Here is a 55004-nt window from a genome sequence, read left to right on the forward strand (position 1 = left end):
AGTGGGCCGGGCAGATGCGAGTGCGGTCCGGCAGGGGGAGAATCTCGTCGCGGATCGTCCGGGAGAGTTGTCTGGCGTGGTCCTCCGCACCGGCGTCGCCAGCCTCCAGATCCGGTCGGGCGACACTCGTCCGGAAGACGGTGTCGCCGGCGAACAGCACCTCGCCGAGGTGGTAGCCGACGGTCTCGGTCGTGTGCCCCGGCAGGGCGACGGCCGTCAGGATCAGGTCGCCGACGCGGAACTCGTCGCCGTCCTCGACGAGGGTGGCGTCGTACTCCTCGGCGAAGGTCAGCCCGCGCTTCTTCGCACCCTTCGGGAGGAGTGCGCGCGCGTCGGTCGCCTCGACGACGTCCCGCAGGCCGGAGACGTGGTCGGCGTGGACGTGCGTGTCGATCACGTACTTGAGGTCGGCACCGTGGGCGTCGGCGTCGTCGACGTAGCGGTCCGCGAACGCCCGGAGGGGGTCGATCACGACCGCCTCGCCGTCGCAGACGACGAGGTAGCTGAGACAGCCACTGGAGGGGCGCTGGTACTGGACGACCGTGCCCCCCGGCGGGACCGAGAACGTCTCGGTGACCGAGAGGCGGGCCCACTCGTCCATCCCCCCAGTGAGGTTCCGGGCCTCGATTCCCTCCTCTGCCAGCAGACTGGCGACGTACGCCGACGCCTCGCCGCGTCCGCAGACGACCGTGATCGGTTCGGCGAGGTCGTCCACGAGGTCGGGAACGCCGCCCTTCACCTGCGCCTGTACGAACTTGATGTACGGGACGTGGTGGGCGTCGACGGTCGGCCCGTCGAGGTGCCACTCGTCGAACTCGTCGCGGTCCCGGACGTCGAGGAGGGTGATCTGCTCGCCGGCGCGCAGTCGGTCGTGGAGGTCGGCCGGGGAGACCGCAGACACGTCGGTAACGGGGTCGGGATAGTCAGAACTCATGGCTGACGGTACGACCTCTGACAAGAAAAATACGTCGCCCAGTTGGGGAGTCGACGGCGGCGAGACCGCCGGACACGACGGCCCGATCACCTCGCTCGCGTTCCCCGGGCAACACTCAACTGCCGGCCGGCCGTAGCCAGCGTATGGACGCTGCGAGTTTCCGCGAGTCTGTCGAGTCGGCGAAGGCGACCGAACTGAACCGACTCGGTTCACAGAAACTGCTCCTGGCGCTGACGGACGCCGAGTTGGATCGCCCGACGGTCCTGCGAGTCGCCGCCGACAGCGAGAACGCGGCACGGAACACCTTCGAGACGTGGGCGAGCGACGAGGCCGACCCGGCGGCCCGCGAAGCCTTCGCCGCGGTCGCCGAGGAGGAGACCGACCACTACGACCGCGTGCTGTCGGCGATGGACGAGGACACACGCGAGGCCTACGACCCGGCAGACGGGGGGACACTCCACTCGTACCTCCGTGGCCGGGAAGACGCCGTCGAGCGAATCGCGGCGGGACTCGTCGGTCGCGGCATCGTCGCCAGCAAGACCCACCTCCAGGTGATCAGCTTCTTCGTCAACGAACCGGACGAAGCCACGGCGAACCTCTTTCGTGAACTTCGGACCGAGACCGAGGAGCGTATCGACGAGGGACTGGCCCTACTGGCCGACCACTGCGAGACAGACGCGGACTGGGAGCGAGCGCAGGCGGTCGCGGAGTACGTCGTGCAGGTAGCGTACGACGACTACGCCGACTCGCTGGAGGGGATGGGGCTCGATCCGAAGCCGATCTGTTGACTTCGGTGGGGGGTGGAGTCACCCCGAGCAGTGCTCTCGCCCGGCGACTCGGACACGCTCGAGTGGCCGCACGCCGACTGGCCGCTCCTCCCCCCGGATCGAGTGGTCGAGAGCGTCCGTCTCTGACTACGACAGTCGCCGTTCAGTCCAGCAACTCCTCTCGGTGTTCGTCCAACAGCGGTGCGCGTGTGCCCGGTTTCGAGGGTGTCTCCGTCAACTTGATCGGACAACCAGCGACCGTCACCTCCCGGTCTGCGCCGGGTTGGTCGACCTCGACCAGCATCTCCCGTGCTCGGACGTGTGGGTCTTCGAAGATATCCGCCGTGTTCTGCACCGGGGCGCAGGGCACCCGACCGGCCAGTCGCGTCTCGATAGCCTCGCTCGACAACCCCGCCGCCCACTCTTCGATCTCGGCGCGTAGGCGCTCCCGATCCGCGAGGCGACTCTGCTGGTCCGGGTAGTCGGCTGCGAGGTCCGGGCGGTCCATCGCGGCACAGAGATCCCGCCAGTGACCGTCCGAGAAGGCCGCGATCACGACGTGACCGTCGGCCGACTCCACCGCGTCGTACGGAAAGAGGGTCGGGTGGGAGTTCCCCTGGCGGGTCGGCGACTCGCCGGTGTAGCTGTACTGGTAGACAGTTCGTTCGCACAGCGAGACGATGCTGTCGTACATCGCGGTGTCGACGTACTGCCCGCCGCCGCCCTGATCGCGGTGGTGAATCCCGGCGAGGATGCCGACCGCGTTCAGCACTGCGGTGAAGAGGTCGCCGATGCCGGGCCCGACCTTCGTGGGTGGGGCGTCTGCCTGGCCCGTGATCTCCATCACCCCGCCCAAGGCTTGTGCGATCAGATCGAAGGATGGCTGGCCCTGTCGGTCCGTCTCGCCCGTGCGTGGGTCGCCGAAGCCCCTGATCGAGGCGTAGATCAGGTCGGGATTGTGTTCCCGGAGCGTCTCGTAGCCGAGGTCGAACCGCTCCATCGTCCCAGCGCGGTAGTTCTCTACGACCACGTCCGCCGTCTCCACGAGTCGGAGGAAGTCCTCGCGGTCGTCCGGCGCACCCAGATCGAGTTCGACGCTCCGCTTCCCCCGGTTGACCGACTGGAAGTAGCCGCCGTAGGCTTCCGATTCGGGATCCTCCACGAACGGCGGATTCGGCCGGATCAGGTCGCCACCCGGTCGCTCGACCTTCACTACGTCGGCCCCGAGGTCCGCGAGCAACATCGTGCAGTACGGGCCGGCGAGGACCTGCGTCAGATCGAGGACACGCAGGTCTGACAACGCTCCCATGTCCCCACGCTGTCCCCCACTTCGCTTAAATCTTGGTGATAGATCGTGATGGTTTGGTACTGGGTCACATTGAAGGTCCTAAAACAGTATTATCATGAAAGACCATTAAGTTTATCTGTATATCACGGTTCTTCACGGCCGAATGCCGCGAACTGTCATCCTCGGTGTCATCGGGTCCGACGCGCACGTCGTCGGGATCACGATCCTCGAACAGGCGCTCGAAGCGGCGGGCTTCGACGTCGTCAACCTCGGCGTCCAGACCTCCCAGCCGGAGTTCGTCGCGGGCGCACAGGACCACGGGGCGGACGCGGTACTGGTCTCCTCGCTGTACGGGCACGCCGAGCAGGACACGCGCGGGTTCCACCACCGCCTGACACAGGCGGGGCTGGGCGACGTGACGACCTACATCGGCGGCAACCTCGCGGTCGGCCAGGACGACTTCGCGGAGACGCGCGAGACGTTCCGCGAGATGGGGTTCGACCGCGTCTTCGACGCCGAGACGGAACCCGAAGAAGCCATCGCGGCCCTCCAACAGGACTTGGAGATTCCGCTCACCGAAACCGACGCCGAAGAACCGGCGCGGGCCACACTCTGAATGACACGCGACAAGCGTCTGCCCGAGTCGGAGCTACAGCGTATCGCCTCGGACCTCCGCGACGACTGGCCGACGGCCGAAGCGGTCGAGTTCACCGAAGCGGTCGAGTACCACGGGACGCTCCCCGCCGAGAAGCGGTTCGCCGAGGTGCTCGAAACGGCCGACCGACCGCTCCTCCAGCCACGTGCCGGCGTCCCGCGCCTGCGAGACCAGATCGAGTTGCTGGAGGGCCTGCGAACCGAAGGCGGGGCCGACCTCCTGCCGACGACAATCGACTCCTACACGCGGGACAACGAGTACGCGAAGGCACAGGAGGGGCTGGAGGAGGCCCGCGAGACGGGCGAGGACACCCTCAACGGCTTTCCCGCGGTGAACCACGGCGTCGACGGCTGTCGGGAACTGATCGAGTCGGTCGGCGCGCCGGTCGAGGTGCGCCACGGAACGCCCGACGCGCGCCTGCTGGCGATGATCACCTTCGCCGGGGGCTTCCAGAGCTTCGAGGGCGGACCCATCTCGTACAACATCCCGTACACGAAGCGCCGGGACCTCGCACAGACCATCGAACAGTGGCAGTTCGTCGACCGCCTCGCCGGCCTCTACACCGAGTTCGGTGTCACGATCAACCGCGAACCGTTCGGCCCGCTCACCGGGACCTTGGTCCCGCCCTGCATCGCTATCGCGGTGATGGTCGTCGAGGGACTGCTCTCCGCCACGCAGGGCGTCAAGAGCCTCACGCTCGGCTACGGGCAGGTCGGCACCCTCGTGCAGGACGTGGCCGCGCTCCGGGCGCTCCAGTCGCTCGGCGACGAGTACCTCCCGGACGACGTGACGGTCACGACCGTCTTCCACGAGTGGATGGGCGGGTTCCCGCCGGACGAGGCCCGCGCGAACGGCGTCATCGGACTCGGGGGCGCGACCGCCGCAATCGCCAAGCCGGACAAGGTCATCACGAAGTCGCCCCAGGAGTTCCGGGGCGTCCCGACGATGGAGGCGAACGCGGCCGGTCTCCGGACCACCAGACAGCTCATCGACATGCTGCTCGAACAGGACGTGCAGATCGACGGTATCGACGCCGAACAGGAGTTCATCGAGCGCTCGACACGCGCACTGCTCGACACGATTCTCGAACGTGGTGAGGGTGACGTGGCACGCGGGACGATCCGCGCCTTCGAGACCGGTGAGTTCGACGTCCCCTTCGCCCCATCGGAGAGCGCTGCCGGGCAGGTCTTGCCGGCGCGTGACGACGACGGCCGGGTCCGCATCCTGGAGTTCGGCGACCTCGCACTGCCCGACGAGATTCGGGAGATCCACCGGACCAAACTCGACACCCGCGCAGAGACCGAGGGCAGAGAGCCGTCGTTCAAGATGGTCGCGGACGACGTGGACGCGATCAGCGAGGGCCGACTGATCGGGCGGCCCGACGGCTCGAACCCCGCTCCCTCGGGAGGTGACGACTGATGCGAATCGAGTCGATACGAGCAGTTCCCACCCTCTCGGCGTTCTTCTTCGACGACCAGCGAGCCATCGTGCAGGGGGCCGAGCGGGACGGCTTCGGCTATCGGGGCGACCCGGTGACGCCGGGGTTCGACGCGATCCGGGAACCCGGCGAGGCACTGACTGTCGAGATCGATCTGTCGGACGGGACGACCGCGACCGGCGACTGCGCCGCAGTCCAGTACTCCGGTGCCGGCGGCCGTGATCCCCGGTTCGTCCCCGACGACTATCGATCGGTGATCGAGGGCCAGATCGCAGCCGAGTTCGCGGGACGCGACCCCTACCGGTTCGGCCGGAACAGCGCCATCCTCCGCGGCATCGCGGATCCGATCACCGGCACAGACCGCCTGCACACCGCGGTCAGGTACGGCGTCTCGCAGGCACTGCTCTCCGCCGCCGCGACCGCCCGCCGGACCACGATGACGGACGTCTTGGCCGAGGAGTTCGACACCGACCCCGCGAACGAACCGGTGCCGGTGTTCGGCCAGTCGGGCGACGCCCGCCGGGTGAACGCCCGGAAGATGCTCAAGAAGCGCGTGCCGGTCCTCCCGCACGGTCTGTTCAACAGTCTCGAGAAGGTCGGCCGAGAGGGAGAGAAACTGGTCGAGTACGTCCGGTGGCTGGCGGAATCCGCCGACGAAATCGGCACCGAAGCCGGAGACACCGACAGCACCGACAGCGCCGACAGCTACGACCCGCGATTCCACGTCGACGTGTACGGCACGCTCGGCGAGCTATTCGGGCCGCCATACGACCGACCCGAGGTCGTGGACTACTTCCGCGACCTCCAGCAGGCGGCGGGTGACTACGACCTGAGCGTCGAGGGACCGATAGACGCCGGCGGCCGAGCAGAACAGATTCACGCGATGAGCGAACTGCGCGACGGACTCGGGGACGCGGGGATCGGCGTCGACCTCGTCGCCGACGAGTGGTGTAACACCCTGTCGGACGTGCGGGCGTTCGTCGATGCCGGCGCGGCCGACTTCGTGCAGGTCAAGACGCCCGACCTCGGCGGGATCGGCCGGAGCGCGGAGGCGGTGCTTGCCTGTCGCGGGACCGACACGCGGGCGTACCTCGGCGGGACCTGCAACGAGACGGACACCTCGGCGCGGGCCTGCGCGCACGTCGCGCTGGCGACGGACGCCGGACAACTCTTGGCGAAGCCCGGCATGGGGTTCGACGAGGGGTTCATGATCGTCACCAACGAGATGCGCCGGACGCTCGCCAGACGCCGACACGCGCGGGGAGACAGTCGGTCGACCGAGACCGACCCGGAGGCGACCGCCGATGACTGACGACCGGGGACCGCGACCCGGTGACGGCCCGGTGATTCCGGACCCGACCGACCCCGACACGTTCGCCACGGCCTACCGCCGCGCCACAGTCCGGGAGAAGGGCAACTACTTCGAGGACTTCCACGAGGGCCAGACGATCCGACACGCTCCCGGTTTGCGACTCACCCGCGACGGCGCGGAACTGTGGACCAGCCAGACGCTGAACCACGACCCGGCCTACTGGCGGACCGACGCCGCCCGCGAGCGCGGCTTCGACGAACCCCCGATCCACCCCGACTACCTGCTGGCCTGCACGATGGGACCGAGCGTCGAGGATTTGTCCGAAAAGGGCGGCTATTTCCTCGGGCGAACCGACGTGACCTTCGGCACCGACGCGGTGTACGCCGGGACCGACCTCCGGGTCGAGTCGGCGGTGGTCGACACTAGGACCTCGTCGTCCCGCCCGAACTACGGCATCGTCACGTGGGAGACGACGAACTACGACGCCGATACCGACGAGAAACTCTGTGGCTACCGCCGGACGAACATGGTCCCGCGCCGGGAGCCTGCGACCGGCGCGGGCGAGGAGGGCGACATCTCGAAGCAGTCCACCGACGACACGACCGACGAATCCACCGACGACGACACGACCGATCGATCCGAGTCGGCGACGAGCGCGAGCGAGGAGCCGACGAGGACGGGGGACGGTGCGACCGGCGACCGAGTACCCTTCCTCGTGCCCGACGGGCCGTACTTCGAGGACTTCCGGGACGCACTCGACCGCGCCGACGACCGGAACCGAATCGTCGCCTATCGCCACGAACACGGGCGGACGATGGACGACACGCTCGTCTCGGTGCTGCCACTGCGAACACTCAACACCGCCCGCCAGCACCACGACGCGAACGCGATGGCCGACGCGCCTTCGGGTGACGTGGTGGCGTACGGTGACGTGACACGCTCCATCGCGCTCGGGCACGCGCGGTCCGACGAAGCGACCTACCGCGAAGTCGGCTCCCGCGACGAGACGTTCCACGAGTTCGTCACACTCGGCGACACGGTCTACGGCTTCACACGTGTCCTCGACGCGACCGAGGACGGGGCGTTTCCCGGAGAGTCGGCGGTCGGCACCGTCGAGTTCGAACACGTCGCCGTCAACCAGCACGACCGGCCGCTGTACTCCGGCCACAGAACCGCCGCGATCCGCAGACGAGACGCCTGAATACCCGAAGCTACACTCACATGACGACACGACTCTGCAGGACGTTCCAGACCGCACCGGCCGCCGTGCCCCGCGAGAACACGGCGAAGTATCTCGACTCCGGCCTCGACGCCACCGGCTTCGCCAAACCGGACTGGCTCGTGCCGGACATCGAAGACGGCACGGCCCCGGACATGAAGAGCGAGGCGGTCGAGAACGTGATCGACCGTCTGCCCGAGACCGACTTCGCCGGAGAGGTGTGGCCCCGCGTCCAGTGGGGGTACGACAGCCCCGCGTTCCGCGAGGCCGGCACCGAACAGATCGACACGCTGGTCCGCGAGGTCGGCGACGAGATAGACGGACTGGTGATCCCGAAAGTCGGCAGACTGCCGGACGTGGAGCGTGTCGCGGAGATCGTCGCCGAGAGCGAGGCGACCTACGGTTACCCCACTGGATCGGTCGAGATCGCCCTGATCGTGGAGACGCCCGGTGCGAAGTCAGATCTGCGGGAGATCGCGGCGCTCGGTCGAGGCCCCGACTTGGAGCCGTCGAGAGACGATTCGGCCGCCCCGGAGACGACGCCCGACGATCCAGAGCCGACAGCCGACGACCGCCTCGACAGACTCGCGGGGCTGATCTTCGGCCCGGTTGACTACACCGCCGAACTCGGCGGGCGTGAGATCGCGGGCGAGCGCCCGGCGTGGGAGAGTCTGCTCGTGGACCTGTCGAACGAGGCGAGTGCGAACGACATCCTCTCGGTCGGCGGGCCCTTCGACCGACTGTTCGGTGAGCGTGCTGGCGTCCGGTTCTACAACGGTGACGCCTACGCCGAGCAAGTTACGCGCGAGGCGCGGGTCGGCCTCGACGGGAGTTGGTCGCTCCACCCCAAACAGACCGTGCAGGCGAACCGCATCCACACGCCGAGTCCCGAGGAACTGGCCCGCGACGTGGACCGCATCGAGCGGTTCCAGTCGGCCCGCGCCGAGGGCACCGGCGCGGTCACGGTCGACGGGACGATGATCGACGAGGCGACCTACCGGAACTTCGCCAACACGGTCGAGACGGTGACGTCGATCCACGAACGAGCGCCCGCCCAACCCGAGGAACTGTACGACGAGGCTCTGCTCGCGCGGGCGCTGGACCTCGACACCGGCTACTGACGCGCCACCGACGCGGTCGTCGCTGGCACTTCCTCAGTCCTCCAGCACTCGTTTCGTCTCGCGGTGGCGACCCCGGAACATCGGCTCGAAGCCGACGACCGCGAGGGGCCCGACCGCGTCACCGAGTGGACCGAGCGGCAGGCGGTAGGAGACGCGATCCGAGACGATCGTCTCGTCGCCGTCGGCGAAGAAGCGGTGCGTGTGGACCCAGCGCCGGAACGGACCGCCCTCCATCACGTCGCGGAACATCGCCGCACCGGGCGACTCCTCGCGGTCGGTGATCCGGGAGGTCCACCGCTGGCGCGGCCCGACACCGAAGGGTCGCATCGACATCGTGATCGCCGACCCGGCTTCCAGAATCTCGGGGTCTCGCTCGCCGTCCGGACCGACGACCTCCTCGACGGCGAGGTGCATGAACTCGGGTGTCAGCGCCTCCAGTCCGGACACCTTGGAGTGGAACGACCAGACCTCGTCGAAGGGTGCGCGAACCCGCGTCTCCCGCTGGTACACTGGCATCGCTCCTCGTTGGTACCGGCGGGACAAAAGCCCGTCCGTCGCTGTCGCGGTGGCGTCTGCAGTCGAGCGGTAGTCCCCACGTCACCGCAGTCCCGAACCGAACGGTCGCCGCCTCGATCACACCAGTCGTTTCAGGAACCGCCAGATCGAGTCCTGCACCACGTCGGGCAGGAACCGGCCGAGCACCGCGATCTGTGCCACGGTCCCGCTCGGATACCGGGCCGGGGGCTTCGTCGAACTCGCCGCGTCGAGGATGTCCTCTGCGACGCGCGCCGGGGAGATTGCACCCGGGCCGCCGCCACCGAGAGCCTCGCTGTCCTCGAACAGACTGTAGAGGCTCTCGTACGCACCGGAGCGTTCCAGTTCGTCCAACTGGTCGTCCGCGCGGTCGGTGAACTGCGTCTCGACCGGCCCCGGTTCGACGAGTACCGCGTCGATGCCGTACTCCGACACCTCGTTTCTGAGCGCGTCGGTCATCGCTTCGAGGGCGAACTTCGACCCGCAGTACGCGCCGCTTCCGGGGAACGCGATCCGACCCGCGACCGAGGAGACGTTGACGATGGTCCCGGACTCCTGTTCGCGCATGTGCGGCAGGACCGCCCGCGTCAGGCGGTGTGGCCCGTTGACGTTCACCTCGAACTGCCGGTCGAGGACCTCGGTCGGGACGTCCTCGGTCGGGCCGAACTGCGCGTAGCCCGCGTTGTTCACGAGGCAGTCGAGTTTCCCCTCCTCGTCGACGATGCGGTCCACGACGCGCTCCACGTCGCCCTGATCGGTCACGTCGAGCGTGGCGAGTTCACAGCCAGCCTCGCCGAGCGTCTCGATGTCGGCTGGGTTGCGAGCCGTCGCGTAGACGATCCAGTCCTCGTCGAGGAAGGCGCGCGCCGTCGCACGGCCGATCCCGGACGAACAGCCGGTGATGAGGACGGTGTCGGGTTTCACACCGGGACGACGATGGGGCGGCACGTAAATCCCGACGGTCCGTCACGTCCACAGCACAGGCACGCAGTGTCGCACGCCGTCTCGCTCACCCTCTCACTCGCCCAGTCGCCTACTCGCCTACTCGCTCACTCTCTCACTCACTCAGGTCCCGCTTCACTTCGTCGGCGTAGGCGTCCGCGAGTCGCGTCGGCTCCGGGAGTTTGTACTTGCCGCCGACGGCCGCGACGAGTTCCACCGTCGTCTCCGCCGAGACACGGTGGCCGGGACTGACGTACAGCGGGTTGATCGTCCGGTTCGTGTCGTACTGCCGGGACTGGTAGGCGTGTCCGATCACGGTGCCGGGGTCGGCGTTCACGTCGGCGTCCGCGTGGATCGGCGTCCGCCACCCCGCCGGTCGGTCGGTCACCGACTCGGCCGGCGTCCCGCACAGCAGGTTCTTCGCCACCCCGACGCTCGGCGTGTCGAACACGACGCCCATGTGCGTCGCCAGTCCGGCCTGCCGGTAGTGGATGCGGCCACTCCCGTCGAAGACGAGCAGGTCCGGATCGCGCTCGACCGCCGACAGTGCGTCGATGATCGGCCCACCCTCGCGGAAGGACAGCAGACCGGGGATGTACGGCGTCGACAGTTCGGTGACGGCGTAGACCCGATCCACGACCGTACTCCCGCGCAGGAGCACCACCGCGCTGACGGCGTGGTCGTCCAGAAACGCCTGATCCACGCCGGCGATCAGCGGCCGCTCGCTGTCGGAGGCCGCACCGATCCCACCCGACTCGGTGTCGTCGTCACCAGCGTCCGGACCGCCGGTCGACAGCGTCTCGTTCACGCCCGTCACGGTCTCCGGCGGCACGTGGTTCGCCGTCACGTCTGTCGGAGCGAAGTCGAACGAATCGGTGAACTCGGCCGCGTCGGCGACGTCGTGTTGGAGTGCCTCCATCTCGTCGCGGCTCAGGTCGGGGTCGGGGGCGAACTCGGGACGAACCGGCTCCATCAGAACGGCCCTCGGCCGCCGCCGCGCTGGTTGCCGAATCGGAGGTTCTCGGGCGCACGGGCTTCGCCTTTCACACGCTCGCCGTAGACGAGTCCGATCACCAGCCCCCCGAGATGGGCGAAGTGCGCGACCCCACCACCGCCCAGCGAGCCGACACCGCCGAGGTAGCCGAGTCCGGCGAGCACGCTGAACCCGGCAAAGCCGATGGTCAGCACCCACAGCGGCATCGGGATGATGAAGTAGAGGTAGACGCGCATCCCCGGATTCAGGACGGTGAGTACGCCCATCAGGGCCATGATCGCCCCACTCGCGCCGAGGACGCCCGGCACGAACTCGCCGAGGGCGGCCCCGACGCCGAGTTGGGCGAAGCCGGCGAACGCGCCCGCGACGAGAAACAGCGCGGCGAAGCGCTTCGAGCCGAGTCGGCGCTCGACGACCGGCCCGAAGAAGTACAGCACGATGCTGTTGATCCCGATGTGGACGAAGCCCCCGTGCGAGAAGATGGACGTGAGCCACGTCCACGCGTACGCCGGCGTGGGGTTCTGCGGCGAGAGGACGAAGACGGTGTTCCAGAGTCCGGAGGTGGGCTGAGCGCCCAGCAGGAACGGGAAGACGAAGTACTGCAGGAGGAAGGTGATCCACATCAGTCCGAGGAACAGGAACGTCACGTTGCCCCGGAAGTAGCCCATCACGCCGCCGGTGCCGGTGATCCGGTCGGTGAGGCTCCCGCCGCCGCCCCGGTTGTCCACGCTGTCGTCGAAGCCGCTGTCGAAGACGCCGGAGGGGTCGTTCCACTGGTTCAGCCCCGGACACTCGTGGTTCTCCGGGAGGCGGTGCTCGGCACAGAACGTGTTGCCGCACCGCCGACACTGGTACGGCAGTTCCTCGTGACTGCCGCACACGTCGCATTCGGCCATTGGTTCAGTTTGGGCCTTGACCGCCTAAAGGGGTTTGGCTCGGGGGTGCGTACCACGTCTCACCGCAGTCGACGTGTTCTGTGGATTTACCGGTTCTGAGGAGGCCCCCCGGCGGCGGAAACCCCTTCGGGTGGCTGTCGTTTCCACCGGTCGGCGCGTGGTGGGACCCCGGCCGTCGCAGTACGCCCCACACCTCCCCGACTGCCGACGGCCCGGACTGCGAGCAGGTCACTCGCTGTCGCTCGGACACTGCTCGGAGTCGGACGTCGGCAGATCGCGTCCACACCGGGGTCCGGGGTGTCGCGGCGTGGTCGTGGGTGCCGCGGTCGTCGCCGTCGTGTACTCGTGGTTGTCGTCTGTTCGTGGTCGCCGCGTCCGTGGTTGCCGCAGGTTCGCGGTCGGGACGTGTTCGCGGTCGCGGGGGGCCGCACCGACCGGGACGACCGAGATAGGGAGGTTTCAAGTCCGGCCACACGGAAGCGTCGGGTATGAACGCAGGGGACCGCGTCCGCGTCGAACGCGGGGACGTGACCAACGAGGGCGTACTGTTACCCTCCACGACGGCCGACCACCTCGTCGTCAAACTCGACGGGGGGTACAACGTCGGCATCGACCGGGCCGACGCCGACGTGGAGATTCTCGAGTCCGACGTGTACGACGTGGGCGGCGAGGACGGCGAGGACACGAGAAGCGAGATCGACTTCGACGACGACCTGCCGACCATCGCGCTCATCTCCACCGGCGGCACCATCGCCTCCACCGTGGACTACCGCACCGGCGCGGTCACGGCGCAGTTCGACGCCGAGGACGTGCTCCGGGCGGTCCCGGACCTCGCGGGCCGGGCGAACTACCGGGGTCGCGTCGTCGCCAACATCCTCTCGGAGAACATGGACCCCGACATCTGGCAGGACCTCGCACGGGCGGTCTCCGAGGAGATCGAGGCCGGCGCGGACGGCGTGGTCGTGATGCACGGCACCGACACGATGCAGTACAGCGCCTCCGCGCTGTCGATGATGCTCGACACGCCGGTTCCCATCGTCTTCACCGGGAGCCAGCGCTCTGCCGACCGCCCCTCCTCGGACAACGTGATGAACGCGGTCTGTGCGGTGGAAGCCGCGAAGGCCGACGCCGCCGAGGTGATGCTCTGTATGCACGGCTCCGAGAGCGACGACTACTGTTCGCTCCACCGGGGTACCCGCGTCCGGAAGAACCACACCTCCCGCCGGAACGCCTTCGAGACGGTCGGTGCCGAACCGCTCGGCCGCGTGGACTACGACACCGAGGACGTCTCCTTCCGGCGCGAATACGCCGAACGCGGCGCGGCCGACCTGGCGATCCACCCGGACCTCGCAGACGACGTGGAACTCGTGAAGTTCACGCCGGGGATGGACCCAGCCGCGCTGGACTACCTCGACGGGAAGTCCGGCGTCGTCATCGAGGGGACCGGGCTCGGCCACGTCCACACGGACCTCATCCCGCGCTTCGCCGAACTCGTCGAGGACGGGACGACGGTCGTCATGACCAGTCAGTGTCTCGAAGGGCGGGTCTGTGACCGGGTGTACGACACCGGTCGGGATCTGCTAGAGGCCGGTGTCGTGGAGGCGGGCGACACCCTCCCGGAGACGGCGAAGGTGAAGCTGATGTGGGTGCTGGCGAACACCGACGCCCCCGCCGAGGCGATGGGCGAGGACCTCGTCGGCGAACTCCAGTCGCGGTCGGTGCCGTGGACCTGAGATGAGCGACGCCGACGACCCGTCCGGCGACACGGCGGAGATCACGGTCCGTCAGGCAACGCCGGACGACTACGAGGCGGTCGCCGGCTTCACCCGGCACACGTGGCAGGAGCGCGGCGTCAGCGACTACATCCCGGACATCTACCACGAGTGGATCGCGGGCGACGGCCCGACCCAGCGCACCTTCGTCCTCGACGCCGGCGACGACCTCGCGGGCATCTGTCAGGGCGTCCTGCTCTCCGAGCACGAGGCGTGGGCACAGGGGATGCGCGTCAACACCGACTTCCGGGGGCAGGGCGTCTCGCTGGACCTCTCCCGGGCGCTGTTCGACTGGGCGCGCGAGCAGGGGGCGACGGTCTGCCGGAACATGGTGTTCTCGTGGAACGTCGCCGGTCTCGGCCAGTCTCGCGCCGCCGGCTTCGGTCCCGGCACGGAGTTCCGGTGGGCACAGCCGACGCCCGACCCGGACGCCGACCCCGCCCTGCAGATCACGACCGAAGCCGACGCCGGGTGGGCGTTCTGGTCGGGGAGCGACGCACGGAGCCACCTGCGCGGACTCGCGCTGGACGACGAGGAGACGTGGGCGCTGTCGGAACTCACCCGCGAGCGACTCCACGCGGCGGCCGACGACGACCGCCTGTTCGTCGTACAAGACGGGGGGACGCGCGGACTCTCCTACCGCAACCGGACCTACGAACGCGAACAGGAGACCGACGAGGGGACGGAGACGCTCACGTGGGCGGAGTACGCGGTCGGCGCGTGGGCCGATCCGGAGGCGGCACGAGCACTCTACCGGGCGGTCGCGCGGGACGCGGCCGAAGTCGGTGCCGACCGGACCCGAGTCCTGATCCCCGAAGGTGTCCGGTGGGTCTCGGACACGGCCGTCTCGCGGGTCGGCGTCTCGGAGGAACCGGACTTCGTGATGCAGGCCGATCTGACCGATCCGGCGGTCGCCGACAACTGACGGATCGGGCGGAGGTCGCGAGTCACTCTTCTGCGGGCGATCCGCGCAGGTGCCGGTAGACCGGTCCGGCGAGCAGCAGTGCTCCGACGAGTCCGACCGCGACGAGCAGTCGCAGGTCGACGACACCGGCCAGCGAGTCGGCGGTCAGCGCCTCCATCGAGTCGCCCGCGAGCACGCCCGCGACGGCCCACGGGAGTTCGCCGATAGCGGTCCCGACGACGAACGTCGGGAGCGAGACGCCGGCGACGCCGGCCCCGGCAGACACCACGTCGGAGGGGGCCGGTGCGAGGCGACTGGCAGTCACGCCGCGGACACCGCCGGTCGCGTCGACCGCCCGGCGGCCCGCGTCGGCGAGTCGACTCTCTGCACCCACGGAGCGAGCGAAGAGGAACGTCGGGACGCTGGAGACGACGATCAACAGGAGTGCGAAGGGGAGGCCGGCGGGACCGAAGGCGTAGCCCACGGCGACCGCGAGCAGGGTCGTCGGCCATGCGAGCAGTGGGCGGACCACGGCGACTGCGAGGAGCGCCCCGGCGAACAGCAGTGGCTCGGCGGTGAGCGCGTCGAGTCTGTCGAGGGCGACAGCCGGACCGACGAGAAGTGCGAGGGCGACGACACAGGCCGGCACGACGAGTCCGAGCGCGAGCCGGTGTCGTCGACGCATGGCGACTGCTGGGAGGACGTCGGGGATACGTCTTGTGATCGTTCGGGACCGGGCAGGCTCCGAGCGGGGGCGTGTCTCGCTCTCGGAGGGACCACCAGATCGAAACGCCTTATCGCCGACCACCGCAACGCAGTCTATGAACTACCTCCCGTGGGCACTGCTCGCGCTGGCCGCCTACACACTCGTCGCGCCGCTGATGAGTATCGCCACGACCGGGGACGTGAAGATTCCGAGCAACGTCGCCGCGCTGATCTCGAACAGCATGCTCGTCGTCGCCACACTCGCCGTCATCCTCTACACCGGGCAGGACGCCGGGGCGTACCTCACCCACCCGAAGGCGAAGTACGTCTACGTCGCCGGCATCTGCCTCGCGGTCGGCATCCTCGCGTACTACCGGGCGCTGTCGCTCGGTCCCGTCAGCGTCGTCGCCCCCGTCTTCGGGATGTTCCTCGTCACCAGTTCCGCACTCGGTATCGTCTTCCTGAACGAGAGTCTGACCGCCAGAAAAGCCGCCGGCATCGGTCTCGCTATCGTCGCCGTCTACCTCGTCTCGGTGGAGTGAGCGCCGGTCGCCCCCGCCGGACACACACCTTCTCCCGGTCGAAACATCGCCTCTGGAAGCGGTTACTCAGGAAGTTGTAGTTACTCGGGGTGGATCCGGGCGAATTCTTTTGCTCCCGTGCGTGTCAGTATCACACGCACCATGCAAGCCGCGAGACTCCACGCGTACACCGACGACATGAGCGAGGCACTGCGCATCGACGAGATCGACCGTCCCGAGATCACACGCTCCGACGGCATCGTCGTCGAAGTCCAGGGGGCGGGGTGGTGTCAGACGGACAACCACATCGTCGAGGGGATGTGGACCGACTACGTCGAGCAGACACTGCCGATGACACTCGGCCACGAGAACGCGGGCGTCGTCGCCGAGACCGGCCCGGAGGTCCACACCGTCTCCGAGGGCGATCAGGTGATCTGTCACCCGGTGATGACCTGCGGCACCTGCCGCCCCTGCCGACTCGGCGAGGACATGTACTGTGAGAACCTCGACTTCCCCGGCCTGACGACCGACGGCGGCTTCGCCGAGTACCTGCTCACGAGCGAGCGTGCCGTCATCCCGCTCCCAGACGACGTAGACCCGATCGACATCGCGCCGCACGCCGACGCCGGGATCACCGCCTATCACGCCAGCAAGAAGGCCGTCGCGGAACTGAACCCCGGCGACACGGCGGTCGTCATCGGCGTCGGCGGACTCGGCCACATCGGCCTCCAGTGTCTCCGGGCCGACAGCGCCGCCGACATCGTGGCGGTGGACGTGAAAGACGCCGCCCTGGATCTGGCCGAGGACCTCGGTGCCGACTACACCGTCAACTCCGCGACCGACGACGTGGCGGCGGAGATCGCGGACTACACCGACGAGGTGGGTGCCCAGCAGGTCGTAGACTTCGTCGGCCGGGACGACACCACCGCGCTCGCGCCGGACATCGTGGCGGCCGGCGGCGACCACCACATCGTCGGCTACGGCGGCCACATCCACGAGCCGTCTCAATCGCTCGTGGACGGCGAGTTCTCCTACCGGGGGACGCTGGTCGGCAAGTACAGCGAACTCCAGGAACTCGTCGCACTCGTGGAGCGTGGCGACGTCGACCTACTCACCTCCCGGTACACGCTGGACCAGATCAACGAGGTCGCAGAGAGACTGGAACACGGCGAGATCGAGGGGCGCGCGGTCATCACGCCCTGACCGCTCCGCTCGTCTTCGTCGACTACCAGTCCCGTCGCTACCCTCTCAGAGGTCGTCCCAGTAGTCCGGTTCGTTCCCCTCTCGCCACTTGATCGAACAGCCACGCGAGGCGTGCCAGTCCAGAGCGACCGACTCGCCCGCGAGGACGCTGTCGATGGCCCGCCGCATCTCGAAGCCCGGTTCGCCCGAAGGGTCGGCGTCGGGGTTCAGCGCGTCGTCCAGTCGACCGTGGTAGGCCAGTCGGAACGTCCCGTCGTCGTTGCGGAACAGGAACGGGTCGGGCGTGCAGACCGCACCGTAGGCGGCCGCGACCGACTGCGACTCGTCGCGGAGGTACGCGTCGAACGCGATCCGGCCGGACTCGACGTACTCCCGCATCTTCTCGCCGGAGTCGTCGGGGTACTGCTCGGCGTCGTTCGGGTTGATGCCGACGACCGCCACGTCGTCGTAGTCGGCGGCGATCGCGTTCAGCGCACCCTCTTTGGCCTTCGCGTAGGGACAGTGGTTACAGGTGAAGACGATCAACAGGGCGTCGTTGTCGGCGAAACTGTCGAGTGTGTACGTCTCGCCGTCGGTGCCCGGGAGTTCGAAACTCGGTGCCTCCTCGTTCTCGTCGACGATCCGGAGACTCTCTGCGGCTACCATACGTCCACGTAGGCACGCCTCCCTCTAAGGTTCTGCTCTCTCGGCGGAGAATCGGCTCCGTTCGGATTCCAGTCGGGGCGGAAAGCGTCGAGGACGGAAGGCTTGGGGCGGAAGGGTCGAGGCGGACGCTACTCGGCTCGGTCTACGTCGATCTGTTCCCGGAGGGCTTCGAGTTCGTCGGACTCTGCGAGGGCTTCGACGCGCTCGCGGAAGTGTTCTTCACAGAGACCGACTTTGATGCCGTCTTTCTCGGCGGCGTAGGCGGCATCGCGCTCGCAGTAGTGACAGCGCATACTCGGACGTAGGGTCCCGACCCGGTTTAACTCTGCGCTCTCGGCAGATGCTGGGCGAATCGTGTGAACGCTTCACGAGGGAGGCCGTCCTTCCCGAGTTCGGTGCCGTGCGCGTCGGTGCCGCCGGTCAGGAGGAGGTCGTTGTCGGCGGCCACCGACTCGATCAGGTCGGTGTCGACCTCGCGGCCGTAGGGGTAGTAGCGCTCGATCGCGTCGAGTTCGCTCGTCAGCGCCAGCGCCGACGCCACGTCGTCGTACCGGAACGGGTGTGCGAGACCGACGACCGCGCAGGCCTTCGAGAGCAGTTCGACGCCGCGCGCGAAGGAGGGGATCTCGCGGGCCACGTAGCAGGGACCGTCGTCGCCGATCAACTCGTCGAAACTCTCGCGGTAGTCGTAGGGGGCCTCGGACTCGTCGATGGCGCGGGCGACGTGCGGCCGACCGAGTCCTTCGCGGGGTTCGAGTTCCAGGTCCACATCCAGTCGGTCCTCCACGCAGTCGATGATCGCCGCCCCGCGTTCGATCCGGTCCTGCTGGATGCGGTCGATCTCGGCCGTCAGCGCGTCGGTCTGGGTGACGCCGTAGCCCAGGAGGTCGACCCGGAGGTCGTCGGCCTCGACCCGGAGTTCGATCCCGTTGACGACCGTCAGGCCGTCCATCTCGACGACCGGCGCGTCGAGTTCCGGGTGGTACCGGTCGTGGTCCGTGACGGCGACGCAGTCGAGACCGGCGACGCGTGCCGCCGTCGGCAGTTCGGGGATCGTCAACTCGCCGTCGGAGTTCGTCGTGTGGACGTGGAGATCCGCGACTACAGCCATACTCGGGCGAAGTAGTGGCCCGGAAAAGTCCCTTCCGGTCTGTGATTAAGGACCATTAAGGAATACCGACAGTGCAAGGTCGTACATGGAAAACCGTTAAGAATGATCGGCGATTCCGAAGAAGTGATGCGCTTCAACGGCACCGGCGAACTGATCGACGCACACGAGTACCCGGCGACACGGGACGAACTCGTGTCGGCGTACGGCGACCAGACTATCGAACTCCAGAACGGGACGGAGACTATCGCCGACGTACTCGGTCGCCTCGGTCCGGAGACGTACGAGACGGCAGACGACGCGCGCACCGCACTCACGAGTGCAGTCAGCCACCGCGCCATCGGGCGACGGTTCTACAGCGACCGCGACCCGACGATGCTTTCGGAGGACGGACCGACGCCGGTGTCGTTCTGAGCATCGGCATACTCGTTCCTCGACACCGCGACCGATCCCTCGACGGGGCACCGGGCCACCGTCGTCTCCAGCATACGGGGCGGGCCGTCGCCCGCCTGTCGAGTGAAGCAGGGTCTATCAACCACCGACGTCACACCCACTCGATCCCGCGATCCAGATCGAGTGGGACACTGCCTTTCTTGTACCCTTCCACGTGTCCGGACGGGCGAGTCCGGAAGACGACCGCCGGGCGATGCCGCACCGGTGGTTGTTCGCCACGCACCGCGAACCAGTCGTCGTCCGGGAACGACGAACAGTCCACGAACAGCGTGACGCCGCCGCCGTGGGCCTCCAGTTGGCCGGAGGTCTTCGTCTCGGCGGTGTCTCTGACGGCCGCGACCGGGTTGCTCGCCGACCGGCGGTTCGGCGGCACCGGCCGCGTCACCTCGACCAGCGTCTCGCGGTCGTCGGTGACCGGTCCACCGGGGCGCGGACTCGCCCGGTAGTCCAGCGAGTGGCCGGTCGTCACCTCTATCTCCGGCGTGAGGTCGTAGCCCGCCGCGTAGAGCAACTGCGCCGCGTCGAACTCACCCATCGCGGCGGTCATCCGGACCAGGTCGAGTTGGGGCGAGGTGCCGAGTTTGCCGGCCATCACCTCGCGGTAGTCGTCGAGTGCGCCGGTCGCCAGAAACTCCTCGTAGAACGCCAGCGCCTCGTCGCGAGAGGCGTCCGGAAATCCGGCGGCGTGGTCGTGGAAGAACTCTCTGGTCGTGTGTCTGCCGTCCTTCGAGAGGAAGACGGGCAGGAAGAACCACGAGAGGTGCGGGTAGGGTTCGAGCCACGGCGACTGCTCGTGGAGTTCGGCCGTCAGTTCCCGTGTCGCCCACCGCGAGACCTGGTAGGGCACTTCCTCGAAGCCGAACTTGTCCGTCCGCCAGAGGGCGCTCGGCGTCTCTGTGTTGCCCATCCAGTAGGCCCCCTCGTCGCTCCAGCAGAACAGCGCGGTGTCGCCGTTGTCCATGTCGAATCTGACGGCGTCGTAGTCGGGCGGTGGGCTGAACCACGGGGTCGACATCGACGCGCCGATGTTCTGGTCGAGCGAACCGAGGAGTTCCGACCGGACGCGGTGCTCGGTCCACCGACCGGGGTCGTATCGAAAGCGAAGGGGCCGTGCCACGGGGGCAGGTAACGCGCCATCCCGTTTACGTCTTCCGAGCGTCGGGCGACTGGGCGTGGCTCGCAGGTTGCTCGACTCTGGTTCGTCACACCAACTCCTGTAAACGACCGTTACATATATAACGGCGAATTGCCAAGTCAAGTCGTACCATGTCAATGGGTGCCTATGACGAGGACGAACACGAGCGTCGTGAGCAGAAGGCCAGTCAAGTCGACACCGACTTCGACGACGTTCGGACAGAGTACCGGGGGAAAGTAGAGTACGACTCCGGTGACTCTGCGGAGGCGCTCCTCGACCAGTTCCACGAGATGCAGGACGGCGACTGAGCCGCCTTCTCACTCTGTACCGACGGGTCGTGAGCGACGGCTCTGGCGGTCTGTCGGTGGCCGCGAGAGGTATGATGCTCAGACCGGTCGCGCGAACGCGTACACCGTCTGGTGGCTCGTGATCTCGACGTCGGCGAAGTCACCCGGTTCGAGGCCGTACTCCGACGCGTTCTGGACGATCACCTGCCGGTACGCCGAGTCCCGGCACTTCACCGAGTCGCCGGTGCCGTCCTCGACCACCAACACCTCGCGCCGGTCGCCGATCATCGACTCGTAGGCCTCGGCGACGACGTCCATCTTCAGGTCGGTCATCTCCGAGGAGCGTTCCTTCTTCAGCGTCCCGCCGAGGCCCTTCATGTCGGCCGCGTCGGTGCCGGGCCGCTTCGAGAAGCGCGTGACGTTGATCTTCTCCGGGCGGGTCTCCCGCAGGAGTGCGAGACTCTGCTGGAAGTCGGCGTCCGTCTCCGAGGGGAAGCCGACGATGAAGTCCGTCGAGAGCGTCCAGTAGTCGAGTGCGTCGTCGAACGCCGCCACGACCTCCAGATACTCCTCGACGCAGTGCTGGCGGCGCATGTCGGCCAGCACCTCGTCGCTGCCGGACTGGACCGGCGCGTGGATGAAGTCGTACAGTTCCTCGTGGCGCGCGAACACGTCGGCCAGTTCCTCGCGCACGCCGTGGAGGCCCTTCGGGTTCGCCATGCCGACCCGGACGCGGAACTCGCCGTCTATCTCCGAGCAGATCCTGTCGAGCAGTTCCGGCAGGAGACTCGTCCCCTGGTTCACGTCCCACCCGTAGACGCCGGTGTCCTGTCCGGTGATCCTGATCTCCTTCGCGCCGGCGTGGACCAGCGCGCGGGCCTTCTCGACGTTCTCTTCGACGGAGGGCGACTCGATGCGCCCCGTCGCACGCTTGGTGATGCAGTACGAACAGTCGGACATACAGCCCCGCGCGATGGGGAGGATGCCGATCACGCCGTCGAGAATCGGTTCGGTGTCGGGTGTGACGGTCGGACACTCGCCGTTCATCGCGGCCTGCGGCACGTCGTCCCAGTGGAGTACCTCCGCGTCGATGCCGGCCTCGCGGAACTCCTCGCCTTGCGCGAGTGCCATACAGCCGGTGACGATGAGGTCGGCGGTCTCCTCCTGTAACTCCTCGGCCCGGCGGAGCATGTTGCGCTCCGTCTTCTCGACGACCGTGCAGGTGTTGAGGATCGCCACGTCGGCGTCCGCGGGGCCGTCGGCCGGGTGGTGGCCGCCGTCCCGGAGGGCCTGCTCGATCTGCCGGCTCTCGCCCCGGTTGGACGTACAGCCGTATGTCTCGATGTGATACCGGGCCATTCGTGCCCGGAGTTACCCGTGCGTGGCAAAAAGCGCGACGGTCGGGGGTGGGTGTGTGTCGGCGTGGCGCGATTCGAACCGCCGAGGAGTGGGACACACCCACCGGCGTCTGACGACTGTCCGACGGAGAGTTATGTGGAGTCGGCGACACCCACCGACAAGCACCGATGAGCAAGGAGACGATCACAGTCGCGGACGTGAGCAGGGGGGTCGGGGGGAGCGACGAGACCGAACCGGGAACCAGCGTCGAGTTGCCGGTCGTCGAACTCCTGACGGGGCGCGGGTTCGTGACCGGGAAGTCGGGGTCCGGGAAGTCGAACACGGCGAGTGTCATCATCGAGAAACTACTGGACAACCGCTTTTCCACGCTGATCGTCGACACCGACGGGGAGTACTACGGCCTGAAAGAGGAGTACGAGATCCTCCACGTCGGGGCCGACGAGGAATGTGACATCGTCGTCAGCCCGGAACACGCCGAGAAGATCGCCGAACTCGCCTTAGAACAGAACATCCCCATCATCCTCGACGTCTCGTCGTTCTTAGACGAGTCCGAGGCCGAGGAACTGCTCCTGAACGTCACCCGCCAACTGTTCGCCAAGGAGAAGAAACTGAAGAAGCCGTTCCTGATGCTCGTCGAGGAGGTCCACGAGTACATCCCCGAAGGCGGCGGGATGAGCGAGGTCGGGAAGATGCTCATCAAGGTCGGGAAGCGCGGCCGGAAACACGGCCTCGGCATCGTCGGCATCAGCCAGCGCCCGGCCGACGTGAAGAAGGACTACATCACCCAATGTGACTGGCTGGTCTGGCACCGCCTGACGTGGCAGAACGACACGAAGGTCGTCGGACGCATCCTCGGCTCGGAGTACGCCGACGCCATCGAGGAGATGAGCGACGGCGAGGCGTTCATGATGACCGACTGGTCCGAGTCGCTCCGCCGGGTGCAGTTCCACCGCAAGCAGACCTTCGACGCGGGCGCGACCCCCGGACTGGACGACTTCGAGCGACCCGAACTGAAGTCGGTCTCCAGTGACCTCGTCAGCGAACTCTCGGACATCTCAGACGAGAAGGAACGCCGTGAATCGGAGATCGCCGACCTGAAGCAGGAACTCGACAAGAAGCGCCAGCGCATCCAGCAGTTGGAACGCGAGTTGGAGGAGGCCAGAGACCTCTCGGAGATGGCCGACCAGTTCGCGCAGGCGATGCTCCGGAAGTCCGGTGCCTCCTACCACGGAGGCGACGGGTCGAACCCGTACCGCGACGACGACGGGCAGGCCGGACTGGAAGACTACGAACGGGCTGGCGAGACCGGGGAAACAGACGAGGAGACTCCGACCGACGAGTCGGTCGCGACGACGTCGACTCACGAGACGCCCGAGAGCGAACGCTCCGATCGCGAGACGCCACAGATCGAGGACCCCTTCGGTGACGCGACGGCGTACCCCGGGACCGAGGAGGAGTCGTCGGCAGACGATCCCGCGATGGCCGGTGACGCCGGTGCGACGACGGGAGGCGGCGAGACGCCCACCGACGAGGCGGTGTCGACCGACAACCGGGGGCGAGAGTCGGCGACAGCGACCGAGACGGCCGACGAACCGACGACCGACCTCCCGGTCGAACTCGACGCCGGCCTCGGCGAGAAGCGACCCATCGTCTCCCACCTCCGGGCGCTCATCCGCGAACTCGACCCGATCTCACGAGAGATGCTGGCTCACTACCGCGAGACCGGCGCGAGCGATCCGGTCGAGGCACACGTCGCCGTCGGCGGGTCCGGTGACACCAACGTCGCGTACAGTCGGAACCGACCACTCCGCCAGACCGGGCTGATCGAACACCAGCGCGCCGGCCAGTACGGCTACGCGCTCCCCGACATCGTCCGGGAGACCTACGCCGACGAACTCGCGGAGGACGAACTCGTGGCGGTCGTCCAGGCGGTCGAGGAGGTGTTCGTCGACGAGGCCGACCTCGAGGCGACGCCGTGGGCCGACGGCCTGTTCGGTCGGCCCGACGGACCGGAGTCGGGTGCCGGTGACGACGCCGGGGCCGACGACGGCGTCGAGGTGTTGAAACACGAGGAACCGGCACCGGCCGAGAAACCAGAGCGACTCCACGGGCTCGACACGCCGGACGACGCGGAGGTCGTCGAGTCGGCCGACACTGACTCGCCTGCCGAGGAGGGCGAGAGCGGGACCGAGTCGGCGTCGAGACGCGAGTCGGAGGCCGACGACGCACCGAGCGACGGTGCCGAGATCATCGACCAGTAGTCGGCCTGCTCGCGACGTACTCCAGGGAGAACCGCGGACACAGAAGGGTTAACACCGGGTCACGTAGATGGTATATCGGGAATGTCGGGACTCGGAGAGCAGGCAGAGCTGATCGCGTTCTGCCGAGAGATGGTCGGTGACGCGTTCTACGGGGTCATCGCGTACTGGGCGGACGACTTCGAACTCCTGCACATCCACGACACGATCCGGACGGTCGTCACCGACGATCAGGTCCAGTCGCTGGTGGAGAACGCCCGCGACATTCACGCGGTCGTCACCGACGCGGGGAGCGTCGACTCGGCCGTCGGTCGCCCCCGAACGGTTCTCACCGAGTTCCAGAACATGCTGACGGTGCAGGTGCCGGTCGACGAGCACCGCGGCGTCGTCGTCGCGTTCGACCCCTCTGTCGGGAGTAACTTCACGGAGTTCACTCACCGACTCGCACAGCGAATCGACGCCTGACGACCGACGCGGGACGCCGCTCGACGTTACCGGAGCGGCGCGACCAGGTCCTCGAGTGCGGCGCGGGGGTCGTCGGCCTTCGCGACGCCCGAGGCCAGCAGGATGCCGGTGGCACCGAGGTCGCCGGCGGCGGCCACGTCGTCGCCGGTCGAGATGCCGGCACCGCAGTAGACGTCGACGTCGTCGTCCACGGCCGCCGCCGCCTCGACCGCGTTCCGGACGATGTCCGGGTCGGCGTCGCTGACGGGGTCCGGACCGCCGATCAGTTCCGGCGGTTCGACGGCCACCGAGTCGGGACCGAGTGCGGTCACGCCGGCGATCTGTTCGGGGTTGTTCGCACAGACACACGTCTCCAGGTCGGCACGCCCGGCCGCATCGAGGGAGGCGTCGATGTCTGCGAGTTTCATGCGGTTCTCGGAGTGGTTGAGCAGGGTGCCGGTCGCGCCCGCCTCCGCGACTGCCTCGGCGAGCGTCGACCCGGTGTGACTGCCGTAGTCGTTCGGGCTGACGTGCTGTGCCCACGTCTCGACGCCGGTGTCGGCCACCTGTGAGAGGTGTGCGGCCTGCGGCGCGACGGCGATGCGGACGCCCGAGTCGTCGGCGACGTCTCTCGCGGCTGTGGCGACTTCGACCGGATCGCAGGGGTACGCCTTGAGGTTGACGAGGATGAACATCACTCTCACCTGCGTCCGACGAGACCAAATAGCTGATCGTTCAGACGCGTTCGGCGGGCACGTCGACCCACCCCACGGTAAGAGAGGTTCCCGCTCAGTCTTTCCGCTTCACCACGTCACCGAGCGTCGTCGTCGTCGAGGACCCCGAGGACCACTCCTCCTCCTCGTCGTCCACACCTTCGACGAGCGAGATGTCCAGTTCGCGCTCCAACTTCGTCCGCACGTCGTCGGAGGGGAGGATGTCGCCGCGTTCGAGTTTCCGGATGAGACTCGCCTTCTCGTTCAGTTCCTTTGCGAGGTCCTCCTGGCTCAGTCCGCGCGACTCGCGGGCCTGCCGGATACGGTCGTCGTAGTCCGCCGCGACTTCGTCCATGTCGTCGAACATGTCGCGTCTCCGCCGACGCGACCCACCGCCGGAACTGGACGACCCGGACCCGGAGGAACCTGACGACCCGGACTTCGCCTTGCCGGACGAGGAGGACGTGGAGTACTTCGACGAGGAGGAACTGGAAGACTCAGTGCGCACCTCGGTCCCGAACTCCTTGCAGTCGTCGCAGAGTTCGAGTTCGGCACCCTCGACTTTCGTGGTCGTGAGTGCGGCCTGCTCTTTGCCGCACATCTCGCACTGGGGCATAGTACGCGGATAGACGACCGCCGGGTATAAAAGACACGCCCGGTCCGCGTGAGACGACCATCCGGGCGTCGATCCGGCGGCGACCCCGACGACGCTCCCGATCCCGACTCAGTCGAGATCGGACCACGCGCCCCAGAACCGCTGGAGTGCGGTGAAGTGGCCGACGACCGCAAAGAGCACGAGCAGCAGGCCGACGACCCCGAGGCCGACGACGAGTGGACCGGGAACCACGGCCGCCGCCACGCCCGCGAGACCGATCAGCGCGAGTCGGTCCGCCCGGCCGAGCAGGCCGCCGTACTCTCGCCCGAGTCCTACGGCCTGGATCTGCGTCCCGAGGTAGGAGGTCATCAGCACGCCCGTCACGGCCGCGAGACCGAGCAGATACTGGCCGATGCCGGCCGAGAGGCCGGCGATCACGGCGATGTCGGCGTACCGATCCAGCACGTGATCCAACAGGTCGCCGCCCTTCGAGTCCACGCCCTGCTCGCGGGCCAGCGCCCCGTCCAAGAGATCGAGCCAGCCGTTGACGAAGACGAAGACCGCCCCGAGGACGTACCAGAGCGGGTCTGCGATGGTGAACGCCGCCCCGGCCGCGACCGCGAACCCGAACGCGATGAGACTCACGCCGTCCGGCGTCAACCCGATCCGATCGGAGACGGCGACGAACGGTTCGAGCGCCCGATCCGCGAGCGAGCGGTACTGGTCGAGTGTCATTGCCGAGAGGTGCGCGCGTCGGTCATAAGTAGTCGGTGAAGTCGACGGTGCCGGCGCTCGGGTCCCGGTCGCCGGCGATCACCGCGCGCACGTCGTCTGCGACCGCCTCCGGGTCGCGGTCGGTGGTGTCGATCTCGTAGACCCGCTCCACGCCGAATCGCTCGACCGCCTCAGAGAGGATCACGTCCAGTGCCTCGCTCTCGGCGTTCTCCCGGGCAGACTCGGGCGACTCGCCGCGTTCGGTGAGTCGTGATTCGAGCAGATCTGGGCGACAGCGCAGGACGACCACCTCGTCGGCGTCGAGGTAGTGCGCGAGGTGTGAGTCCACGATCCCCTCCCAGTCGCCGAGCCAGTCCACGATGGCGTCGAAGTCGGCGACCAGCGACCCGCCGCGGTCGGGGTCTTCGCCCTCGTAGAGGTCGTGCTCGCGGATGGCGTCGTTGAGGTGGATCACGTCGTAGTCCTCCGCCAGCAGGTCCGCGACCGTCGACTTCCCGGTGCCGGGGGTGCCCGTCAGCGCGAGTCTCACTCCGAGACCACCCCGGACTCCGACTCGGTCTCCGCCGACTCGTCGTCGGTCTCGGTGAGCGTCGCCGCGTCGAGGTCGGCCAACACCTCGTTCAGCGTCTCGACCGCGTACCGGGTCTCCGCTCTCGTCCCGCAGGAGATGCGGATACACTGCGGGAGGCCGAAACTGGAGCAGTCACGGACGATGACGCCGGCACGCTGGCTGGCCTCGGCGACCGCCTCGGCGTCGCCGACCTCCGCGAGGACGAAGTTGCCGGCCGACTCCCACGTCGGCGCGTCGAGTTCGGCTCGGATGAACTCCCGCGCCCAGCGGGCCGTCTCGACCGTCTGCTCGACGTGGTCGTCGTCGTCCAGTGCGGCGAGTGCGGCCCGGCACGCGACCTCGTTCGTGGCGAAGGGGGTGTTGACGCGGGCGTAGGCGTCGGCCCACGACTCGGGCACGGCGGCCCAGCCGACCCGCAGACCGGCGAGGCCGAACGCCTTCGAGAAGGTGCGCGTGACCGCGACGTTGTCGTACTCCGCGAGGAGGTCGATGCTGCTCGGGCGTTCGCTGTACTCGCCGTAGGCCTCGTCGACGACGAGGAGGGTGTGGTCCTCTACCGATTCGGCGAGGGTGGTGATCTCCTCGCGGGCGAACTCGGTGCCGGCGGGGTTGTGCGGCGTCGTCAGGTAGACGATACGCTCGCCGTCGTACGCCTCTAGGACGACCTCGGCGGTCTGGGCGAAGTCGTCGGCCTTCGACAGGTCGTACTCCGCGACGGTGCCGTGGTGGTAGCGGGCCGTCATCGGGTAGTAGGAGAAGCCCGGCGTCGGACAGAGGACGCGGTCGCCGGGGTCGAGCATCGCCCGCGAGAGGTAGTCGAGCGCGCCGTCCGCGCCCGGCGAGAGCCAGACCTGTTCGGGTTCGAGGTCCCACTCGTCGGCCAGTTTCTCGGTGAGGTCGGCGTGGGCCGTGGTGGGGTAGACGTCCACGTCGGATGCGGTCTCTCGGATGGCCGCGACTGCGGCCGGCGAGGGACCGTGAGGGTTCTCGTTCGAGGAGAGTTTCACGAGGTCTGCAGGGTCCATCCCGAGTTCGCGTGCTACCTCCTCCGATCCCCTGCCGGGGACGTACGGCGAGTTGGCGGAGAGGTCCCGTGGTTGCATGCTCCACGATGCGGCCCGGCCGGGCTTAAGCGTGGTCACACGCGGTCGTCGCTGGATCGTCACAGGCCGCCGGCGGGACGGGCACACGCGGCCGACGCTGGACCGTCACTCGCGGTCGGTGCCGACCGTGTCGCGCGCGGCAAGGGGGCACACCCCACCCACAGAGGGAAAGCCGTATCCCGGCCGACCACCGACTCTCCGGCGATGACAGCGGATGGGGGACTCCCCGCCAGACTCAGACGCGCCGTCGAGGACGACGACCTCGGAGCCTTCTACGACGCCCTCGAACGCGAGGGTCGCCCGGTCGTGACCGCACAGCAGGTCGCCCGGCGACTCGACCGTTCACAGGCCGAGGCCGAGGACCTGCTCGCCGGCCTCTCGGACTCGGGGTCGGTCGGCTCGGTCGACGTCTCGACCGACCCGGTCGTCTGGTATCCGACCGAGTGGGGTGAACTGGCGACCAGAGAGCGCGTGATCCTCTTTCCGGAGCGTCGGGAGATAATCGTCGACTGTCCGACGCAGTACACCCGTGCGCAACTCTCGCAGTTCGCCACGTTAGACGACACGACCGGGGAACGCGAGGACGGCACGCGCGGGTTCGTCTACTCGATCCGCCGAGAGGACATCTGGCAGTCGCCCTTCGAGGAGTTGGGCACCCTGCTCGCGTCGGTGCGGTCGGTCCTCCCGCGCCGGTCGCCACATCTGGAGGGCTGGATCGAAGACCAGTGGACACGCGCCCGGCAGTTCACGCTCTGGACACACGAGGACGGCTATACGGTTCTCGAAGCCGCGAGCGAGGACCTCATGGGCAACGTCGCCCGGCAGAAGTTGGACGAGGAACAGCTCCACGCGCCCATCTCGGACACCGAGGCGTGGGTCCGGGAGGGCGCGGAAGGCGAGATCAAGCGCGTGCTCTACGAGGCCGGCTACCCGGTGCAGGACGACCGCGAACTCGACCCCGGCGATCCACTCGACTTCGAACTCCACCTGCAACTTCGGGACTACCAGCAGGACTGGGTCCAGCGGTTCGTCGAACAACAGTCGGGCGTCTTCGTCGGCCCGCCGGGCAGCGGGAAGACGGTCGCCGGGATGGCCGCGATGGCCGAGATCGGCGGCGAGACGCTGATTCTGGTTCCCTCGCGGGAACTGGCCGAACAGTGGCGCGACGAACTGCTGGCACACACCACGCTCGACGAGGAACAGGTCGGCGTCTACCACGGCGGCGCGAAGGAGGTCCGGCCCGTCACGGTCGCCACGTACCAGATTGCCAGCATGGACCGCCACCGGAGTCTGTTCGACAGTCGTGGCTGGGGGATGATCCTCTACGACGAGGTCCACCACATCCCGAGTCCGATCTATCGGCTCTCTGCGGATCTCCAGTCCAAAGCCAGACTCGGCTTGACCGCCACCCCGGTCAGAGGCGACGACCGCGAGACGGAGATCTTCACGCTCGTCGGCCCGCCCATCGGCACCGACTGGGACAAACTGTTCGACGCCGGCTACGTCGCCGAACCGGAGGTCGAAGTACGACTCCTGCCGTGGGCCGACGAGGAGTCCCGGAACGTCTGGGCGAACGCGGAGGGGCGAGAGCGCCACCAACTCGCCGCGACGAACCCACGGAAGATCGAGGAGATTCGCCGACTGCGTGACGACCATCCCGAAGCGAAGGCGCTGATCTTCGTAGACTGGCTGAAGCAGGGTCACGACATCGCCGAGACGCTCGGCCTCCCGTTCGTCTCCGGCGAGACGCCACACCACGAGCGTCGCCGACTGTTCGGTGAGTTCCGCGACGGCGACCGCCGGACACTGATCGTCTCCCGCGTCGGCGACGAGGGGATCGACCTGCCGAGTGCCGAACTCGCCATCGTCGCCTCGGGACTCGGCGGATCGCGCCGGCAGGGTGCCCAGCGCGCCGGCCGGACGATGCGCCCGACCGGGAGCGCGCTGGTGTACGTCCTCGCTACTCGGGGCACGAGCGAGGAGAACTTCGCGGAACGGCAGACGCGACACCTCTCCGAGAAGGGCGTGCGAGTCAGAGAGCGCACGGTCGCAGAAGACGACGAGTAGGTCGGCGGCGGGTGGTGACTGTCGCCGGTTCGCGGTTTGCGGCGACTACAACACCGCTTCGAGCGCGTCCATCGCGCGATCCACCTTCTCGACCTCTGCGCCGTAGCCCATGTGCCCGACGCGGAGAACGTCGTCAGCGCCGTCGCCGAGACCGGTCGCCAGCGTCACGTCGTGCTCCTCGGCGAGCCTCGTCTGGAGTTCGTCGGCACGGCCCGGCACCTCGAAGGCCGTGACGGTCGGCGAACTCCGGGAGTCCTCGCCGGGGACGACCGACAGACCGAGTTCTGCGCCGCGTGCCCGGCAGTGTGCGGCGGCGTCTGCGTGCCGGGCGAAGACGGACTCGACACCTTCCTCCAGCACGACGTCCAGCGACTCGTCGAGTCCGTAGACGTTCGAGACCAGATGCGTGTAGGGGAACCACTCGTCTTCGACGACGCTCCGCCACGGGAGCAGGTTCGTGTAGTAGCTGTCCGGATCGACCGCCTCGATACGGTCCCACGCCCGGTCGCTGACGGCGACGGTCGTCAGGCCCGCCGGCGAGGACAGACACTTCTGGGACGCGCCGAGACAGAGGTCGATGCGGTCGGTCGGGACCGGCGTCCCGCCGAGCGAGGAGACGGCGTCCACGATAGAGAGCACGTCGTGCTCGTCCAGCAGGTCGAGGATCGGATCGAGGTCGTTCAGCACGCCGGTCGGTGTCTCACAGTGGACCAGCGTGGCGACCTCGAAGTCGTAGTCGTCGGACGCGAGGAGGTCGGCGACCTCTTCGACCGGGAGTGGGTCGTCGTGATCGACCGCGGCGACGACTGGGTTGCCTCCGACGCCGGAGACGAAGTCGGCGAAGCCCTCGCCGTAGACGCCGTTGGCGACACAGAGCACGTCGTCCCCGGGCGCGACTACCGACTCGACGGCGGCTTCGAGTCCGAGGATGCCCTCGCCGCCGAGGACGACCACGTCGTGATCCGTCGCGGTCGCACCGGACTCGTCGGCACCGTAGACGCGGGCGAGTTTCTCACAGACCGACTCGTACAACTCGACGAACGCGGGGTCTACGTCGGGGTTGATCGGCTCACGGGCCATCGCCTCGCGGACGCGGTCCGGGACCTCGGTGGGGCCGGGTGTCAGCAACATACCAGACGGTTCGTGCGGAGCGACTTAGCCGAACCGGGACGTGAGTGTCGGGTAGTCGTCGGTCTCGCGGACACGGGCGACGACCGTCCCGATGCCGCCGACCGACGCGACAGTCAGCAGTCCGAGACCGCCCACCGAGAGTAGACCGCCACCGACGACGACCGCAACGCCGACGAGGAGGCCGACGCCGGCACCGACCAGGAGTCCGAGACTGTCCACACCGACCCCGGCGACTCGGTCGATGCCGACCTGTCGGACGACGACCCGGCCGACCGCCGACTGCGTGACCGCCAGTCCGAGGAGTCCGCCGAGACCGGCGAGGCACACGAAGACGACGACAAGCGGCAGGCCGACGACCGAGACGACGAGCAGGCCCGCGAGCACGCCAGCACCGAGGAGTCCACCGAGACCGGACAGGAGACTCCGGCGTGGATGCTCGGCCAGTCTGTCGGAGAGATCGGTCGTGGTCGCCGGGAGCCAGCGTCTGCCGGCGAGTCCGGCGACGAGACCGAGGAGTGGTGCGAGCACCGGGAGAAACCGAAGCCCACGCAGGAGTGTCCCGAGTGGACCGAGGAAGCGATTCGTCTGGCTGATTCCGCCCGCGACCGACCCGCCCCGATCCACGAGTCTCGCGTCGTAGGTCATCGCTCGCGCGACGCTCGCGGACTCGCCGAGGATCACCCGGCCACCGGTCGCCTGCACCGAACTGTTCACGGTTCCGTCGAGCAGGACGCGCGAGCCGCCGGTGTTGAACAGTGCCTCGACCCGGCCGGAGTCGGCGAGTTCGACGCTCCCGCCGTAGGCGACGAGACTCCCGCCGACCGTGCCCGTGACGCGGACCGTCGCGCCGAACGCCTGCACGTCGCCGGTGACGTTCCCCGCGACGAGGACGGTGCCACCGTAGAGTTTCAGGTCGCCCTCGTGGCGACCGGCGACGACGACGCGGCTCCCGCTCGCAGTGATCGACCCGGAGGTCGTCTCGCCCGCCGGGACGACGACGGTGGTGCCGAGGGCTGTCGTGTCGTCGGGAGCCGCGCCGGCGACCTCGTCGACACCAGAAGGAGCCGCGTCGCCCCCACCGAACCCGGCGACTGCACCTGGCGTCACGAGGAGCGCCGGGACGACAAGGACGAGGACGACGAGTGCGAAGGAGGGTCGCAGTCGGCGGGGACGAACCATGCCCGCCGGTTCCGGGGCGTAGTACAAAAACACCGCGTCGTCGGGCGGGAAACGACGGTGGTGGTTGCGGTCGGTGCGACGGTGGTGGTTGCAGTCGGTGCGACGGTGATGCTAGCAATCTGTGCGACGGTGATGCTAGCGGTCGGGGCAGTGGCCGCGGTGGCCGTTCTCGCAGTCGGTCGCGTTCTCGCGGACCGGTCTCGGGGAGTTTAAGACCCGAAAGGCCCGACCCTGTGGTATGAGCGAGGCCGGGAGTTCGCCGGGGCGAGAGGTCTGGATCGAGAAGTACCGACCGCAGACGCTCGGCGACATCAAGGGCCACGAAGACATCGTCGAACGACTCCAGAGCTACATCGACCAGCAGGACCTGCCGCACCTCCTGTTCTCGGGACCGGCGGGCGTCGGGAAGACCACCTCGGCCACCGCCATCGCACGAGCGGTGTACGGCGACGACTGGCGGGGGAACTTCCTCGAACTGAACGCCTCCGACCAGCGTGGCATCGACGTGGTTCGCGACCGGATCAAGAACTTCGCGCGCTCGGCGTTCGGCGGCTACGACTACCGGATCATCTTCCTCGACGAGGCCGACTCGCTGACCTCGGACGCGCAGTCGGCGCTCCGCCGGACGATGGAGCAGTTCTCGGACAACACGCGCTTCATCCTCTCGTGTAACTACTCCTCGAAGATCATCGACCCGATCCAGTCCCGGTGTGCGGTCTTCCGGTTCGGGCCGCTGTCGGACGAGGCCATCGAGGCACAGGTCCGCGAGACCGCCGCACAGGAGGGCATCGAGGTGTCGGAAGACGGTGTCGAGGCGCTGGTGTACGCCGCCTCGGGCGACATGCGCCGGGCGATCAACTCCCTGCAGGCCGCGGCGACCACGGGCGAGGTGGTCGACGAGGAGGCGGTCTACCGGATCACCAGCACCGCGCGCCCGGAGGAGATCGAAGCGATGGTCTCGACGGCGATCGACGGCGACTTCCTCGCGGCGCGGTCCACGCTGGACACCCTGATCACCGACGTGGGGATGGCCGGCGGCGACATCATCGACCAACTGCACCGGTCGGTGTGGGACTTCGATCTGACCCAGCGCGAGGCCATCACCCTGATGGAGCGCATCGGCGAGGCGGACTACCGGATCACCGAGGGTGCGAACGAGCAGGTGCAGTTGGAGGCGCTGTTGGCCGCACTCGCGCTGGACGACGCCTGAAGCGTGTCGTGAGACCGCTCCGGGCGTCGTCGTCTCTGTAGCCACCGACCGAACTCGCACCAGCGTCGGTCTCCTCTCCCGGACTCTCGCCGACGAGCAGCTGCGACCGAACCAGTGTCGGTGACGACACTCCGGACGACAGGGACTTAGAGTGCACAGCACCGGACACGCACCGTCGCAGGACGAAACCACACCCTCTCCGAGGGCCTGGATGCCACCGACATCATCGACCATCCACCGCTCCCGATCCGACGACAGAACAGTACTCTGTCAGTCCAGCCGATCCGTCGCGCGCTCCTGCCACGTCTCGACCCGTGACTGCTCGAAGCCGAGGAGGTCGGCGACCAACTCCGGCGTACAGGTCGCCAGACTCCTGACGGAGGTGACACCCGCGTCCGCCAACTGCTCTGCGTCGTCGGACACCAACCCGTCGATCACGGTCACCGGCGTCGGGACACTGCGCTCGCGCCACGCCGACTCGGCGGCCACCGCGTCACCGCTCCCGTCGGCCGTGGCGTCGCCACTCGTCTCGGTCTCGTCGACCGACGCGCCCGCATCGCCCCAGTCGCCCGGCGTCCAGTCACCGGTCGTCGCCTCGTCGTCTCCCGCAGAGCCAGTCGCCGGGCCGTCACCGGGTGTCCAGTCTTCGTCCCGTCCCGCACCGGCCTCCTCGGTCCCGTCGCCGGTCCCTCCCGCCTCGTCTGCCGACTCGGCCCAGTCGCCGGAACTCGCGGCGACCCACGCGCGTTCGTCGTCCTGCAAGCCTCGGACCTGCTCCGACCGGCGGTCGAGACCGCCCCCCGAGTCGAACGACCACGACAGCGAGTGACACCGGCGGATCTTCGCCGCCACGCCGGGGTTGACACCCGCCTCGACGAGCATGCTGTAGGAGACCCGTTTGGCAGCGACGTCCGTTGCGTCGAACGCCGCCGCCGTGACGACCTCGGCGGTCGCCGGACCCACGAACTTCAGGTCGGTCGGCTCCGTGACCGATCGCCCGTCTGCGGCCGTCTCGTGGTCGGTTTCGGCCGTGTCAGTCACGTTCGATCACTACTGTTCGAAGCACTCGACTGGCGGTTCATGAACGTTTCCGTACGTGTCAGAATCGAGAACGAATCTGTCTCAGGGTCGATCACCATTCTTTATTCGGGCTCCCGTCGCAGTATCCGCCATGCGCGAACTGGCTGACATCGACACGGTCGGCGTCGTCGGCGCGGGGACGATGGGCAACGGGATCGCACAGGTCGCCGCCACCGCCGGCTACGACGTGGTGATGCGCGACATCGAACGGGAGTTCGTGGATCGGGGGTTCGACAGCATCGAGGACAGTCTCTCGCGGTTCGTCCGGAAGGAGAAACTGTCAGAGTCGGAGGCCGACGAGATCCGGGGCCGGATCACGGGGACGACCGACCTCGCGGATCTCGCCGACTCGGACCTCGTCGTCGAGGCGGCGGTCGAGAAGATGGACGTGAAACAGTCGATCTTCGCCGATCTGGACGACGTGACCGACGACGACGTGGTGCTGGCGACGAACACCTCGACGCTGTCGGTGACGACCATCGCGTCGGCTACCGAGCGACCGGAACTCGTCGGCGGCCTGCACTTCATGAACCCGGTGCCGATCATGACCGGCGTCGAACTGGTGGTCGGCGAGAAGACCGACCCGGCGGTCGTGGACCTCCTACACGACTTCTCGGAGTCGCTCGACAAGGAGACGTGGGAGTCCGACGACAAACCCGGCTTCGTCACCAATCGGATTCTGATGCCGTGGCTCAACGAGGGGATCAGAGCCTACGACGAGGGTGTGGCCTCGAAGGAGGACATCGACGCGGGGATGACACTCGGCACGAACGTCCCGATGGGGCCGCTGGAACTCGCCGACCACATCGGACTGGACATCTGTCTCGACGCGAGCCAGACGCTCCACGACGAACTGGGCGACCGGTACAAGCCGGCGTACCTGCTGAAGCGGAAGGTCGCGGCGGGCGACCTCGGCAAGAAGACGGGCAAGGGCTTCTACGAGTACTGACGTCGATTCGGACGGTCGACTCGCCCACTCTCGTCGGCAGATCAGACGTGGGAAGCCGGAACGCACACAAAGGAGGGTGCCGACGACTCGGGTATGGGATTCGGAGACACCGCGAAGAAACTCCAGAAGGTCGCCGACATGGCGGAGGACGTGTACCGCAAGCTGAACGAACTCCGCGAGCAGGTCGTCGAGACGAAGGAGACGGTCGAGGAGACGAAAGCCCGCGTCGACAGTCTCGAAGCGGACACCGCCGAACAGCGCGCCATCCTCGAGGCCCTCGCCGAACAGCAGGGTATCGACATCGACGACGTCATCGCCGAGGCACACATCTCGGAGGCCGAGGCCGCCGAGGCGGACGCCGAGGGTGGTGACTCCGACGACGCTGGCGGAGCGACCGACGGCACCGCCGACACCGGCGGGACCGACAGCACCGACAGCGATACGACCGACGACACCCAGCACGCGTCGGCCGACCCCTCGAACTGACCGCCGTTCTGCGACCCCTGTGCGTTCTCGGGGCCACCGAGGACAGTAACACTAACAACCGGTGGCAACATTTGCGACCGCATGACCACGCATCGGGAGCCACTCGACTCGGTCCTCGACACCATCGGGGAGACGCCCCTCGTCCGGGTCCACGCCTCGCCCGACGCCGTCCCCGTCTACGCGAAACTGGAGTCGTTCAACCCCGGCGCGAGCATCAAGGACCGCATCGGGAAGTACATGCTCAAAGCCATGCTGGACGACGGCACCCTCGAACCGGGCGGGACCGTCATCGAACCGACCGCCGGCAACACCGGCATCGGCATCGCGGTCGCGGCCGGCCAACTCGATCTGAACGCGGTGTTCGTCGTCCCGGAACGGTTCAGCGTCGAGAAACAGCAGTTGATGCGCGCGCTCGGTGCGGAGGTGATCAACACCCCCAGCGAGGACGGGATGGGTCGGGCCATCGAGCGGGCACACGAACTCGCCGGAGAACTGGACAACGCCGTGGTCCCCCAGCAGTTCTCCAACCCGCTCAACGCCGAGGCGCACTACGAGACGACTGCCCCCGAAATCTACGACGCACTCGACGGCGAGGTCGGCGCTGTCGTCGCCGGGTGTGGCACCGGCGGGACGCTGATGGGGATGGCCGAGTACGCCCGCGAACAGCACCCCGACACCCACGTCGCCGCCGTAGAACCCGAGGGGTCGCTGTACGCGACCTTCCTCGGGCGTGACGCGGAGGAGGCCGAGTACAAGACCGAGGGCATCGGCACCCACGACACCAGCACGAACGAACTGTTCGACCCCGACCTGGTCGACGACGTGATCCAGATTCCGGACCGGCGGACCCACGAGGAGATGCAGCGACTCGCACGCGAGGAGGGACACCTGGTGGCCTCCAGTGCGGCCGCGAACTCGCTCGCCAGTCTGCAGATCGCTCGTGACATCCGGGACGGCGAGATCGACGCCCCGCACGACTCGGTGGTGACGGTCTTCGCCGACTCCAGTGAACGCTACCTCTCGAAGGGCGTCTACCGCTCGTTCGAGGAGTGGGAGAACTGAGACAGGTCGATCGCGGCGAGCACCGACAGACGAGTGGTTCGGTGCGTCTCGGTCACGGCTCAGTCACGTCGGCTCGTTTCCTCCAGTTGCCGTGCCTGCTCGCCGACCCGCCCGAGTTCCCGGCCCGCCTCCTCGTCACCGCTCCCGTGGGCACGTCGCACGGATCGATCGAGCGGCGAGGGGACGAACTGTGAATCGTCGTCGTCGCTCTCGTCCGTCTCGGCGGTCCCGCCGAACAGGCCGTGAAGCCACGCCCGAAGTCGGTCGAGCACGGTCGGTCACCCGAGCAATCGGCCGTGTTCGACTTTCATGCACCTGTCCTGCACGACGCGAAGCCCGGCCTCCTCGGCGCGTGCTGCGGCCTCGTCGTGACTGATACCGAGTTGAAGCCAGATCGCCTGCACGTCGCCGCGCGACTGCTTCCGGTCGAGCACCTGGTCGACGATCCCCGGCACCTCGTCGCTCGGCCGGAAGACGTTCACGAGGCCGACGTCGGCGTCCACCCCGGCCAGCGAGTCGGCCGGTTCGACGCCGAAGATCTCGTCGGCGTAGGGGTTGACCGGGTGGACCTCGTAGCCATGCTCGCGGAGGTACGCCGGGATGTCGTGGGCCGCCTTCCCGGGCGTGGCCGAACACCCGACGACCGCGACACGCTGGAGGTCGAGCAGTTCGCGGAGTCCGTCGTCGCTCGTGATGGGCATACGCGGTCTGAGGGCGTCCTGTGAGAAAAGCCTTCAGTCGGCGTGTGCCGGTCGCGCAGTCCCACGCCGCCGCTCACTCGGAGGCCATCCGGAGCGTCGGCGGAGCGTCTTCGGCGGTCGTGATCACGCCGTCGAACAACTGCTTCAGCGTGTTCATCGTCTGCTCGTCGTGTGCGGTCGAGTCGATGGCGAACAGCCCCAGCGCGTCCACACTCTGGATGCGCCCGGTGAAGACGTGCAGGAACCGGAAGACGGTCTGGAGGTTCGAGTACATCAACAGCGTCGACAGCGAGTGGACCATGATTCGGTTGCGTCCGATCCCCCGGTTGGCCGTGAACCCCTGCAGAACCTCGGAGAGTTTGATCCCGATGCCGGTCATGTCGACCGGCGAGGAGGCGTACTTCACCAACTCCGTCTCGGTCACGTCCCCGACACCTTGCTGGCGCGTCACGCAGTCGACGACCGCGACCGGTTCGGTCTCGTAGTCGACGCGCTCGCCGTACTGCCCGAGGACGCGGTCGGCGCTGTCTTTCGTCGTCACGACGACGGCTCCCTCGCCGCGTTCGGTTCCCTGCGCGAGGAGGTCGAGTCCGAGCGCCCGCTTACCGGTCAGTGGCGGTCCGGAGACGAGCAGGTTCGTCCCTGGCTCGACTGCCGCGTCGAGGACCGGCGAGAGCTCATACATGTGTCACCCTCGTCGCTCCTCCGCCGGACCGGGGGGTCGTGCTGTCGCGACGCTCGGTCCCACCGGGACTCATGAAGTCGTGCGAATATTTGCCGAACTGGTGATATTCTTTTTGATCGTCACTCCTGCCGGTCGCCAAGCCGGTCGATCGGCGGCCGGCGTTCACGCCACCGCCGGTGGACCGCCCGGGCGGACTCACGCGACACCTCCCAGCAGTGCGGCCGACCGCCCGACGACGAACGCCACGGCAGCGAGGTACATCCCGTGTTTCAGTCGACGCTGGCCGAGCCCCGGGTCGCGGAAGGCGGCGACCGACGCCCCCAGCATCACGAGGTCCGCCGGAATCACGACCAGCAGGTACGCCACGCCGAACGCGCCCGCGAGGAACGGGTACGCGCTGGCGAGCACCGCGGCGGTCATGATGGCGACGCCGACCCACAGCGCCGGTCGCTCGCCGACCGCGATGGGGAGCGTTCGCAGTCCCTCCTCGCGGTCCCCGGCGACGTCCTCCACGTCTTTCACGATCTCGCGGGTGACGGTCGCCACGCCCGCCAAGAGGAACAGCACGACAGCGCCGGAGATGTTACCCACTGCGGCCCCGCCGAACAGGAACGTACTCCCGGTGAGGTAGCCCACCACGAGATTCCCGACGCCCGGAAGCCCTTTGAACAGTTTCGTGTAGGCAACCAGCGCGAGGAGGTTCACGACCGCGATGAGCTGTGCCGGACGCGGGACGAGCAGAGTGCCGACGACCGCCAGTCCGAACAGGACCGCGCTGAACGCGAGCGTCCCGCGCGGCGAGACTGCACCGCGTGGAATCGGTCGGTCGGGTCGGTTGATCCGGTCGATGTCGCGGTCGAAGTAGTCGTTGATCGCGTTGCCCGCCCCGGTCGCCGAGAGGGTGGCGACGACTGCGGCGACGACCGGGAGCCACTGCGTTCCGAGGTGGGTGAGACTGGGACTGGCGACGAACGCACCGGTGGCCGTGAGCACGCCTGCGGCCACGGCGTTGCCGGCCCGCGAGAGATCGACGAGCCCGCGTGCAGTCTCACCGAGTTGCATCGCCCGGTGGTGGACGCCCCGGCGCGATAAGTGACACGGAGTGCGGTCGGGGGTCGACTGGATGTGGGTGGTGTATCGGCCGGTGGAAATCACGCCGTTTATTAGTCGGACCGTGGTACTGCTGTGTGAAGGGCGCTTAGCTCAGTCTGGACAGAGTGCTTGGCTTCGGACCAAGTTGTCGTGGGTTCAAATCCTGCAGCGCCCATGATTCTCTCGACTCTCCCGCGGTTGGCGCTACTCTACCTCCGGGAGTCTAGACCTCGCCGATTGTATTCGATGCCCACCCGTTCAATAACCGGTTACCGTTCAGTAATCCTGACTCTCTCAGCCCATCAATAATAAGATAGCGCTATGCCTGTTGTTAACAAACATCTTGACTCTGGGGGAAGGAATCATGATCGACGATACCGGTGAGGACGCTCACGGACGGTGCCCGGACGAATCGCCAGCAAAGAACCAACTGCAAGAAGTTGCATCCTACCGCCGTGACCTGTTAAGAGGGCTCGTGTTTGTGGGGGGATGTACCGCCAGTGCCGGTGCGTTCGCACCAGAGGTGGCTGCTGCAACACTCTGTGTTGACCCGAGCGACCCCAGTTGCTACGATACGATTCAGACCGCGATAGACGACGCGGACGAGGGTGACACGATCGAAGTGATCAAGAGTGATGGACCGTACAACGAGGCCATCCTGATCACCAAATCAATCACGCTTATCGGTGACCCAGGTGGTACTGAACCAGGGGTCGGTCCCGATGCACCAGTCCTGGATGGGAGCGGATTAACGGGCGTGAACGGAATTTCGTTCCTAGAGGGGGTATCCGATGCCTGGATCGAAGGGTTCGAGATACGGAACTATAGATTCGATTCTGAAAATGGAGGATTCGGACGCGGGATCAGTGGTGAAGACAACCGAGAACCTACCGCGAACGTCACGATTCGCAACAACTACGTACACGATACGGGGTGGTCGGGAATCGCCGTAGCACACTGGTCGGATTTACACAACAACTGGGAGGTCACGAATAACGTCGTGGAGACTGCGACGAGACACGGAATACGGGTCTCGAACTGTCCCAACTCGACGATAGCGAACAACGTAGTAAGAGGTGGGCCAGCCCTCAAGTGCGGGATTTTGACCGAATCAAAACGGAACAGGGAGAGCACGACCTCACTCACTGTATCGGATATCTCTGTCAAAAACAACACTGTCCATGGAGAATTCAGTGTGTGCGGTATCGAAGCATCCGCCTGGAATTTAGCCCAAGGCGACCCCGTCAAGATCCGCGGTGTCACAATCGCCAAAAACACTGTTCGAGGCGAACTGTCTGGAAGCGAGGGTAACTCAGACTCGGTTGAGGGGTTCGATCCAGCAGGGATTAAAATCATGACACTGGCTCCGGGCAGCACGGTGGAACGAGTCAATATACGGGACAACGAGATTTCCAACAGTGTTGTTGGTGTCAAGTTACGAGAATTCTTCGATGGGCAACCGGAGGTACTGGGGGGAACAATAGACGCAGTATCGGTTTCTGGAAATACCATCGAGAAATCAGGTCATGGTGCGTATCTGGAGGGAGATGCGATGGAAGTTTCTATCGAAGAGAACACGATCTCGGACGGTCTACACACAGGCATTCGAATCATCGAGAGATCTGATGCAGATAGTATCAGTGTCAACTCGAACGACCTGGTGAACAACGAAAACTGGGGAATCGAACACCGCGGCTCCGGTGTTCTCGACGGGACGAACAACTGGTGGGGTACAAAGACCGGACCGAGCGGTGGAGTACAAGATCCAGAGACCGGAGAGATCGCTAACGGCGATGGCGACAGAGTCGACACGGACATCCGATTCGACCCGTGGCTCGAAGAACCAGTGGCGGATGGAGGTCCGCCTCCAGTCGGTGGCTTCCAAAATCCACCGACAGACCCAGACGGAGACGGACTCTACGAAGATATCAACGGGGACGGCACGTTCGACATCGTGGACGTTCAGGCGCTGTTCGCGAATCTCGACGACTCTGCTGTAACCAACAATCCGGACGCTTTCGACTTTAACGGTGACGGACAGGTAGACGTCGTTGACGTTCAGCGGCTCTTCAACGAGCTGTAAACCACTACCACTCGTCGTATCATCTTTTCGTGCGTGTTGTTTGAGAGATCCACCCGTCGGTCAAGGAGGAGCGATACTGCGCTCTGTTTTACGAGCCGACGTATCTCGGAGGGATTCGACGGTTGACTCACAAGCGAGAGTCACAGACTCGGTCGGAAAGTCGGCCGGAGACGGAGCAAGACTCTCGACGTCCGCCTCACTGCAGAATATCGCCGATTCGCCGCGGTTCGCCGGACAGCGCCGGTTCCTTCTCGACGATCTTCAGCACCTCGTGATCCGTCACGTCGGGGTACGACTTCTCGGTCGCGTCCTCGATCAACGACTTCTCCAACCGGAACTCGGTGCCCTGATACACCACGTCCACACCGTGCTCGTCGAAGGAAAGGGCCGTCATACACCTCGCTAGCCAACCAGCGTATTTAACGGTGTCTCACCGGGACCGCACTCCTCTCCCCCGCCTCCCACCTCCCTCTCCCCGCGGCAGGACCCGACTCACCACGCGGCGTCTGACGCGCGTCGTACGGTAGTTTAAGAGGATAGGGGCGAATCTCGTAGGCGTGTCACTGGCATCGGACCCACTGGATCGACTGGAGATTCCCGACGGTACCGTCGTCGAGGAACACGACCTCGTCACCGACGGGGACGTGCTGATCGGTGGACAGAGCACCGTGGAGTTCGGGGTCCGGGGCAGATCAGTCATCGCGGGCGAACGCGTGACGTTCGGGGGCGGCATCGAAGCCGAGAGCGACTGCCGACTCGACATCTGGTGTGACGTGGACGGCAACGTCCTCGTCGGCGAGGACGCCTACCTCGGCGAACGCGTCCACATCGACGGCCAACTGATGGTCTCCGGCGACCTCGACATCGGCGACGACGTGGACATCGACGAGGGGTTCGAGGCGAACGGCTGGATCGTGATCCGGAACCCGATGCCGACCATCGTCTTCTACTTCGTCCTCCTCTCACAACTGCTCCGGGTCGGCGAACAGGACGCCGCCGACGAACTCGCGTCGGCCATCACCGACGGCGGCGGGAGCGACGTGGCTCCGCTGGTCGTCCCGCGCGGCGCGTCCGTCTCGGACGACGCGTGGCGGGTCTCCACCCCGGCGACGGTCGGCGACGACTGCCGACTGCACGGCAACATCCGCGCCGAGGAGGTCGACGTGGGCGCGGACAACAACATCTTCGGGAGCATCCGCGCCCGTGGCGACATCACGGTCGGTGAGGGCACCCGCGTCCACGGCGACGTGACGACTCGCGGCGGGTCGGTCACCATCGCCGAGGGGGCGCGCATCCTCGGAGACGTGAACTGCGGCGACCTGACGGTCCACGAGGGGGCGACCGTCGACGGGACGATGCGCGCTCGCGGCGAGATGCGCCTGGTCCGGAGCGACACCAGCAGGGACGCCGAGTAGTCGCACTGGGAGGCTTCAGCACGCAGTATCGCAGCCGGCGTCGGGCCGAGCATCCGGTCGTTCACGCAGCATGACAGCTTTTATCACAGTAGCGTGGATGTATCTCGTAGCGTATGGGCCGGGGTAGCATCTGCTGGGCGGTCGCGGGATGAAGCGGTCCGCCTACTGGGAGGAGGTGACGACACTCGTCGAGCGGTCCCGCGAGGAGTGTGCGTCGTTCGACCCGGCGGCCGACGAGAGTGATCCGCACGTCCCACTCGCGGCCGGCGTCGGGCCGATCATCGAACTCTACGTCGACTCCCGGCGCGAGTCCGAACCGCTGTCGGCCGTCGAGGAGTCGCTGCTGGAGGGGGTGCTGAACGACTGGCTCGACCAGTTCGCGGCGTGTCACGACACGGTGCCGGACGACCGGGTGTCGCTCCACGAGGTGGCGATGTGCTACGCCGACCACGGCTCACTGGTCTCGACCGGTCGGGACCTCGTCGGACTCGACGCCGCGACTTCCTCCTCGACCCCCGCCGCCTCCGCTTCCGCCTCGGCTTCCTCGGGCGGTACAGGGACGGACGGCGGTGCCGACACGACAGGTGACCAGACGACCGGTCGCTCGCGGGACCGCGAGGACCGCGAGCCGGTTCGCTGACCGAAAGACCTTCTCCCCCGACGGCTGAACTGGAGGTATGCTCTCTATCGCGCTCGCCGGCAAGCCCAACGCTGGCAAGTCCACCTTCTACAAGTCGGCCACACTCTCGGACGTGGACGTGGCGAACTACCCGTTCACCACCATCGACGCGAACCGGGGCGTGACCCACGCCCGCACCGACTGCCCCTGTCTCGACCTCGACGAGCGCTGTGGCAACGACGACTGCCACGACGGGAAGCGCTACGTCCCGGTCGAACTGCTGGACGTGGCCGGACTCGTCCCCGGTGCCCACGAGGGGAAGGGTCTCGGCAACCAGTTCCTCGACGAACTGACGAACGCGGACGTGATCCTGAACGTCGTCGACGCGTCGGGGGGCACGAACGCCGAGGGCGAACCGGTCGAGGTCGGGAGTCACGACCCACTGGAGGACGTGGACTTCATCGAACGCGAGATGGACCTCTGGCTCGCTGGCATCGTCGACCGCAACTGGGAGTCGGTCGAGCGCAAGTCCCGGTCGCCGGACTTCGACATCGAGGACGCCCTGACCGACATGCTCACCGGCTTCGGCGCGACAGAGGCCGAGGTGGCGAAGACACTCCGGGACCTCGACTACCCCGACGATCCGATCCAGTGGACCGACGCGGACCGCGAGGCACTCGCCAGCGACGTGCGTGCCAGAACCAAACCCATCGTCCTCGTCGCCAACAAGATCGACGACGCCCCGCCGGAGAACGTCGAGCGCCTGCGCGAGACGGGCAAGACGGTGATCCCGACCACGGCAGACGGGGAACTCGCACTCCGGAAGGGCGCGGAGGCGGGTATCGTGGACTACGATCCGGGCGATCCGGACTTCGAGATCGTCGGCGACCTGAGTCCGGCACAGGAGCGGGGTCTCGAACAGATCCGGGAGGTGATGGCGGAGTACGGCGGCACCGGCGTCCAGCAGGCCATCGACACGGCGGTCTACGACGTGCTGGACCACTTCACCGCGTTCCCGGTGCAAAACGAGACACGCTGGACCGACGGGACCGGCAACGTCCTCCCCGACGCCTTTCTCCTCCCCCGCGGGTCGACCCCGAAGGATCTGGCCTACGCGGTCCACTCGGACATCGGCGACGGCTACCTCCACGCGGTGGACGCTCGCGCCGGCCGGCGGATCGGCGAGTCGCACGAGTTAGACGAGGGCGACGTGATCAAGATCGTCTCGACCGCGAAGTGACGACTCGGTCCGGTGCCCGTCTCGTGGCCGTCACCCCCCGGGACGACGCCTCGGTCCCCACCGGTTCGACCGAGCAGTCCCCGACCGGTTCGACCGAGCAGTCCCCGACCGGTTCGGCCGAACTGTCCGTGACCGAGTCACCCGAGTCGTACACCACCTATTTCGTCCACCGACCAGAACCACCGAGTTATGACCCCAGCCGAACGCCGGACTCGCGCCTGCCAAGAGCACCTCCGGGAGGGGCCGGCCGACGCCGTGATCTGCTTCCCGAGCACGAACCTCCAGTACCTCACCGGCTTCGTCGAGGAACCGGGTGAACGCCACCTGCTGCTGTTCGTCCCCGAGTCGGGCGATCCGGTGTTTCTCGTGCCGGACCTCTACGAACACCAGGTGCGCGACGACTCGTGGATCGGCGACGTGCGGACGTGGACCGACGGGGACGACCCCCGCGAGTCGGTCGGCACCATCGCAGCAGACCTCGGACTCACCGGCGGGCACCTGCTCGTCGACGACACGATGTGGGCGCGGTTCACGCAGGACCTGCGGGCCGTCCTCCCGGAAGCGACCTTCGGCCTGGCGAGCGAGGTGCTGGCCGACCTGCGCGTCCGGAAGGACGACGCCGAGATCGACGCCCTCCGGCGGGCCGGGGCGGTCGCCGACCGGGTGATGGCCGCCCTCCGAGATCTCGGAGGGGAGGCGGTCGGACTGACCGAAGCAGACCTCGCCAGAGAGATTGAGCGTCGACTGACCGACGCCGGCGGGGAGGGCGTCTCCTTCGAACCGGTCGTCGGGAGCGGCCCGAACGGTGCGAAACCGCACCACCGGCACGGCGACCGGATCATCGACGCCGGCGATCCGGTCGTGCTGGACTTCGGGACGCGCGTGGACGGCTACCCCTCCGACCAGACCCGGACCGTCGTCTTCGACGGTGAGCCACCGGAGCACTTCGCCGAGGTCCACCGCGTCGTCCGCGAGGCACAGCAGGCCGCCGTCGACGCGGTCCAACCGGGCGTGACCGCCGAGTCCGTCGACGCGGCGGCACGCGAGGTGATCGAGTCGGCCGGCTACGGCGAGCAGTTCGTCCACCGGACCGGCCACGGCGTCGGCCTCGACGTCCACGAGGAACCGTACATCGTCGCCGGCAACGACCGCGAACTCGACGCCGGGATGGTCTTCTCGGTCGAACCGGGTGTCTACCTCCCCGACGAGTTCGGCGTCCGTATCGAGGACCTGGTGGTCGTGACCGACGACGGCTGTGAACGACTGAACGACGCCGAGCGGGACTGGCAGTTCGACTGAGCGCCGGGAGCGCGGGGAGCGTCGACTCGGATCGAGACGCGTCGAGCGAGCGCGCAGAAACCGTTTTCTCGCTGGGCCTCGCCCGGACAGTCATGACTGCCGACAGCCTGTCCGAGCGCGACCTCGAGACCGCGATCGAACTGTTCCTCGCGCGCAACTTCCCCCAGATCGACATGCACGGCGGCTCGGCCGGGATCGAGGGGATCGACCGCGAGACCGGCGAGGTGTGGATCACGCTCGGCGGTGCCTGCGCCGGCTGTGGCATCTCGCCGCTGACGGTGAGCGCGCTCCAGTCCCGACTGGTCGCCGAGTTCGACGAGATCGACCGTGTCCACACGTCCACAGACGGCGGGTTCGGCGACCACGACCGTCCCGACCTCTCGGACGTCCCGTTCTGAGGCGGCGGCGGGGCAGCTTCTGCGAGGTCGAGACCAGCCGCCGATCGACTCCCGCTCTCGTACGTGACACCGAGACTAACTTTTACTCGCAGTGGTGTACTCGTTAAGCGCCGCATAACGCCGGTCGCATATGCACGAGCGGCGCGAACCGTGAAAATAGCTAAATACCGGCAAAGAATACTGGATGGTAGACCATGTCAGTGGGTGACCGGAGTCCGGCGGTCGTACAGGACGAGCGCGTCTTCCACGTGGTCTGCCGGGAGTGTTCGACGGAGTCGTTGGCGCGGACGCGGGCGGTCGCACGGGAGTTGGCGAACCGGCACAAACAGCGGTCCGATCACCGGGTCGTGATCGAACGCATCGACTGACGCGCACGAACCAGCGGTCCCTTCTTTCACGGACGACCAGGGTGGCTCCGGACTCACCGCACAGAGCCCCGCTGCGGACGCGGCTCGTCCCCCCACGTGTTGCGAAGTTTCACAGAGGTATTTACGTCCGGGCCGGGAGGGAACGAACACTGGATGTTACGCGACGTACTCGACCCCGTTCGGCGGGACCGCCGGACTCTCACGCTGTTCACCCGCGACGGTCCCGACGACGCGGTGGATACCGTCCGACGCCACTTCGCGGTACGGAACGTCGACGTGACGGTTCGCCGGACGTCCGCTCCGGAGCCTGCCGGCTTCGCGGTCCTCCACGACGACGACGGCGAGTGTATCGAGGCGGGATCGCTGTCGGGGCTCTCCGCCTACCTCTCACCCGACGTGTGGGGACAGGTCTTCGACGCGGACCGGGTCGACGAGAGGCCCGACCGGCCCGCGCTCCTCCGCGCCGTAGACGACGGCGTCTACGTCGTCGAGAACGCCGGGAAACTCCCGCTGCTCCGTGCCTCCCACCAGATCGAACACCTGGCGACGGGGTCGGAACCGGGGACGCTGTTCGCGGGGTTCCAGCAGCTCTCGAACATCCGGGACGACTTCGGGACGTGGGACCGGTACCGTCGCCTCGCGGCCTACGACACCGACGTCCACGTCTTCGGGTCGCCGGACCAGGCGTTCCCGGACGACGAGTCGCTGACGGTCCACGGGTCCGACGCCGCAGAGATCGGCGACACCTGGTTTCTCGTCTACCTGGGGGCGGAGTGGGCCGGCGTGTTGATCGCAGAACAGGTGGCGTCCGCCCCCGATGGTCCTCGCTACGACGGCTTCTTCTCGTTCCGCCGTGATCTCGCCGAGACGGCCGCGACCTATCTCGCGGAGACCTATCTCGACAAATCAGACCTCACCTGGCCGGCAGTAGACGGCGGGACTGACCCGGTCGTGGACGACGGAGACCTGCGGGACTGATTCGGCCGTTGACGGCGGACTCAGGCCAGCGACTCGATGTGTGCGACCAGGTCGTCTTTCGACTGGACGCCGACGAACCGTTCGCCTTTCTGTCCGCCCGCGTAGAACTGGAGGGTCGGCACGCTCCGGACGCCCTCGTTCTTCGCGAGCGTCTGGAGTGCGTCGATGTCGACCTTCGCCACGACCGCGTCGGTCTCCGCTGCGATCTCGGCGACGGTCGGTTCGAGCATCTTGCACGGGCCACACCAGTCCGCGTAGAAGTCCACGAGGACGACGTCGTTGTCCACGACGAGTCGTTGCAGGTGATCTTCACTCTCGACGTGAATCGGTTCAGAACTGACTGCCTCTGTCTCGCTCATGCACGTACATCGGCAGGGCCACGGTTAAGCGTTCATCCCGAGTGTCGGCGCGGCGCACGACCGGGAAAGCGTCCCTGTGACAGCGGGGGCCGCGTGTCGACGCTCAGTTCGCGTCTCGAATCTCGTCGAGCGCCTCGGGGTTCTCGATACTGCTCATGTCGCCGAGGTCCTCGCCGGCGTAGATGGACGCGATGGCCCGACGGATGATCTTCCCCGATTGAGTCTTCGGGAACTCGTCGACGAACAGCACCTCGCGGGGCCGGAACGGTTTCCCGAGTTCCTCGCCGACCAGTTCCCGGAGGTCTGCCCGGAGGTCGTCGCTTCGGTCGTAGCCGTCCTCGAGCACCACGTAGGCGACGACCGCCGTCCCCGTCGTCTCGTCCGGGACACCGACCGCAGCCGCCTGGTTCACCGCGTCGTGTTCGATCAGCACGCCCTCGACCTCTGCGGGACCGACCTTCCGGCCGGCGACGTTCAGCGCGTCGTCGGCCCGCCCGTGGAGGAACCAGAAGCCGTCTTCGTCCTTCTGTGCCCAGTCGCCGTGATCCCACAGCGGCGGGTCCGCGAAGGTGGACCAGTACTCCTCGAGGTAGCGCTCGTCGCCGTCCCACAGCGACTTGGTCATCGAGGGACAGGAGTCGCGGGCGACGAGGAAGCCGCGTTCGTGACTGTCGGCGACCGACTCGCCCGCAGAGTCCACGATGTCGACGTCCATCCCGAGTCCCGGTCCACCGAGCGAACACGGTTTCAGCGGCTGGTTCGGCATCGGCATCAGGAAACAGCCGCAGATCTCCGTGCCGCCCGAGATGTTGATGATCGGTGCCTCGCTCCCGCCGACGTGCTCGTAGAACCACTGCCAGGACTCGGGGTCCCAGGGTTCGCCGGTCGACCCGAGCAGGCGGAGCGAGGAGAGGTCGTGGCCGCTCAGTGGCTCCTCACCGTGTTTCCGCAGGGCGCGGATCGCGGTCGGGGAGATGCCGAACACCGACAGCGCGTGGCGGTCGATCATGTCCCAGAATCGGTCGGGACCGGGGTAGTCCGGCGCGCCCTCGTACATGAAGATGGTCCCGCCGAAGGTGTGGTTCCCGATCAGCGTCCACGGCCCCATCATCCAGCCGATGTCGGAGACCCAGAAGAACCGGTCGCCGGGCTTGTGGTCGAAGCCGAAGTAGATCTCCTTCGCGCACTGCAGTTGGACGCCGGCGTGGGTGTGGACGATCCCCTTCGGTTTGCCGGTGGTGCCAGACGAGTAGAGCAACATCGACTCCTGATCCGAGGGGAGCGACTTGGTGTCGTACTCGTCGGACTGCGTGGCGACCGCGTCGGCCCACCACTCGTCACGGTCGCCGAGGGCGAGGTCGTGGCCGAGTCGGTCGTAGACGACCACGTCCTCGACGCAGTCGGCCTCGGCGATCGCCTCGTCTGCGGTGTCCTTCAGCGTCACCTCGCTCCCCCGGCGGGAGAAGCCGTCGGCGGTAAAGAGGACGGAACACTCGGGGTCGCGGAGGCGCGTGGCGGTCGCGTCCACGCCGAACCCGGAGAAGATGGGCACCGCGACCGCGCCGACTTTGAAACAGCCGTAGAGAATCGAGACGACCTCGGGCACCATCGGCATGTAGAGGCCGACGGTGTCGCCAGTGCCGACGCCGACCGATTCGAGGTAGTTCGCCACCCGGTTCGACTGCTGGGCGAGTTCGTGGTAGGTCACCTCCCGCACCTCTCCGTCCTCGCCCTCCCAGATGGTGGCGACCGTGTTCCGCGTCGGGGAGTCCACTGCGGCGTGGCGGTCCACGACGTTGTGCGCGAGGTTCAGTTCCCCACCGGGGTACCAGTCGGTGAACTGCGGGCCGTCGGTGTCGTCGCGCACCGTGTCGTAGTCCTCGAAGAAGTCGACGTCGAGGTAGTCGACGAGTTCGTCCCAGAACCAGTCGACGCCGGAGGCCGGTTCGCCGTCGATGTCGGTCGTCGTGCGCCGTATCAGCGACTCGTAGTCTGCGATGCCGTACTCGTCCATGAACTGCTGGACGTTGGTCGCCGCGGCGAACGCGGGGTCGGGTTCGTGGACGACCTCGTCGGTGTCGGGGACGGTGTCCATGTCCGGCACTGCTTGCCGACCGGCCGAAAAGATTCCGGAAGTTCGTGATAGACGGGTCGCCCGGTTGGACTGTCGCACTCGACGGCACTGCGGTAGTGCCATCCTTTTTGCCGACTCGACTGCAAGGTTCGGGTATGTACGTCCGGGACGCCAAGAACCGAGACGAGGTCTGGTTGCTCGACCACATCGAGGCGATGGGCCTCGACGACGAAGCCTTCAGGTCCCGAGACTACGTCATCGCGGTCGACGAGGAGACGAACGACCGGGCGGGCTTCGGTCGCATCCGCATCCACAAACACGACGAGGGTGACTTCTGTGAACTCACCGGCATCGGCGTCCTCGACGGCTGGCGCGGCCAGGGAGTCGGCGCACACGTCGTCGAGCGACTGCTCTCGGAGGCGAGCGACAACGGGTTCGAGACGGTCTACTCGTTCACCGATCAGCCGAACTACCTCGGGCAGTTCGGATTCCGGCCAGTCGAGTCGACCGACCTCCCCGAACACGTCGCCGCTCGACTGGCCCGAAAGTCGGACGCGCTGGACGGTGATCTCGTCGCGCTCCGGATCGGTGTCGACGACTTCGAGATGCCGGATCGCCTCCGCGAGGCGTTCAAGTACGCGGCCAGCGAGACGCCGGCGACGACCGGCGACGAGGAGCGTCCGGAGGACTTCGGCATCGACCCAGACTCGGCGACGTACAAGTACGACACCGGGAACTGAGGCGACTCTGTCCCCCTCTCGGGGCGACGGCGGTCGGCCTGCGACCACCCCGACGCTGGCGGGGCTCAGGTCCGGTCGTCGAGGAAGTCGGTACTGAAGACGATGTACGCCAGCGCCGAGCAGAACAGGATGGGCGGCAGGATCATGAAACCCCACAGCGGGTCCATCCCCCACAGCAACACGAGTACCACGCTGCTCAACCCCAGAAAGAGGAAGGGGGCGACCGCGAGCGCGGCCCGGCGACGGTTCTTGTTCGACTCGCTCTCCAGCGGTGAACTCTTTCCGTCACCGTCGCCAGCCGGGACTGCCATGTCCTCCCCTCGGGACCGCACCGACAAAAGGACCCCGCTCTCGGCGACGGACGACCGCAGAGAGCGCCCGCTCGCTCGCCGTTCTCACTCCGCCTCGGCGTTCTCCAGCCGCGAGGCGAGTTCGACGAGACCGAACAGCGTCCCGAGGAGAACGAGCGAGAGCACGACGCCCGCGCCGGCCATCGTCGCCGGTGTCGTCGCCACCGTCACGAGTCCGAACAGCGTCGCCTCGGGACCGACCACGCTCCCGTTCGACCCGACGAAGAAGCCGATCATCCCCGACAGCAACACGACCGAGACACCGACCGCGAGCAGGATCGGTTTCCCACTGGCGCGTTCTGTCACGGCCTCGTCTACGCGTTCTGTCACACCTCACGGTGAGGTCGGCGCGGTATAGGCGCTTTCGGTCCACTCTCGGGGTCGCCGAGTCGAGGCCGGGGTTGAGGTCGCCGGGTTCGAGGCCGAGGTCGGAGTCGTCGGAATCGACACAGAGTCGCCGAACTGCGGCCGGCCACCGAATCACCGGAGTATAAGCCGGCGGTCGCAGAATCGGGAGCTATGCCCGAACCACTCGTCGAACGCGCCCGCGAGGTGCTCGCGGACGCCTACGTCCCCTACTCCGAGTACCGCGTCGGCGCGGCACTCCGAACCGCCGACGGCGAGGTCTTCATCGGCTGTAACATCGAGAACGCCAACTACAGCAACAGCCTCCACGCCGAGGAGGTCGCCGTCGCCGAAGCCGTCAAGTACGGCCACCGGGAGTTCGACCGCATCGCCGTCTCCTCGGGCGTCCGCGACGGCGTCACGCCCTGCGGGATGTGCCGCCAGACGCTCGCGGAGTTCTGCGACGACGACCTCGTCGTCGTCTGCGACGAAGGCGGGGAGGAGACGACCGAGTACACGCTCGGGGACCTCCTGCCGAACACCATCTCGCTCGGGACGCTGGAGGCCGCCGAGGGTGTCGACGACACGCACCCCGAACCGGACGAGGAGTGAGCGGCGTCGCGGCGACCGACAGTTCCCGCCATCGGCGTCAGACGCCCGACAGACAGACGACCGACACCTGCGGAAGCCTTTTGCCGAAACCGCCCGACGTAGTGGAGGTGAAGCGACTCATCGCCGGCGTCCGCCGGAACCTCCCCGGTGGACTCCTCACGCTGGTCTCTGCTGTGGTCGTCGGCCTCGGTGGCAACGTCGTCCCGACCGCACCGACGCCCGGACTCTGGATCGTCGGTGTCGGCGTCACACTCCTCGTCGCGGGCGTGTTGGCGACACCCGGCGTCCGAGGCCTGCTGGACCGCACCTTCGGACTGGACCTGACACCGGACGCGACACGGACCCTGATCGCGCTGTTCGGCGTGCTGGCGGTCACGCTGACGGTCGCCTTCCTCGCCGGGAACCCCGACGTGGTGAGCGATCCGACCTCGTTGATCGGATCGACGGCCCGAGTGCGGACGCCGTGACGACGTCGACGGAGACCGTGTCGGACCCGAGTGAGAGCCTATTTATCCGCCCCCGGCGAACGACCGGGCCATGACTGGCGACAGCGAGGACCCCAACGACGAGGTCCAGTACCACCTCGAAGTCGGCCCCGGCGACGTGGCTGACGCCGTCCTGCTCCCCGGTAACCCCGAGCGTGTGGACAAGATCACCGCGCTGTGGGACGACCACGCGGAGGTCGCCCACCATCGCGAGTACCGTACCGCGACCGGCACCTACGACGGGGCGGACATCTCCGTCACCTCGACCGGCATCGGTTCGCCCTCCGCTGCCATCGCGATCGAGGAACTCGCCCGCGTCGGGGTCGATACCTTCGTTCGGGTCGGGTCCTGTGGCGCGATCCAACCGGAGATGGACGTGGGTGACCTGGTGATCACGTCTGGCGGTGTCCGGCAGGAGGGCACCTCCGACGAGTACGTCCGGGAGGACTACCCCGCCGTCGCCGACCACGAGGTCGTCTCCGCGCTGGTCGCCGCCGCCGAACGACTCGACTACGACTACCACGTCGGCCTGACGATGTCGGCCGACTCCTTCTACGCCGGGCAGGGCCGACCGGGCTTCGAGGGGTTCGAGGCCGCTGGCAGCGACACGCTCGTGCAGGAACTGCAGGACGCGAACGTCAAGAACATCGAGATGGAGGCCGCCGCGCTGTTGACCATCGCTAACGTCTACGGCCTGCGGGCCGGCGCGGTCTGTTCGGTGTACGCGAATCGGGTGACCGGCGAGTTCCGGACCGAGGGCGAGTCGAGAGCCGCCGAGACCGCGAGTCTGGCCGTGAAACTCCTCGCCCGGATGGACGCGGTGAAAGCCGAGGCCGGCGTGGATCGGTGGCACGCCGGCCTGTCGCTGTAGGTCACGACCGGTGGCCGGACGAACGCCGTCTGCTCGGCCGTCGCCGTAATCATCATCGACGATGGTCCGGATTCGCCCGCCATCGGGTCGTTCGCGGGCGGACAGTTTCGCAGGCCCTTTATCAGATGACGCCACACCTTCACCCATGACTGCCGATGTCGTCGTACTCGGGGCCGGATACGCCGGTGCCGGTGCGGTGAAACGTTTCGAGGACGAGATCGACGCCGGCGAGGCGAACCTGACCTGGGTGTCGGAACAGGACTACCACCTCGTGCTCCACGAGGTCCACCGCGTCATCCGCGATCCGTCGGTGGAGTCGAAGGTCGCCATCCCGGTCTCGGAGATCAAGTCCCCCTCGACGAACTTCGTCCAGGACCACGTCACCGGCGTCGACACCGACGCGCGCACCGTCCACGTCGCGGACGGCGACGACATCGACTACGACTACCTGCTCGTGGCACTCGGCTCCGCCACCGCATTCTACGGCATCGAGGGACTGGAGGAGTACAGCCACA

Annotated in this window: 61 protein-coding genes and 1 tRNA gene (2 of these 62 cut by a window edge); 33 read left to right on the top strand and 29 right to left on the bottom strand. The window is 67.3% G+C overall.

Features of this window, described 5'->3' with window-relative positions; all coding sequences use genetic code 11:
- A protein-coding gene (locus LI337_RS01865) for an MBL fold metallo-hydrolase (protein ID WP_227228016.1) crosses the window boundary here: on the bottom strand, positions 1–934 show its 5' portion. It extends 254 nt beyond the left edge of the window; the window shows 934 of its 1188 coding nt (coding positions 1–934); it begins with the start codon at positions 932–934; the stop codon falls past the left edge of the window.
- A gap of 143 nt (positions 935–1077) precedes the next feature.
- Between LI337_RS01865 and LI337_RS01870 the strand changes: the two genes are divergently transcribed.
- Positions 1078–1722, top strand: coding sequence for a rubrerythrin family protein (locus LI337_RS01870; protein ID WP_227228017.1), 645 nt, complete (start codon positions 1078–1080; stop codon positions 1720–1722).
- 142 nt (positions 1723–1864) lie between these two features.
- Here the strand turns inward: LI337_RS01870 and mct are convergent, their stop codons facing one another.
- Positions 1865–3010, bottom strand: a complete 1146-nt coding sequence (gene mct / locus LI337_RS01875) for a succinyl-CoA:mesaconate CoA-transferase (protein WP_227228018.1) — start codon at positions 3008–3010, stop codon at positions 1865–1867.
- A gap of 142 nt (positions 3011–3152) precedes the next feature.
- Between mct and glmS the strand changes: the two genes are divergently transcribed.
- The 5 genes from glmS to LI337_RS01900 are packed head-to-tail and all read left to right on the top strand — an operon-like array spanning position 3153 to position 8734.
- Entirely contained in the window at positions 3153–3605 is a 453-nt protein-coding gene (glmS, locus tag LI337_RS01880; RefSeq protein ID WP_227228019.1) for a methylaspartate mutase subunit S, read from the top strand.
- Entirely contained in the window at positions 3606–5063 is a 1458-nt protein-coding gene (locus LI337_RS01885) for a methylaspartate mutase subunit E (RefSeq protein WP_227228020.1), read from the top strand.
- Complete coding sequence (locus LI337_RS01890) at positions 5063–6394, top strand: methylaspartate ammonia-lyase (RefSeq protein WP_227228021.1); 1332 nt, start codon at positions 5063–5065, stop codon at positions 6392–6394. The genes LI337_RS01885 and LI337_RS01890 overlap by 1 nt, the downstream gene beginning before the upstream one ends.
- Positions 6387–7595: a 2-methylfumaryl-CoA hydratase gene (gene mch / locus LI337_RS01895; protein WP_227228022.1), complete on the top strand. Its 1209-nt coding sequence runs from the start codon at positions 6387–6389 to the stop codon at positions 7593–7595. Before LI337_RS01890 ends, mch begins: the two co-directional genes overlap by 8 nt.
- A 20-nt stretch (positions 7596–7615) precedes the next feature.
- Positions 7616–8734 carry an aldolase/citrate lyase family protein gene (locus LI337_RS01900; RefSeq protein WP_227228023.1) on the top strand — a complete coding sequence of 373 codons (1119 nt, stop codon included), beginning with the start codon at positions 7616–7618 and terminating at the stop codon, positions 8732–8734.
- Between the two features lie 33 nt (positions 8735–8767).
- On the opposite strand, the gene LI337_RS01905 is transcribed toward LI337_RS01900, so the two are convergent.
- From LI337_RS01905 to LI337_RS01920, 4 genes are all read right to left on the bottom strand, one after another.
- Positions 8768–9250, bottom strand: a complete 483-nt coding sequence (locus LI337_RS01905; protein ID WP_227228024.1) for an SRPBCC family protein — start codon at positions 9248–9250, stop codon at positions 8768–8770.
- Between the two features lie 117 nt (positions 9251–9367).
- The gene (locus tag LI337_RS01910; RefSeq protein ID WP_227228025.1) at positions 9368–10192 is read right to left on the bottom strand and encodes an SDR family oxidoreductase; all 825 of its coding nucleotides are present in this window, start codon (positions 10190–10192) and stop codon (positions 9368–9370) included.
- Between the two features lie 133 nt (positions 10193–10325).
- Entirely contained in the window at positions 10326–11183 is an 858-nt protein-coding gene (locus LI337_RS01915; protein WP_227228026.1) for an endonuclease V, read from the bottom strand.
- On the bottom strand, positions 11183–12100 hold the full coding sequence (locus tag LI337_RS01920) for a rhomboid family intramembrane serine protease (RefSeq protein ID WP_227228027.1): 918 nt from the start codon (positions 12098–12100) through the stop codon (positions 11183–11185). Before LI337_RS01920 ends, LI337_RS01915 begins: the two co-directional genes overlap by 1 nt.
- Before the next feature lie 488 nt (positions 12101–12588).
- Here LI337_RS01920 and gatD point away from each other — a divergent pair, with 488 nt between their 5' ends.
- Both gatD and LI337_RS01930 read left to right on the top strand, forming a co-directional pair.
- Positions 12589–13833, top strand: a complete 1245-nt coding sequence (gene gatD, locus LI337_RS01925; protein ID WP_227228028.1) for a Glu-tRNA(Gln) amidotransferase subunit GatD — start codon at positions 12589–12591, stop codon at positions 13831–13833.
- A gap of 1 nt (position 13834) precedes the next feature.
- Positions 13835–14797, top strand: a complete 963-nt coding sequence (locus LI337_RS01930; RefSeq protein ID WP_227228029.1) for a GNAT family N-acetyltransferase — start codon at positions 13835–13837, stop codon at positions 14795–14797.
- A gap of 22 nt (positions 14798–14819) precedes the next feature.
- Here LI337_RS01930 and LI337_RS01935 read toward each other — a convergent pair whose 3' ends face one another.
- On the bottom strand, positions 14820–15461 hold the full coding sequence (locus LI337_RS01935) for a TVP38/TMEM64 family protein (protein WP_227228030.1): 642 nt from the start codon (positions 15459–15461) through the stop codon (positions 14820–14822).
- A 136-nt stretch (positions 15462–15597) separates the two neighbouring features.
- Between LI337_RS01935 and LI337_RS01940 the strand changes: the two genes are divergently transcribed.
- Positions 15598–16023: an EamA family transporter gene (locus LI337_RS01940; protein WP_227228031.1), complete on the top strand. Its 426-nt coding sequence runs from the start codon at positions 15598–15600 to the stop codon at positions 16021–16023.
- Positions 16024–16164: 141 nt separating this feature from the next.
- Positions 16165–17205: an NAD(P)-dependent alcohol dehydrogenase gene (locus tag LI337_RS01945; protein ID WP_227228032.1), complete on the top strand. Its 1041-nt coding sequence runs from the start codon at positions 16165–16167 to the stop codon at positions 17203–17205.
- A 45-nt stretch (positions 17206–17250) separates the two neighbouring features.
- On the opposite strand, the gene LI337_RS01950 is transcribed toward LI337_RS01945, so the two are convergent.
- From LI337_RS01950 to LI337_RS01960, 3 genes are all read right to left on the bottom strand, one after another.
- Complete coding sequence (locus tag LI337_RS01950; RefSeq protein ID WP_227228033.1) at positions 17251–17850, bottom strand: thioredoxin family protein; 600 nt, start codon at positions 17848–17850, stop codon at positions 17251–17253.
- Between the two features lie 128 nt (positions 17851–17978).
- Positions 17979–18143 carry a DUF6757 family protein gene (locus LI337_RS01955; RefSeq protein ID WP_227228034.1) on the bottom strand — a complete coding sequence of 55 codons (165 nt, stop codon included), beginning with the start codon at positions 18141–18143 and terminating at the stop codon, positions 17979–17981.
- Between the two features lie 26 nt (positions 18144–18169).
- Complete coding sequence (locus tag LI337_RS01960; protein ID WP_227228035.1) at positions 18170–18961, bottom strand: PHP domain-containing protein; 792 nt, start codon at positions 18959–18961, stop codon at positions 18170–18172.
- 126 nt (positions 18962–19087) lie between these two features.
- Between LI337_RS01960 and LI337_RS01965 the strand changes: the two genes are divergently transcribed.
- Positions 19088–19372 carry a DUF5789 family protein gene (locus LI337_RS01965; RefSeq protein ID WP_227228036.1) on the top strand — a complete coding sequence of 95 codons (285 nt, stop codon included), beginning with the start codon at positions 19088–19090 and terminating at the stop codon, positions 19370–19372.
- Positions 19373–19502: 130 nt separating this feature from the next.
- Here LI337_RS01965 and LI337_RS01970 read toward each other — a convergent pair whose 3' ends face one another.
- Positions 19503–20528, bottom strand: a complete 1026-nt coding sequence (locus LI337_RS01970) for a DUF5784 family protein (protein WP_227228037.1) — start codon at positions 20526–20528, stop codon at positions 19503–19505.
- A 149-nt stretch (positions 20529–20677) separates the two neighbouring features.
- Here LI337_RS01970 and LI337_RS01975 point away from each other — a divergent pair, with 149 nt between their 5' ends.
- Positions 20678–20854, top strand: coding sequence for a DUF5786 family protein (locus LI337_RS01975; RefSeq protein ID WP_227228038.1), 177 nt, complete (start codon positions 20678–20680; stop codon positions 20852–20854).
- A 78-nt stretch (positions 20855–20932) separates the two neighbouring features.
- Here LI337_RS01975 and LI337_RS01980 read toward each other — a convergent pair whose 3' ends face one another.
- The gene (locus LI337_RS01980; RefSeq protein WP_227228039.1) at positions 20933–22192 is read right to left on the bottom strand and encodes a tRNA (N(6)-L-threonylcarbamoyladenosine(37)-C(2))-methylthiotransferase; all 1260 of its coding nucleotides are present in this window, start codon (positions 22190–22192) and stop codon (positions 20933–20935) included.
- A 167-nt stretch (positions 22193–22359) separates the two neighbouring features.
- On the opposite strand from LI337_RS01980, the gene LI337_RS01985 reads away from it, so the two are divergent.
- On the top strand, positions 22360–24453 hold the full coding sequence (locus tag LI337_RS01985; protein WP_303645189.1) for a helicase HerA domain-containing protein: 2094 nt from the start codon (positions 22360–22362) through the stop codon (positions 24451–24453).
- Between the two features lie 81 nt (positions 24454–24534).
- Positions 24535–24915: a DUF7522 family protein gene (locus LI337_RS01990; protein WP_227228040.1), complete on the top strand. Its 381-nt coding sequence runs from the start codon at positions 24535–24537 to the stop codon at positions 24913–24915.
- A 26-nt stretch (positions 24916–24941) separates the two neighbouring features.
- Here LI337_RS01990 and tpiA read toward each other — a convergent pair whose 3' ends face one another.
- The 5 genes from tpiA to hisC form a co-directional block, all read right to left on the bottom strand.
- Positions 24942–25589 carry a triose-phosphate isomerase gene (tpiA, locus tag LI337_RS01995; RefSeq protein ID WP_227228041.1) on the bottom strand — a complete coding sequence of 216 codons (648 nt, stop codon included), beginning with the start codon at positions 25587–25589 and terminating at the stop codon, positions 24942–24944.
- Between the two features lie 94 nt (positions 25590–25683).
- Positions 25684–26223 (bottom strand): multiprotein bridging factor aMBF1, encoded by a 540-nt coding sequence (locus LI337_RS02000; protein WP_227228042.1) that lies wholly within the window; start codon positions 26221–26223, stop codon positions 25684–25686.
- A gap of 108 nt (positions 26224–26331) precedes the next feature.
- The gene (locus LI337_RS02005; protein WP_227228043.1) at positions 26332–26937 is read right to left on the bottom strand and encodes a CDP-alcohol phosphatidyltransferase family protein; all 606 of its coding nucleotides are present in this window, start codon (positions 26935–26937) and stop codon (positions 26332–26334) included.
- 22 nt (positions 26938–26959) lie between these two features.
- Positions 26960–27466, bottom strand: a complete 507-nt coding sequence (locus LI337_RS02010) for an adenylate kinase family protein (RefSeq protein WP_227228044.1) — start codon at positions 27464–27466, stop codon at positions 26960–26962.
- A complete protein-coding gene (hisC, locus tag LI337_RS02015) occupies positions 27463–28611 on the bottom strand; it encodes a histidinol-phosphate transaminase (RefSeq protein ID WP_227228045.1) in 1149 nt (382 codons plus the stop codon). The genes LI337_RS02010 and hisC overlap by 4 nt, the downstream gene beginning before the upstream one ends.
- A gap of 204 nt (positions 28612–28815) precedes the next feature.
- On the opposite strand from hisC, the gene LI337_RS02020 reads away from it, so the two are divergent.
- On the top strand, positions 28816–30678 hold the full coding sequence (locus LI337_RS02020; protein ID WP_227228046.1) for a DEAD/DEAH box helicase: 1863 nt from the start codon (positions 28816–28818) through the stop codon (positions 30676–30678).
- 45 nt (positions 30679–30723) lie between these two features.
- On the opposite strand, the gene LI337_RS02025 is transcribed toward LI337_RS02020, so the two are convergent.
- A complete protein-coding gene (locus tag LI337_RS02025; protein ID WP_227228047.1) occupies positions 30724–31809 on the bottom strand; it encodes a pyridoxal-phosphate-dependent aminotransferase family protein in 1086 nt (361 codons plus the stop codon).
- A 24-nt stretch (positions 31810–31833) separates the two neighbouring features.
- Positions 31834–32988, bottom strand: a complete 1155-nt coding sequence (locus LI337_RS02030) for a bactofilin family protein (protein WP_227228048.1) — start codon at positions 32986–32988, stop codon at positions 31834–31836.
- 238 nt (positions 32989–33226) lie between these two features.
- On the opposite strand from LI337_RS02030, the gene LI337_RS02035 reads away from it, so the two are divergent.
- Complete coding sequence (locus LI337_RS02035; RefSeq protein WP_227228049.1) at positions 33227–34198, top strand: replication factor C small subunit; 972 nt, start codon at positions 33227–33229, stop codon at positions 34196–34198.
- 270 nt (positions 34199–34468) lie between these two features.
- Here the strand turns inward: LI337_RS02035 and LI337_RS02040 are convergent, their stop codons facing one another.
- On the bottom strand, positions 34469–35239 hold the full coding sequence (locus LI337_RS02040) for a DUF7409 domain-containing protein (protein WP_227228050.1): 771 nt from the start codon (positions 35237–35239) through the stop codon (positions 34469–34471).
- A 130-nt stretch (positions 35240–35369) separates the two neighbouring features.
- Here LI337_RS02040 and LI337_RS02045 point away from each other — a divergent pair, with 130 nt between their 5' ends.
- The 3 genes from LI337_RS02045 to LI337_RS02055 all read left to right on the top strand — a co-directional run bounded on the left by LI337_RS02045 (position 35370) and on the right by LI337_RS02055 (position 37775).
- Positions 35370–36227, top strand: coding sequence for a 3-hydroxyacyl-CoA dehydrogenase family protein (locus LI337_RS02045; protein ID WP_227228051.1), 858 nt, complete (start codon positions 35370–35372; stop codon positions 36225–36227).
- A gap of 93 nt (positions 36228–36320) precedes the next feature.
- Positions 36321–36713 carry a DUF5798 family protein gene (locus LI337_RS02050; RefSeq protein ID WP_227228052.1) on the top strand — a complete coding sequence of 131 codons (393 nt, stop codon included), beginning with the start codon at positions 36321–36323 and terminating at the stop codon, positions 36711–36713.
- Positions 36714–36794: 81 nt separating this feature from the next.
- A complete protein-coding gene (locus LI337_RS02055) occupies positions 36795–37775 on the top strand; it encodes a PLP-dependent cysteine synthase family protein (protein WP_227228053.1) in 981 nt (326 codons plus the stop codon).
- 59 nt (positions 37776–37834) lie between these two features.
- Here the strand turns inward: LI337_RS02055 and LI337_RS02060 are convergent, their stop codons facing one another.
- The 4 genes from LI337_RS02060 to LI337_RS02075 form a co-directional block, all read right to left on the bottom strand.
- Positions 37835–38047 carry a hypothetical protein gene (locus LI337_RS02060; protein WP_227228054.1) on the bottom strand — a complete coding sequence of 71 codons (213 nt, stop codon included), beginning with the start codon at positions 38045–38047 and terminating at the stop codon, positions 37835–37837.
- A gap of 6 nt (positions 38048–38053) precedes the next feature.
- Positions 38054–38476, bottom strand: coding sequence for a CoA-binding protein (locus tag LI337_RS02065; protein ID WP_227228055.1), 423 nt, complete (start codon positions 38474–38476; stop codon positions 38054–38056).
- A 73-nt stretch (positions 38477–38549) separates the two neighbouring features.
- A complete protein-coding gene (locus LI337_RS02070; protein WP_227228056.1) occupies positions 38550–39161 on the bottom strand; it encodes an RAD55 family ATPase in 612 nt (203 codons plus the stop codon).
- A 195-nt stretch (positions 39162–39356) separates the two neighbouring features.
- Complete coding sequence (locus tag LI337_RS02075; RefSeq protein ID WP_227228057.1) at positions 39357–40223, bottom strand: geranylgeranylglycerol-phosphate geranylgeranyltransferase; 867 nt, start codon at positions 40221–40223, stop codon at positions 39357–39359.
- Positions 40224–40353: 130 nt separating this feature from the next.
- Between LI337_RS02075 and LI337_RS02080 the strand changes: the two genes are divergently transcribed.
- A tRNA-Arg gene (locus tag LI337_RS02080) sits at positions 40354–40428 on the top strand.
- Positions 40429–40617: 189 nt separating this feature from the next.
- Positions 40618–42336 (top strand): right-handed parallel beta-helix repeat-containing protein, encoded by a 1719-nt coding sequence (locus LI337_RS02085; RefSeq protein ID WP_227228058.1) that lies wholly within the window; start codon positions 40618–40620, stop codon positions 42334–42336.
- Positions 42337–42532: 196 nt separating this feature from the next.
- On the opposite strand, the gene LI337_RS02090 is transcribed toward LI337_RS02085, so the two are convergent.
- Positions 42533–42730, bottom strand: a complete 198-nt coding sequence (locus LI337_RS02090; RefSeq protein ID WP_227228059.1) for a DUF5800 family protein — start codon at positions 42728–42730, stop codon at positions 42533–42535.
- A 163-nt stretch (positions 42731–42893) separates the two neighbouring features.
- On the opposite strand from LI337_RS02090, the gene LI337_RS02095 reads away from it, so the two are divergent.
- The 7 genes from LI337_RS02095 to LI337_RS02125 all read left to right on the top strand — a co-directional run bounded on the left by LI337_RS02095 (position 42894) and on the right by LI337_RS02125 (position 48653).
- A complete protein-coding gene (locus LI337_RS02095) occupies positions 42894–43751 on the top strand; it encodes a polymer-forming cytoskeletal protein (protein WP_345777722.1) in 858 nt (285 codons plus the stop codon).
- Between the two features lie 148 nt (positions 43752–43899).
- Positions 43900–44391: a DUF8055 family protein gene (locus LI337_RS02100; RefSeq protein WP_227228060.1), complete on the top strand. Its 492-nt coding sequence runs from the start codon at positions 43900–43902 to the stop codon at positions 44389–44391.
- Between the two features lie 37 nt (positions 44392–44428).
- Positions 44429–45610, top strand: a complete 1182-nt coding sequence (locus LI337_RS02105; protein WP_227228061.1) for a redox-regulated ATPase YchF — start codon at positions 44429–44431, stop codon at positions 45608–45610.
- A gap of 189 nt (positions 45611–45799) precedes the next feature.
- Positions 45800–46909: a M24 family metallopeptidase gene (locus tag LI337_RS02110; protein ID WP_227228062.1), complete on the top strand. Its 1110-nt coding sequence runs from the start codon at positions 45800–45802 to the stop codon at positions 46907–46909.
- A 92-nt stretch (positions 46910–47001) separates the two neighbouring features.
- Entirely contained in the window at positions 47002–47307 is a 306-nt protein-coding gene (locus LI337_RS02115; protein ID WP_227228063.1) for a NifU family protein, read from the top strand.
- A gap of 194 nt (positions 47308–47501) precedes the next feature.
- A complete protein-coding gene (locus tag LI337_RS02120) occupies positions 47502–47675 on the top strand; it encodes a hypothetical protein (protein WP_227228064.1) in 174 nt (57 codons plus the stop codon).
- Between the two features lie 153 nt (positions 47676–47828).
- Entirely contained in the window at positions 47829–48653 is an 825-nt protein-coding gene (locus tag LI337_RS02125) for a DICT sensory domain-containing protein (RefSeq protein ID WP_227228065.1), read from the top strand.
- 20 nt (positions 48654–48673) lie between these two features.
- On the opposite strand, the gene LI337_RS02130 is transcribed toward LI337_RS02125, so the two are convergent.
- Both LI337_RS02130 and LI337_RS02135 read right to left on the bottom strand, forming a co-directional pair.
- The gene (locus LI337_RS02130) at positions 48674–49012 is read right to left on the bottom strand and encodes a thioredoxin family protein (protein ID WP_227228066.1); all 339 of its coding nucleotides are present in this window, start codon (positions 49010–49012) and stop codon (positions 48674–48676) included.
- 103 nt (positions 49013–49115) lie between these two features.
- Positions 49116–51107 (bottom strand): AMP-binding protein, encoded by a 1992-nt coding sequence (locus tag LI337_RS02135; protein WP_227228067.1) that lies wholly within the window; start codon positions 51105–51107, stop codon positions 49116–49118.
- Between the two features lie 134 nt (positions 51108–51241).
- Between LI337_RS02135 and LI337_RS02140 the strand changes: the two genes are divergently transcribed.
- Entirely contained in the window at positions 51242–51826 is a 585-nt protein-coding gene (locus LI337_RS02140) for a GNAT family N-acetyltransferase (RefSeq protein WP_227228068.1), read from the top strand.
- 65 nt (positions 51827–51891) lie between these two features.
- Here LI337_RS02140 and LI337_RS02145 read toward each other — a convergent pair whose 3' ends face one another.
- Together LI337_RS02145 and LI337_RS02150 are read right to left on the bottom strand one after the other, a co-directional pair.
- Complete coding sequence (locus LI337_RS02145) at positions 51892–52137, bottom strand: DUF8142 family protein (RefSeq protein ID WP_227228069.1); 246 nt, start codon at positions 52135–52137, stop codon at positions 51892–51894.
- 84 nt (positions 52138–52221) lie between these two features.
- Positions 52222–52506 (bottom strand): hypothetical protein, encoded by a 285-nt coding sequence (locus LI337_RS02150; RefSeq protein ID WP_227228070.1) that lies wholly within the window; start codon positions 52504–52506, stop codon positions 52222–52224.
- Between the two features lie 189 nt (positions 52507–52695).
- Here LI337_RS02150 and cdd point away from each other — a divergent pair, with 189 nt between their 5' ends.
- The 4 genes from cdd to LI337_RS02170 all read left to right on the top strand — a co-directional run.
- On the top strand, positions 52696–53133 hold the full coding sequence (gene cdd / locus LI337_RS02155; protein WP_227228071.1) for a cytidine deaminase: 438 nt from the start codon (positions 52696–52698) through the stop codon (positions 53131–53133).
- A 107-nt stretch (positions 53134–53240) separates the two neighbouring features.
- A complete protein-coding gene (locus LI337_RS02160) occupies positions 53241–53600 on the top strand; it encodes a hypothetical protein (RefSeq protein WP_227228072.1) in 360 nt (119 codons plus the stop codon).
- A 70-nt stretch (positions 53601–53670) separates the two neighbouring features.
- Positions 53671–54489, top strand: a complete 819-nt coding sequence (locus LI337_RS02165; protein ID WP_227228073.1) for a nucleoside phosphorylase — start codon at positions 53671–53673, stop codon at positions 54487–54489.
- Between the two features lie 145 nt (positions 54490–54634).
- On the top strand, positions 54635–55004 hold the 5' portion of the coding sequence (locus LI337_RS02170) for an NAD(P)/FAD-dependent oxidoreductase (RefSeq protein WP_227228074.1). 812 nt of this gene lie beyond the right edge of the window; the window shows 370 of its 1182 coding nt (coding positions 1–370); it begins with the start codon at positions 54635–54637; its stop codon lies off the right edge, out of view.

Origin of the sequence: Salinirubrum litoreum (assembly GCF_020567425.1) — an archaeon.
GTDB classification, from domain to species: domain Archaea; phylum Halobacteriota; class Halobacteria; order Halobacteriales; family Haloferacaceae; genus Salinirubrum; species Salinirubrum litoreum.

Excerpts from the sequence above, each read along its gene's own strand:
- LI337_RS02025 (WP_227228047.1), bottom strand. The coding sequence starts at position 31,809 with ATGTTGCTGACACCCGGCCCCACCGAGGTCCCGGACCGCGTCCGCGAG.
- LI337_RS02070 (WP_227228056.1), bottom strand. The coding sequence starts at position 39,161 with ATGTATGAGCTCTCGCCGGTCCTCGACGCGGCAGTCGAGCCAGGGACG.
- LI337_RS02000 (WP_227228042.1), bottom strand. The coding sequence starts at position 26,223 with ATGCCCCAGTGCGAGATGTGCGGCAAAGAGCAGGCCGCACTCACGACC.
- LI337_RS02005 (WP_227228043.1), bottom strand. The coding sequence starts at position 26,937 with ATGACACTCGACCAGTACCGCTCGCTCGCGGATCGGGCGCTCGAACCG.
- LI337_RS02050 (WP_227228052.1), top strand. The coding sequence starts at position 36,321 with ATGGGATTCGGAGACACCGCGAAGAAACTCCAGAAGGTCGCCGACATG.
- mct (WP_227228018.1), bottom strand. The coding sequence starts at position 3,010 with ATGGGAGCGTTGTCAGACCTGCGTGTCCTCGATCTGACGCAGGTCCTC.
- LI337_RS01950 (WP_227228033.1), bottom strand. The coding sequence starts at position 17,850 with ATGGTAGCCGCAGAGAGTCTCCGGATCGTCGACGAGAACGAGGAGGCA.
- LI337_RS02020 (WP_227228046.1), top strand. The coding sequence starts at position 28,816 with ATGACAGCGGATGGGGGACTCCCCGCCAGACTCAGACGCGCCGTCGAG.
- LI337_RS02165 (WP_227228073.1), top strand. The coding sequence starts at position 53,671 with ATGACTGGCGACAGCGAGGACCCCAACGACGAGGTCCAGTACCACCTC.
- LI337_RS01965 (WP_227228036.1), top strand. The coding sequence starts at position 19,088 with ATGCGCTTCAACGGCACCGGCGAACTGATCGACGCACACGAGTACCCG.
- LI337_RS02110 (WP_227228062.1), top strand. The coding sequence starts at position 45,800 with ATGACCCCAGCCGAACGCCGGACTCGCGCCTGCCAAGAGCACCTCCGG.
- LI337_RS02100 (WP_227228060.1), top strand. The coding sequence starts at position 43,900 with ATGAAGCGGTCCGCCTACTGGGAGGAGGTGACGACACTCGTCGAGCGG.
- LI337_RS02105 (WP_227228061.1), top strand. The coding sequence starts at position 44,429 with ATGCTCTCTATCGCGCTCGCCGGCAAGCCCAACGCTGGCAAGTCCACC.
- LI337_RS02030 (WP_227228048.1), bottom strand. The coding sequence starts at position 32,988 with ATGGTTCGTCCCCGCCGACTGCGACCCTCCTTCGCACTCGTCGTCCTC.
- hisC (WP_227228045.1), bottom strand. The coding sequence starts at position 28,611 with ATGCAACCACGGGACCTCTCCGCCAACTCGCCGTACGTCCCCGGCAGG.
- LI337_RS02115 (WP_227228063.1), top strand. The coding sequence starts at position 47,002 with ATGACTGCCGACAGCCTGTCCGAGCGCGACCTCGAGACCGCGATCGAA.
- gatD (WP_227228028.1), top strand. The coding sequence starts at position 12,589 with ATGAACGCAGGGGACCGCGTCCGCGTCGAACGCGGGGACGTGACCAAC.
- glmS (WP_227228019.1), top strand. The coding sequence starts at position 3,153 with ATGCCGCGAACTGTCATCCTCGGTGTCATCGGGTCCGACGCGCACGTC.
- LI337_RS02145 (WP_227228069.1), bottom strand. The coding sequence starts at position 52,137 with ATGGCAGTCCCGGCTGGCGACGGTGACGGAAAGAGTTCACCGCTGGAG.
- LI337_RS01940 (WP_227228031.1), top strand. The coding sequence starts at position 15,598 with ATGAACTACCTCCCGTGGGCACTGCTCGCGCTGGCCGCCTACACACTC.
- LI337_RS01945 (WP_227228032.1), top strand. The coding sequence starts at position 16,165 with ATGCAAGCCGCGAGACTCCACGCGTACACCGACGACATGAGCGAGGCA.
- LI337_RS01975 (WP_227228038.1), top strand. The coding sequence starts at position 20,678 with ATGTCAATGGGTGCCTATGACGAGGACGAACACGAGCGTCGTGAGCAG.
- LI337_RS01915 (WP_227228026.1), bottom strand. The coding sequence starts at position 11,183 with ATGGAGCCGGTTCGTCCCGAGTTCGCCCCCGACCCCGACCTGAGCCGC.
- LI337_RS01930 (WP_227228029.1), top strand. The coding sequence starts at position 13,835 with ATGAGCGACGCCGACGACCCGTCCGGCGACACGGCGGAGATCACGGTC.
- LI337_RS02090 (WP_227228059.1), bottom strand. The coding sequence starts at position 42,730 with ATGACGGCCCTTTCCTTCGACGAGCACGGTGTGGACGTGGTGTATCAG.
- LI337_RS01900 (WP_227228023.1), top strand. The coding sequence starts at position 7,616 with ATGACGACACGACTCTGCAGGACGTTCCAGACCGCACCGGCCGCCGTG.
- LI337_RS02085 (WP_227228058.1), top strand. The coding sequence starts at position 40,618 with ATGATCGACGATACCGGTGAGGACGCTCACGGACGGTGCCCGGACGAA.
- LI337_RS01885 (WP_227228020.1), top strand. The coding sequence starts at position 3,606 with ATGACACGCGACAAGCGTCTGCCCGAGTCGGAGCTACAGCGTATCGCC.
- LI337_RS02135 (WP_227228067.1), bottom strand. The coding sequence starts at position 51,107 with ATGGACACCGTCCCCGACACCGACGAGGTCGTCCACGAACCCGACCCC.
- LI337_RS02125 (WP_227228065.1), top strand. The coding sequence starts at position 47,829 with ATGTTACGCGACGTACTCGACCCCGTTCGGCGGGACCGCCGGACTCTC.
- LI337_RS02120 (WP_227228064.1), top strand. The coding sequence starts at position 47,502 with ATGTCAGTGGGTGACCGGAGTCCGGCGGTCGTACAGGACGAGCGCGTC.
- LI337_RS01955 (WP_227228034.1), bottom strand. The coding sequence starts at position 18,143 with ATGCGCTGTCACTACTGCGAGCGCGATGCCGCCTACGCCGCCGAGAAA.
- LI337_RS01960 (WP_227228035.1), bottom strand. The coding sequence starts at position 18,961 with ATGGCTGTAGTCGCGGATCTCCACGTCCACACGACGAACTCCGACGGC.
- LI337_RS01990 (WP_227228040.1), top strand. The coding sequence starts at position 24,535 with ATGTCGGGACTCGGAGAGCAGGCAGAGCTGATCGCGTTCTGCCGAGAG.
- LI337_RS02130 (WP_227228066.1), bottom strand. The coding sequence starts at position 49,012 with ATGAGCGAGACAGAGGCAGTCAGTTCTGAACCGATTCACGTCGAGAGT.
- LI337_RS01905 (WP_227228024.1), bottom strand. The coding sequence starts at position 9,250 with ATGCCAGTGTACCAGCGGGAGACGCGGGTTCGCGCACCCTTCGACGAG.
- LI337_RS01870 (WP_227228017.1), top strand. The coding sequence starts at position 1,078 with ATGGACGCTGCGAGTTTCCGCGAGTCTGTCGAGTCGGCGAAGGCGACC.
- LI337_RS01985 (WP_303645189.1), top strand. The coding sequence starts at position 22,360 with ATGAGCAAGGAGACGATCACAGTCGCGGACGTGAGCAGGGGGGTCGGG.
- LI337_RS02045 (WP_227228051.1), top strand. The coding sequence starts at position 35,370 with ATGCGCGAACTGGCTGACATCGACACGGTCGGCGTCGTCGGCGCGGGG.
- cdd (WP_227228071.1), top strand. The coding sequence starts at position 52,696 with ATGCCCGAACCACTCGTCGAACGCGCCCGCGAGGTGCTCGCGGACGCC.
- LI337_RS02055 (WP_227228053.1), top strand. The coding sequence starts at position 36,795 with ATGACCACGCATCGGGAGCCACTCGACTCGGTCCTCGACACCATCGGG.
- LI337_RS01890 (WP_227228021.1), top strand. The coding sequence starts at position 5,063 with ATGCGAATCGAGTCGATACGAGCAGTTCCCACCCTCTCGGCGTTCTTC.
- tpiA (WP_227228041.1), bottom strand. The coding sequence starts at position 25,589 with ATGTTCATCCTCGTCAACCTCAAGGCGTACCCCTGCGATCCGGTCGAA.
- mch (WP_227228022.1), top strand. The coding sequence starts at position 6,387 with ATGACTGACGACCGGGGACCGCGACCCGGTGACGGCCCGGTGATTCCG.
- LI337_RS01920 (WP_227228027.1), bottom strand. The coding sequence starts at position 12,100 with ATGGCCGAATGCGACGTGTGCGGCAGTCACGAGGAACTGCCGTACCAG.
- LI337_RS02140 (WP_227228068.1), top strand. The coding sequence starts at position 51,242 with ATGTACGTCCGGGACGCCAAGAACCGAGACGAGGTCTGGTTGCTCGAC.
- LI337_RS01980 (WP_227228039.1), bottom strand. The coding sequence starts at position 22,192 with ATGGCCCGGTATCACATCGAGACATACGGCTGTACGTCCAACCGGGGC.
- LI337_RS02065 (WP_227228055.1), bottom strand. The coding sequence starts at position 38,476 with ATGCCCATCACGAGCGACGACGGACTCCGCGAACTGCTCGACCTCCAG.
- LI337_RS02075 (WP_227228057.1), bottom strand. The coding sequence starts at position 40,223 with ATGCAACTCGGTGAGACTGCACGCGGGCTCGTCGATCTCTCGCGGGCC.
- LI337_RS02035 (WP_227228049.1), top strand. The coding sequence starts at position 33,227 with ATGAGCGAGGCCGGGAGTTCGCCGGGGCGAGAGGTCTGGATCGAGAAG.
- LI337_RS01935 (WP_227228030.1), bottom strand. The coding sequence starts at position 15,461 with ATGCGTCGACGACACCGGCTCGCGCTCGGACTCGTCGTGCCGGCCTGT.